This is a genomic window from Psychrobium sp. 1_MG-2023 (genome assembly GCF_030689115.1).
Lineage (GTDB): Bacteria > Pseudomonadota > Gammaproteobacteria > Enterobacterales > Psychrobiaceae > Psychrobium.
Genome location: NZ_JAUYVJ010000019.1, coordinates 1 through 57,671, shown reverse-complemented (window position 1 = coordinate 57,671; position 57,671 = coordinate 1). Strand labels below are relative to the sequence as shown.

Annotated in this window: 49 protein-coding genes and 4 tRNA genes (1 of these 53 running past the window's edge); 14 read left to right on the top strand and 39 right to left on the bottom strand. The window is 40.7% G+C overall.

Annotated elements, in window-relative coordinates; genetic code table 11:
• Positions 1-198 carry the 3' portion of a TonB-dependent siderophore receptor gene (locus tag Q8W26_RS11165; RefSeq protein WP_101214203.1) on the top strand. The gene continues 2,265 nt to the left of window position 1, outside the view, so 198 of the gene's 2,463 nt are visible here — the last part of the coding sequence; its start codon lies beyond the left edge, outside the window; the stop codon is at positions 196-198.
• Positions 199-324: 126 nt separating this feature from the next.
• Here the strand turns inward: Q8W26_RS11165 and Q8W26_RS11160 are convergent, their stop codons facing one another.
• Both Q8W26_RS11160 and Q8W26_RS11155 read right to left on the bottom strand, forming a co-directional pair.
• Positions 325-954 carry a TetR/AcrR family transcriptional regulator gene (locus Q8W26_RS11160; RefSeq protein ID WP_101214202.1) on the bottom strand — a complete coding sequence of 210 codons (630 nt, stop codon included), beginning with the start codon at positions 952-954 and terminating at the stop codon, positions 325-327.
• Between the two features lie 12 nt (positions 955-966).
• The gene (locus Q8W26_RS11155; protein ID WP_305473384.1) at positions 967-3,912 is read right to left on the bottom strand and encodes a two-component regulator propeller domain-containing protein; all 2,946 of its coding nucleotides are present in this window, start codon (positions 3,910-3,912) and stop codon (positions 967-969) included.
• Positions 3,913-4,167: 255 nt separating this feature from the next.
• Between Q8W26_RS11155 and Q8W26_RS11150 the strand changes: the two genes are divergently transcribed.
• Entirely contained in the window at positions 4,168-6,252 is a 2,085-nt protein-coding gene (locus Q8W26_RS11150; RefSeq protein WP_101214200.1) for a TonB-dependent siderophore receptor, read from the top strand.
• Between the two features lie 369 nt (positions 6,253-6,621).
• On the opposite strand, the gene Q8W26_RS11145 is transcribed toward Q8W26_RS11150, so the two are convergent.
• From Q8W26_RS11145 to Q8W26_RS11120, 6 genes are all read right to left on the bottom strand, one after another.
• Positions 6,622-8,781 (bottom strand): TonB-dependent siderophore receptor, encoded by a 2,160-nt coding sequence (locus Q8W26_RS11145; protein ID WP_101214199.1) that lies wholly within the window; start codon positions 8,779-8,781, stop codon positions 6,622-6,624.
• 123 nt (positions 8,782-8,904) lie between these two features.
• Positions 8,905-9,519: a DsbA family protein gene (locus Q8W26_RS11140; protein WP_101214198.1), complete on the bottom strand. Its 615-nt coding sequence runs from the start codon at positions 9,517-9,519 to the stop codon at positions 8,905-8,907.
• A 3-nt stretch (positions 9,520-9,522) separates the two neighbouring features.
• On the bottom strand, positions 9,523-12,195 hold the full coding sequence (locus Q8W26_RS11135) for an EAL domain-containing protein (protein ID WP_101214197.1): 2,673 nt from the start codon (positions 12,193-12,195) through the stop codon (positions 9,523-9,525).
• A gap of 307 nt (positions 12,196-12,502) precedes the next feature.
• On the bottom strand, positions 12,503-14,671 hold the full coding sequence (locus Q8W26_RS11130) for a bifunctional diguanylate cyclase/phosphodiesterase (protein ID WP_101214196.1): 2,169 nt from the start codon (positions 14,669-14,671) through the stop codon (positions 12,503-12,505).
• The gene (locus Q8W26_RS11125; protein WP_101214195.1) at positions 14,671-15,573 is read right to left on the bottom strand and encodes a phosphate/phosphite/phosphonate ABC transporter substrate-binding protein; all 903 of its coding nucleotides are present in this window, start codon (positions 15,571-15,573) and stop codon (positions 14,671-14,673) included. Before Q8W26_RS11125 ends, Q8W26_RS11130 begins: the two co-directional genes overlap by 1 nt.
• Positions 15,574-15,635: 62 nt before the next feature.
• Positions 15,636-17,006: an OprO/OprP family phosphate-selective porin gene (locus Q8W26_RS11120; protein ID WP_101214194.1), complete on the bottom strand. Its 1,371-nt coding sequence runs from the start codon at positions 17,004-17,006 to the stop codon at positions 15,636-15,638.
• A gap of 512 nt (positions 17,007-17,518) precedes the next feature.
• Here Q8W26_RS11120 and Q8W26_RS11115 point away from each other — a divergent pair.
• The 3 genes from Q8W26_RS11115 to Q8W26_RS11105 all read left to right on the top strand — a co-directional run bounded on the left by Q8W26_RS11115 (position 17,519) and on the right by Q8W26_RS11105 (position 19,842).
• Entirely contained in the window at positions 17,519-17,641 is a 123-nt protein-coding gene (locus Q8W26_RS11115) for a hypothetical protein (protein ID WP_305473380.1), read from the top strand.
• Between the two features lie 172 nt (positions 17,642-17,813).
• Positions 17,814-19,226: an exodeoxyribonuclease I gene (gene sbcB, locus Q8W26_RS11110; protein ID WP_101214193.1), complete on the top strand. Its 1,413-nt coding sequence runs from the start codon at positions 17,814-17,816 to the stop codon at positions 19,224-19,226.
• 337 nt (positions 19,227-19,563) lie between these two features.
• On the top strand, positions 19,564-19,842 hold the full coding sequence (locus Q8W26_RS11105) for a metalloregulator ArsR/SmtB family transcription factor (RefSeq protein WP_101214228.1): 279 nt from the start codon (positions 19,564-19,566) through the stop codon (positions 19,840-19,842).
• A 66-nt stretch (positions 19,843-19,908) separates the two neighbouring features.
• Here Q8W26_RS11105 and Q8W26_RS11100 read toward each other — a convergent pair whose 3' ends face one another.
• The 17 genes from Q8W26_RS11100 to apbC form a co-directional block, all read right to left on the bottom strand.
• Positions 19,909-20,787, bottom strand: coding sequence for an NAD(P)-dependent oxidoreductase (locus Q8W26_RS11100; RefSeq protein ID WP_101214192.1), 879 nt, complete (start codon positions 20,785-20,787; stop codon positions 19,909-19,911).
• Between the two features lie 17 nt (positions 20,788-20,804).
• The gene (locus Q8W26_RS11095; RefSeq protein WP_101214191.1) at positions 20,805-22,340 is read right to left on the bottom strand and encodes an FGGY-family carbohydrate kinase; all 1,536 of its coding nucleotides are present in this window, start codon (positions 22,338-22,340) and stop codon (positions 20,805-20,807) included.
• Positions 22,341-22,380: 40 nt separating this feature from the next.
• The gene (locus Q8W26_RS11090) at positions 22,381-22,920 is read right to left on the bottom strand and encodes a manganese efflux pump MntP family protein (protein ID WP_101214190.1); all 540 of its coding nucleotides are present in this window, start codon (positions 22,918-22,920) and stop codon (positions 22,381-22,383) included.
• 276 nt (positions 22,921-23,196) lie between these two features.
• Positions 23,197-25,038, bottom strand: coding sequence for an AsmA family protein (locus Q8W26_RS11085; protein WP_101214189.1), 1,842 nt, complete (start codon positions 25,036-25,038; stop codon positions 23,197-23,199).
• A gap of 84 nt (positions 25,039-25,122) precedes the next feature.
• The gene (locus Q8W26_RS11080) at positions 25,123-25,608 is read right to left on the bottom strand and encodes a putative 4-hydroxy-4-methyl-2-oxoglutarate aldolase (RefSeq protein ID WP_101214188.1); all 486 of its coding nucleotides are present in this window, start codon (positions 25,606-25,608) and stop codon (positions 25,123-25,125) included.
• 112 nt (positions 25,609-25,720) lie between these two features.
• Complete coding sequence (locus tag Q8W26_RS11075) at positions 25,721-26,347, bottom strand: dUTP diphosphatase (RefSeq protein WP_101214187.1); 627 nt, start codon at positions 26,345-26,347, stop codon at positions 25,721-25,723.
• 24 nt (positions 26,348-26,371) lie between these two features.
• Positions 26,372-26,980, bottom strand: a complete 609-nt coding sequence (locus tag Q8W26_RS11070) for a DUF1415 domain-containing protein (RefSeq protein WP_305473375.1) — start codon at positions 26,978-26,980, stop codon at positions 26,372-26,374.
• A 3-nt stretch (positions 26,981-26,983) separates the two neighbouring features.
• Positions 26,984-27,286 carry a YebG family protein gene (locus Q8W26_RS11065; RefSeq protein WP_101214186.1) on the bottom strand — a complete coding sequence of 101 codons (303 nt, stop codon included), beginning with the start codon at positions 27,284-27,286 and terminating at the stop codon, positions 26,984-26,986.
• Between the two features lie 93 nt (positions 27,287-27,379).
• Entirely contained in the window at positions 27,380-28,153 is a 774-nt protein-coding gene (locus Q8W26_RS11060; RefSeq protein WP_101214185.1) for a TatD family hydrolase, read from the bottom strand.
• Between the two features lie 18 nt (positions 28,154-28,171).
• The gene (locus tag Q8W26_RS11055; protein ID WP_305473372.1) at positions 28,172-28,498 is read right to left on the bottom strand and encodes a PilZ domain-containing protein; all 327 of its coding nucleotides are present in this window, start codon (positions 28,496-28,498) and stop codon (positions 28,172-28,174) included.
• A 60-nt stretch (positions 28,499-28,558) separates the two neighbouring features.
• Complete coding sequence (gene holB / locus Q8W26_RS11050; RefSeq protein WP_305473370.1) at positions 28,559-29,545, bottom strand: DNA polymerase III subunit delta'; 987 nt, start codon at positions 29,543-29,545, stop codon at positions 28,559-28,561.
• Between the two features lie 11 nt (positions 29,546-29,556).
• A complete protein-coding gene (gene tmk, locus Q8W26_RS11045) occupies positions 29,557-30,186 on the bottom strand; it encodes a dTMP kinase (protein ID WP_101214182.1) in 630 nt (209 codons plus the stop codon).
• Between the two features lie 23 nt (positions 30,187-30,209).
• Positions 30,210-31,277, bottom strand: a complete 1,068-nt coding sequence (gene mltG / locus Q8W26_RS11040; protein WP_101214181.1) for an endolytic transglycosylase MltG — start codon at positions 31,275-31,277, stop codon at positions 30,210-30,212.
• Positions 31,278-31,292: 15 nt separating this feature from the next.
• Positions 31,293-32,102, bottom strand: coding sequence for an aminodeoxychorismate lyase (pabC, locus tag Q8W26_RS11035; protein WP_101214180.1), 810 nt, complete (start codon positions 32,100-32,102; stop codon positions 31,293-31,295).
• A complete protein-coding gene (gene dcd, locus Q8W26_RS11030; RefSeq protein WP_101214179.1) occupies positions 32,102-32,686 on the bottom strand; it encodes a dCTP deaminase in 585 nt (194 codons plus the stop codon). Before dcd ends, pabC begins: the two co-directional genes overlap by 1 nt.
• Before the next feature lie 15 nt (positions 32,687-32,701).
• Positions 32,702-33,334, bottom strand: coding sequence for a uridine kinase (gene udk, locus Q8W26_RS11025; RefSeq protein ID WP_101214178.1), 633 nt, complete (start codon positions 33,332-33,334; stop codon positions 32,702-32,704).
• Between the two features lies 1 nt (position 33,335).
• Positions 33,336-34,424, bottom strand: a complete 1,089-nt coding sequence (apbC, locus tag Q8W26_RS11020) for an iron-sulfur cluster carrier protein ApbC (RefSeq protein WP_101214177.1) — start codon at positions 34,422-34,424, stop codon at positions 33,336-33,338.
• Positions 34,425-34,681: 257 nt separating this feature from the next.
• Here apbC and metG point away from each other — a divergent pair, with 257 nt between their 5' ends.
• A complete protein-coding gene (gene metG, locus Q8W26_RS11015) occupies positions 34,682-36,733 on the top strand; it encodes a methionine--tRNA ligase (protein ID WP_101214176.1) in 2,052 nt (683 codons plus the stop codon).
• Positions 36,734-36,813: 80 nt separating this feature from the next.
• On the opposite strand, the gene Q8W26_RS11010 is transcribed toward metG, so the two are convergent.
• Positions 36,814-37,458 (bottom strand): single-stranded DNA-binding protein, encoded by a 645-nt coding sequence (locus Q8W26_RS11010; RefSeq protein WP_305473366.1) that lies wholly within the window; start codon positions 37,456-37,458, stop codon positions 36,814-36,816.
• A 128-nt stretch (positions 37,459-37,586) separates the two neighbouring features.
• Between Q8W26_RS11010 and Q8W26_RS11005 the strand changes: the two genes are divergently transcribed.
• Positions 37,587-38,855: a DUF945 family protein gene (locus Q8W26_RS11005; RefSeq protein ID WP_101214174.1), complete on the top strand. Its 1,269-nt coding sequence runs from the start codon at positions 37,587-37,589 to the stop codon at positions 38,853-38,855.
• Between the two features lie 83 nt (positions 38,856-38,938).
• Here Q8W26_RS11005 and pyrC read toward each other — a convergent pair whose 3' ends face one another.
• Positions 38,939-39,970: a dihydroorotase gene (gene pyrC / locus Q8W26_RS11000; protein ID WP_101214173.1), complete on the bottom strand. Its 1,032-nt coding sequence runs from the start codon at positions 39,968-39,970 to the stop codon at positions 38,939-38,941.
• 250 nt (positions 39,971-40,220) lie between these two features.
• Here pyrC and Q8W26_RS10995 point away from each other — a divergent pair, with 250 nt between their 5' ends.
• A complete protein-coding gene (locus Q8W26_RS10995; protein ID WP_101214172.1) occupies positions 40,221-40,550 on the top strand; it encodes a DUF440 family protein in 330 nt (109 codons plus the stop codon).
• A 69-nt stretch (positions 40,551-40,619) separates the two neighbouring features.
• Here Q8W26_RS10995 and Q8W26_RS10990 read toward each other — a convergent pair whose 3' ends face one another.
• The 3 genes from Q8W26_RS10990 to Q8W26_RS10980 all read right to left on the bottom strand — a co-directional run bounded on the left by Q8W26_RS10990 (position 40,620) and on the right by Q8W26_RS10980 (position 44,718).
• Positions 40,620-41,339 carry a YebC/PmpR family DNA-binding transcriptional regulator gene (locus Q8W26_RS10990; protein WP_101214171.1) on the bottom strand — a complete coding sequence of 240 codons (720 nt, stop codon included), beginning with the start codon at positions 41,337-41,339 and terminating at the stop codon, positions 40,620-40,622.
• A 95-nt stretch (positions 41,340-41,434) separates the two neighbouring features.
• Positions 41,435-44,356, bottom strand: a complete 2,922-nt coding sequence (locus Q8W26_RS10985) for an immune inhibitor A domain-containing protein (RefSeq protein WP_305473363.1) — start codon at positions 44,354-44,356, stop codon at positions 41,435-41,437.
• 59 nt (positions 44,357-44,415) lie between these two features.
• Positions 44,416-44,718: a hypothetical protein gene (locus Q8W26_RS10980; RefSeq protein ID WP_101214169.1), complete on the bottom strand. Its 303-nt coding sequence runs from the start codon at positions 44,716-44,718 to the stop codon at positions 44,416-44,418.
• Between the two features lie 223 nt (positions 44,719-44,941).
• Between Q8W26_RS10980 and Q8W26_RS10975 the strand changes: the two genes are divergently transcribed.
• From Q8W26_RS10975 to Q8W26_RS10965, 3 genes are all read left to right on the top strand, one after another.
• Positions 44,942-46,165, top strand: a complete 1,224-nt coding sequence (locus Q8W26_RS10975; protein WP_305473396.1) for a Xaa-Pro peptidase family protein — start codon at positions 44,942-44,944, stop codon at positions 46,163-46,165.
• 109 nt (positions 46,166-46,274) lie between these two features.
• Positions 46,275-47,015 carry a pteridine reductase gene (locus Q8W26_RS10970; RefSeq protein WP_305473360.1) on the top strand — a complete coding sequence of 247 codons (741 nt, stop codon included), beginning with the start codon at positions 46,275-46,277 and terminating at the stop codon, positions 47,013-47,015.
• A gap of 17 nt (positions 47,016-47,032) precedes the next feature.
• A complete protein-coding gene (locus Q8W26_RS10965) occupies positions 47,033-47,236 on the top strand; it encodes a CPXCG motif-containing cysteine-rich protein (protein WP_101214167.1) in 204 nt (67 codons plus the stop codon).
• A gap of 1 nt (position 47,237) precedes the next feature.
• Here Q8W26_RS10965 and Q8W26_RS10960 read toward each other — a convergent pair whose 3' ends face one another.
• Positions 47,238-47,852: a riboflavin synthase subunit alpha gene (locus Q8W26_RS10960; protein WP_101214166.1), complete on the bottom strand. Its 615-nt coding sequence runs from the start codon at positions 47,850-47,852 to the stop codon at positions 47,238-47,240.
• Between the two features lie 203 nt (positions 47,853-48,055).
• Here Q8W26_RS10960 and Q8W26_RS10955 point away from each other — a divergent pair.
• Positions 48,056-48,131: transfer RNA gene (locus Q8W26_RS10955), tRNA-Val, on the top strand.
• Between the two features lie 22 nt (positions 48,132-48,153).
• Positions 48,154-48,229: transfer RNA gene (locus Q8W26_RS10950), tRNA-Val, on the top strand.
• A 369-nt stretch (positions 48,230-48,598) separates the two neighbouring features.
• Here Q8W26_RS10950 and recR read toward each other — a convergent pair.
• Positions 48,599-49,198 carry a recombination mediator RecR gene (recR, locus tag Q8W26_RS10945; RefSeq protein WP_101214165.1) on the bottom strand — a complete coding sequence of 200 codons (600 nt, stop codon included), beginning with the start codon at positions 49,196-49,198 and terminating at the stop codon, positions 48,599-48,601.
• A 210-nt stretch (positions 49,199-49,408) separates the two neighbouring features.
• Here recR and Q8W26_RS10940 point away from each other — a divergent pair, with 210 nt between their 5' ends.
• Positions 49,409-51,139: a hypothetical protein gene (locus Q8W26_RS10940; RefSeq protein WP_101214164.1), complete on the top strand. Its 1,731-nt coding sequence runs from the start codon at positions 49,409-49,411 to the stop codon at positions 51,137-51,139.
• Between the two features lie 195 nt (positions 51,140-51,334).
• On the opposite strand, the gene Q8W26_RS10935 is transcribed toward Q8W26_RS10940, so the two are convergent.
• From Q8W26_RS10935 to Q8W26_RS10905, 7 genes are all read right to left on the bottom strand, one after another.
• Positions 51,335-51,664 (bottom strand): YbaB/EbfC family nucleoid-associated protein, encoded by a 330-nt coding sequence (locus Q8W26_RS10935; protein ID WP_101214163.1) that lies wholly within the window; start codon positions 51,662-51,664, stop codon positions 51,335-51,337.
• A gap of 76 nt (positions 51,665-51,740) precedes the next feature.
• Complete coding sequence (gene dnaX / locus Q8W26_RS10930) at positions 51,741-54,146, bottom strand: DNA polymerase III subunit gamma/tau (RefSeq protein ID WP_101214162.1); 2,406 nt, start codon at positions 54,144-54,146, stop codon at positions 51,741-51,743.
• Between the two features lie 21 nt (positions 54,147-54,167).
• On the bottom strand, positions 54,168-54,713 hold the full coding sequence (gene apt, locus Q8W26_RS10925; protein WP_101214161.1) for an adenine phosphoribosyltransferase: 546 nt from the start codon (positions 54,711-54,713) through the stop codon (positions 54,168-54,170).
• Positions 54,714-54,934: 221 nt separating this feature from the next.
• On the bottom strand, positions 54,935-55,867 hold the full coding sequence (locus tag Q8W26_RS10920) for an exopolyphosphatase (RefSeq protein WP_101214160.1): 933 nt from the start codon (positions 55,865-55,867) through the stop codon (positions 54,935-54,937).
• A 257-nt stretch (positions 55,868-56,124) separates the two neighbouring features.
• On the bottom strand, positions 56,125-57,213 hold the full coding sequence (locus Q8W26_RS10915) for a DcaP family trimeric outer membrane transporter (protein ID WP_101214159.1): 1,089 nt from the start codon (positions 57,211-57,213) through the stop codon (positions 56,125-56,127).
• A 279-nt stretch (positions 57,214-57,492) separates the two neighbouring features.
• Positions 57,493-57,568: transfer RNA gene (locus Q8W26_RS10910), tRNA-Lys, on the bottom strand.
• A gap of 26 nt (positions 57,569-57,594) precedes the next feature.
• Positions 57,595-57,670: transfer RNA gene (locus Q8W26_RS10905), tRNA-Lys, on the bottom strand.
• Between the last annotated feature and the right edge of the window lies 1 nt (position 57,671).

Genomic DNA, 57,671 nt, shown 5'->3' with positions numbered 1-57,671 from the left:
GATTTAACCGGTTTCTACGAGCTAACGGATAACTTTAGAATCAGTGCTGGTATCGTCAATTTATTTGATGAAAAGCCAGATGAATGGGGTGAGAACGGCGGTATCTTCCCTGCCCTTGGTTTTAAGTATGGTTGGACAAGTTTTCCATTCTCATTAGCCGGACGCGAGATGTATGTTAAAGCTAATTATCGCTTTTAGAGATTAAAGAAAAGTCAAACTACCCAGGGCTCTGCATCGAAAGGTTCAGAGCCCTGTGTCATTGTTATGCTCTGTTTAGCATTGAGGCTGTGCCATTTAATAGCTGATTACAATACGGATATATCGCTATATCTTTTTAACACCACAGCCCGTCAAAATAATTGTTGTCAATGAAGTGACAACGTCTTCATAGTCCGCTTGAACCAAAGACTCTTTATCCATTGCCGCAGCCACTTGAACATTGAAGTCAGCATAATGCTGTGTTGAACTCCAAATCAAAAACAATAAATGGTAAGGATTAATCGCATCTATTTGTCCTCGTGCTATCCAATGCTCTATTACCTTTACTTTCTCATTGACCCAGGACTTGAACTCTCCACTAAGATAATCTGCTAAGACGGGTGCACCGTGAATAATTTCACTGGCAAAAATTCTAGAACCTTCTGGATCTTCAACGGCGTACATAACTTTTGCACGAATGTATGCAGCAAGTGCTGCTTCAGGATCGTCTTCAGCTCGTAACGTATCGTAACTGTCATTCCACACACTGATGATGCTTTCAAGGAGTTGCTGATAGAGATCTGTTTTATCTTTAAAGTAGTAATGAATGTTGGCTCTAGGAATACCTGCTAGTTCAGATATACGTTTGATTGATGCCCCTTTAAATCCGTGAGCAACAAACTCAGATTTGGCTGCTCTTAATATTAACGCTTTATTCTTTTGCCGAATTAAGCCACTACGTTGGGTTTTACTCACTGCTTAATATTCCTAGTCTATACTATCGGGGTGATAGTGAATAACACGATTACGCCCTTGTCTTTTTGCTGCATAAAGTGCCTGATCGGCGAACTTAATCATCGTGTCATAGCCATCAGCCACATCATTATTACTTAAGCCAACACTAATAGTTACCTTTAAGCCCTTGGCTATATGATCAAAGTCAAAATCTTCAATGGCTAATCTTAAGGTTTGACACAATGAATAGGCTTTATCAATGTCATGTTCGAAAAGTAAAGTAAACTCTTCCCCCCCCCATCGCGCTAATTTAACTTTATCGCGGCATTGATACTCTAGTAGCTCCGCGACCTGCTGAATCACTTTATCGCCAATGATATGGGAATAGTTGTCATTAATTTTCTTAAAATGATCAATATCGATAATAGCTGCTGCTAGTGGCTTATTGTGTTCTCTCGAATTGTTGAAACTGTCCTCACACCATGCATCAAACGCGCGGCGATTATACAGGCCTGTTAGTTGATCGTGACTCGCTTGATAAGCGAAGGAATCTGCTTGGGCACGTAAATCCGCTGTTTGTTGATCCACTAAGCCTTGTAATCTGGTTTCATTACGTACAATTCTTGCCATACGATAACGATAAAGCAAATGTAAAATAATGAAGACCAACATCGCGATAACAATTTTGAATAGCGGTGTTTGCCAAAATAGTGGGGGAATATTAAAAGTTAAACTCGCGTAGCGTGGTTGCCATTCGCTGTTTGGGTACTTCGCTCTAATTTTAAACGTGTATGTCCCAGGTGATAAATTAGTAAATTCGGTAAATGTTTGAGTCCCCTTTTCAACCCATTGAGTTTCAAACCCTTCAAGTTTGGTCTGATACACAACAGAATCATTCATTAGGAAACCCACACCGGCATAATGAAGAGTGATACGAGAAGGGTTGCTGTGTAATTGATGTATGTGAGAGATGCCATCTGCTCGTGGTAGGCTAATTTGGCTGCCATCGACGATAAGCTGCTCGATAACTGGTGGTAATTGCGTCGAAGAAATCCTCTTCAGACGATGGTTTGTCACTTCACTCACCCCTTTTGATGTTGCTATCCAGATACTACCATCATGATGCAACGTAGCAGCTGGGCTTGAGCCGCCGTTGGCCTGAGCGCTCTTTAGACCGGCTTCTTCGCCAAAGAACTCATAATCGACTTGGTACTCTGTCGAACGAAACGCTTCGTCAACTTGTTCTGGTTGGATTTTTATTACCCCACGATTACTTGTAGCCCACAGGTTTGATTCGTCATCGATGATAACTTGAAAAAATTTGTCGACAGGCAAGCCATTTTTCTTAGTCAAAGCCTTCATTTTCTCGTCGGCTAAGTTCAAACGAACAATACCCCGGTCTGTAGTCATCCACAGATATTGCTCTTGAACATAAAAACCAAAAGCATACTCAGCATCTGAAAACTCAGAAAGGTGGTAGGTTTGTAAGTTACCGTTAAAATAAGAAGCAACCCCTACTCCAGTACCGATCCACACTTTTCCACTACTGTCTTTGGCTAAGGCCATGATAAAATTAGCAGGAATCCCGGACTGCTCATTAAATAGCGTTATGTTTCCCTGTGGGCTTTGTCGCACAAGCCCAGAAGCTGTACCAAACCAAATGTTTTTCTGTTGATCTTCCAAAATAGCCCGTACTTCGTTACTTGGTAATCCACTCGAGGTATTGATGTACGGTTGTAACATGCCAGTGGCTGCGTCATACTTAAACACACCACTTGTATAGGTTCCAATCAACAAACTCGAGTCAGCGAGCTCTGTGATACTCAACACTGATAATTTTTTATTTGAGCCTGCTAGGTTAATCGTCATGACGTCACGACCGACTATTTTATTAAGCCCTTTACTGCTACCCACCCATAAAGAACCATCAGAATGCGAATAAACGCTGCGAATATAATCACCCGCAAGCCCTTGCTTACTGGTTAGTGTCACAAAAGGGGCTTGACGTAAACGAAATAAGCCTCCATTAGTACCTATCCAAATACTTGATTCACTGTCTTCAAACAATGAAAAGATGCGATTACTGGGTAACCCTTTATCAGCATCAAATTTTTCAACAGTGTTATTGCTCAGCCTCAGTACGCCATGATTAATGGTACCAAGCCAAATATCACCATGAGAATCTTCAAGTATGCTCGTAATTGACTCATTGGCTAATTCAGGATGAAGCACAACAAACTCTTGCCCTTGCTTGAGATAGACCCCTGATTCTGTACCAATGATTAATTGATCTTCTCTAGTAACAAATGTTACATATACTGGCGCATCGGGAAGGCCTGTTAGTGTGTCGAAATGTCGGACAACGGCTTTATCTTCAATTGAGTAAAGCCCTTTATTTGTCCCTACCCACACTAAACCATTTTTTTGTTGTGCAACTTCATAGGCACTCACGTTATTAATGAGAACAAGCTCTTTTGAGTTTGCCCCCCCTTCACGAAACACAACCCCTTTACCTTCAAGTGCTAACCACTGGCCACCCTCTTGATCAAAGATTGCATGATTTACCATTGCAGCGGCTTGAGGTTGTGCTTGCCAATGGCTGCCATCACGAAGCGAAACGCCTCCTCGACTTCCAGCGACTAATAGCTTGCTATTTTCAACAACAAGACTACGGATACCAGAATCTATTAACTGCGCTTTTGAGCCACGGGTAAAAAGTTTAAATTTTTGTCCGTTGAATCTAACTAAACCTTCCCAAGTACCAATCCAAAGATAGCCATCAGGTGTTTGAGATATTGCGTTTATCGTATTATGAGGTAAACCATCTCGGGTGTTCCATGCCTCTGAAAAGTAATCACTAAGCGGTGTTCTCTCCATTGCGGATATTTCACGGCTGACACTCGAGTTAGCAAAAAAAAGCGTAAATAAAATCAGAATAAAAAAGGAAACCAATAACTTATGTTTTAGAATGTTACTCAAAAGTGTCACCATAATATGCGTCATTTATAAACAGCGAATTCAGCCATGTCTGGCTTTTAGCTCTTTATACCACAATTCTTTACTGCTAACAGTCTTGTAATATCAAAAAAAAAGTCGAAAACATCTGTAACAACCCGACACAAACAGTAACAATTCTCATTTGCATATAATATAACCACTTAAACTAGACACTATTGCAAATGAGAAGACCTATCATTAAGATTGCGTTAATTTTTTAACGATATCGAGAATACAGTGAAACTTTCTATCTTATGTTTAGCGGTCAATGCCGCCCTTCTTGCGCCAATGGCAATAGCCGAGACTAAGGAAAATACGTCAATTGAGCGTATAGAAGTTAAAGGGACTTATTTCAACGATTATAAAGTGAACAACGCAAAGGGTGCGATGCGTACTGATGCTTCTTTGCTAGAAACCCCACAAACAGTCTTTGTGATCCCAAGCACCGTTGTAGATGAACAGTTAGCCACCACCTTAGGGGAAGTGCTCTCAAATGATGCGAGCCTCTCTCCAGGATCTAAACAACGTAACCGCGAAGTATTCAACTTACGTGGATTTAGCCTAAGTTCTTCCAATGGCTACTTACGCGATGGTCACCAGCATTGGTCTCATTATCAACAACCTATCGAAACACTAGAGCGTGTTGAAGTCATCAAGGGCCCTTCGAGCATCCTTTACGGACAGTCTGGTCCAGGCGGGCTAGTGAATATGGTGACGAAGAAGCCAACGGCCAAACGCCTATTCAATTTAGGTTTTGATATGGACCAAGAAGGCTCTACACGTTTGACGCTTGATGCGGGTGGCGCACTAACCGAATCAGAAGATCTTCGTTATCGTGGTGTGTTGGTCAAGCAAGACGTTATTTTCCAGCGCGAAACACCGAATCAAGAACAACGTGAGCGTGATCGATTTTTAGGTTCTCTTGTTTTAGATTATGACATTAACGACAACACCTTGGTTCGTTTTCACTATGATCACACAAATGATCACGCAGGGTTAGATACGGGCTCATGGCTAGACAATGACGGCAACCTGATTGGTGATAAGAAAACAATTTATGATATGTCATGGGCTTTCACCGATATTACTGTGGAAAACTTTGGTTTAGATCTCACTCATTTTATTAATGACCAATGGCAAGTCACCCTAGGCTATAATGAGCAGTACTTTGAACGTCAGCGTTTTGAGTCAGCGCCTAAAAAGCCAAGTGATTATCAAGTCGGTGATGAATATACATCCAAACCTTATGATCGCTTTGACGACTGGCAATTTAAAACGGCATTTGTAGATTTTACAGGTGAAGTTGATCTGTTTGGTACACAACACAACATCTTAATTGGTGCGAATTCATTAGATTATTATTACGGCCAGTTACGTGTTAAAGCTGACTCAATCACTCACATCATTGGTGGTGCCGAGCCGATGCGCCCAGACATCACTTATAAGGATGATGACACGCTATACACCAGTGAATTTGATTACTACGGTATTTACTTTCAAGACTTAGTCACGTTAAACGATCAATGGCAAGTGTCATTTGGTGCGCGATATGACATGCAATCTAAAGAAGGGGCTGATAATGAATCATTCCTGCCTAAAGCCGCAGTGTTATTCCATCCAAGTGATGAAGGTTCAGTTTACTTAAGTTACAGCGAAGGATTCGAACCACAAAGCAGCGAGACAGTCAATGACGAAACAGACATCAACTTCGGTGAAAAAATTGATGCAATGACATCGCAGCAGCTTGAGCTAGGCACGAAATGGCAATTACTTGATGACCGTCTATTGCTAACTGCTTCGCTTTTCGATATCGAAAAAACGGGGGTCTTAATTAGTGAAAAAATCGACCACCCAGATTATGACTCTCGTACAACGCAAGCAGGAAGCCAGCGTCACCGAGGCTTTGAGCTTTCAGCACAGGGAGCCGTTTCTGATACGTTATTCCTGATGGGTTCATTAATGAGTCTGGACGCAAAATATGGTGAGCATGAAAAATATACAGGACATACACCGATTGATGCACCTGAACTATCGATGTCTCTATGGAGTCGTTATGAACTTAGCGAGAACTTAGCTATTAATGCCGGTGCGTTTTATGAGGGTGAGCGCTTCGCCAACTCCGCGAATACTATCACCAAAGATGCATATACTCGCGTTGATGTAGGGGCTACCTATCGTCTTGATTTTGCAAAGCAAGAGGTCAACTTGAGATTTAACATCGAAAATTTATTCGACAAAGACTACTTGATTGGCGGTAGCGACTCTAATGTCACCGCTGCAGACGGTATTAGCTTTCGTTTAGCGGCGCAAGTTTCGTTCTAACAGTGTCATTTACGATGCGTGGCCAGAAAAAGTAATTTTTCTGGCCAATAACTCAAATTAATCCCCTTTTTGATGTGATCGGCAAAGACAGCACCGTCAAAGACAACATTTAGCATCTCAAACTTGCTCCACTCTCCCTTTGACCAAAGCCTTTCATTAAGTAATCAACTTTTTAACGTCAACAAACGGTTCCTGTATATAGTTTATCTAGATTATAAATAGCATCGCTATCATTCATCTACCATGATGGATGAACAGGTAATTAATCGCGTTAAAATACACACATTGCCAACAAAACTTCTCACCAAACTCAAAAAAGGTATAAAAAAACCCAGCATTAATGCTGGGCTTGGTTCAACTTGGTTTTGGCTAGAAACGGTAACGAACGTTTGCAGTAACTGTACGGCGCTGACCATAGAAGCAATCACCGCGAGCTAAACAGCTAGTGATATTCATTTCATCAGTTAAATTATCAACATTTAAATTAATGTCAAACTGACCAAACTCATACCCTATCATCATATCAATCACATCATAACTGTCTGTTCTTAATGCTTTGTGCATCGTCGTGCCATTAACGACGACATTTGATGTACCATCTGATGTCTCTCCGACATAACGATAGCCTAAGCCTAGCTTTAAGCCATCGAGTAGATCAGCTGGTCGATACGTCAGCCAAGTCGACAGCATGTGATCTGGCATAGCAGCGAGTTCAGCTCCTTTTCTGCCCGGCTGGTGGCTTGATAGGTTCTCAGTGGTGGTATATGCATAACTTGCATAAACATCTACTTGATCGAACTCTAGTTGCGCTTCTAGCTCAAAACCTTGAATGTTCACTTCGCCATCTTGTAATACTAATTCAGGTGAAACTGCTCGCTTACGGTTTTTATCTTTGATATCGAAAATAGCGGCACTGACTAGATGCTCAGTACCTTGTGGCTGGTATTTAATCCCTAACTCAACTTGTTCACCAGATTGAGGTTTAAAACTACCACCGCCCTGCTCTTCAGGTTTTGAGCCAAAGATAGGTAAGAAAGACTCTGAATAGCTAATATAAGGAGCGATTCCATTTTCAAAACTATACAGCACACCCAATCGACCAGTGGTTGCACTTTGATCTTCTTCTGACGCACTTGGCTTGCCTGGACTTATCTCAACTTGATCATGGCGTAACGCAGCGTTAACCACGAATTGACCTATTTTAAACGAGTCTTGAACGTAAAAGCCCACTTGTTTTGCTAAATCAGAAGGAGCATCTCTCAGTACAGAGTTATCCGGTAAATCATCCACTTGACCATACACAGGGTTATAAATATCTAAAAGTCCACCAGCCCCTCTTAAATAAGCGCGATCTCTATCCGTTTTGACATGTTGATAATCTATTCCGGCAATAAAACTGTGTTCAACGTCACCGGTGATGAAATCACCATGTAATTGCAAATCACTCGTGAATGTTTTTGCAAAGGTATCGCTCATGCTAATATTTCGTAAAAATGAACGTTTGTCATCTTGGAATTTCGGGGCCCACGCAAACATCGTCCGGGTCTGTGCTTTACTACTCATATAGCGATTTGACCAGTTGATCGAAAAATCGTCATTGAGTTGGTGTTCAATAATCGCAGTCAGGTACTTTTGCTCGCTATCGTAGCGGTCCCAACCCGGTTCACTGACAAAACGGCTACTATCGATTTGTCCATTTTCCGCCTTTAAGATTGTCCCTTCATGAGGAAAAAATTGCGTACTAGAGCCGGATTTATTTTTTTGAAGATTCGCCAATAACGTCAATTGTGTTTGGTCACTGATAGCCCAAAATATGCTTGGTGAGATATACATACTATCATCATCAACATGATCTGTTTGTGTACCACTATCACGAACTAAGCCGTTGATACGAAATAAAACATTTTGATCATCGGTTAGCGCAGTATTAAAGTCACCAGCAATTTGCTTACGATCATAATTACCTAATTGTCCCCAAATTTCGCCTTTAGTCTCAACAGACGGACGCTTAGTCACAAGATTGACAATTCCCCCTGTAGAACCTTGGCCATAAAGCATCGAAGACGGCCCTTTAAGGATTTCTATCTGTTCAAGCATATATGGATTTGGGCGTGCATTATTGTAGCTGCCAAACATCATTTGCAAGCCGTCTAAGTATTGCAATGGTGCAATTCCTCTAATTTGAGCCCAATCAGCGCGAGTATCAACACCATAAGGACCATTGTAAACACCAGCAACATACCCTAACGCATCTTGTATTGTTTCTGCGCCCAGCGCAGAAATACGCTCATTGGTTAATACTGATACCGAAACTGGTGTCTCCACGATAGGAGTATTATTTTTTGTCGCCGAGGCGCTGACATACGAAATTAAACCACGAGGGCTGACAGTAATAACTTCGATCTCTTTATCATCAACACTTGTCTCCTTAGCGGTTGGTGTCGATGCCGACATTGCTTGCGCGGAAAATAACAGCGATGTCGCGAGTAATATTTGGGGATGTTTTAACTTAAATTTACTGGTAGGCATGATAATACTGTGCGCTCTATATTAAAAAAGACGTCACAATACAACAAATGATAATCAATCTCAATACCATTCGTATTGATAGATTTTATTTGTTCCCTTCGCTAATTCACTGATTTTAGATATTTATTTAATTAAATCTCGAATTGTTGCAACCGTGTTAATACTCTGTTGGTAATCTATTGCTATAGGCGTTAACTCACCGTCGACATTTAATACTAACGACGGAAATCCATTAATCGGTAATTGTCGAGAAAGTGCTAACTCTTTCATCAGTTGTTCATTAACGCTTTCAGCATTGAGTTGCTGGTTGAAGCTAACTTGATCCATGCCAATGCTCATTGCAACTTCTGACAGTACTTTATTATCAGACGGGTTTTTAGCCTGCAGGTAATATGCTTGTTGAACGCCCTTTAACATTTCTTGTTCAAGGCCTGCTTCACGTGCTACCAACATTGCACGACATGCAGGGTATGTTGAACGACGGGGTTGGCATAACTCCCAGAAATCAAAGTTAAATTCAGTGCCTAATTGTTGGGCTATTTTATGCCATATTTGTTGCAATCCTTGTTGCATCTCTTGTGGCATTGGTTCCTGTGAATCAGGAGCTAAGCCACCAACACAATACTCAATATTAAGCTCACTGTTTAGTGCTGATTCAATTAACTGCCAAGTTGGTCGATAACCCCAACACCAACTGCACATAGGATCATAAACATAGTAGAGTGTTGCCCGTTTCATTTGTTACTCCTTGATAGTGAAAGGTTGTTTTGCAAGATACTCATCAAACTTCGCCGCAATGAGGGGTTTACTAAAATAATAGCCCTGTAGATAATGGCAATGATATTTTGCTAGTAGTTGACATTGTTCTTGCGCTTCAACCCCTTCAGCCACAACTTTCAATTTTAAATTGTGAGCGATTGAAATTATCGCCGCAGTTAAGCCTTCATCTTCTGGGTTATCAGTAATATCTTTAATAAAAGCGCGATCAATCTTTAAGATATTCACTGGGAATCGCTTGAGATAACTCAGAGAGGAGTAGCCTGTACCAAAGTCATCGATTGAGAGTTGAACCCCCATCTCTCGAATTCTTGTCAATTGGTCTAGAGTATGACTATCTTCTTCGATTAACAAACTCTCTGTCATTTCCAAAATTAATAACTGGGGCGCTAAGTTTACCCGCTCAAGAATGGTCGCAAGTTTTGCAACAAAATCTTGACGATAAAACTGAACACTTGAGATATTAACGGACACTTTAGGGGCATCTTGATATTGCTGATGCCATTTCTTTGCCTCAATACAAGCCTGCTCTAAGACCCACTCGCCAATATCGTTGATAAAGCCATTATCTTCCGCTAGCGGAATAAACTTGTCCGGAGAAATCATGCCATGCATTGGGTGGTGCCAACGGACAAGCGCTTCTGCCGAGCTTACTTTACCAGTGTGCGAGTCATGGATTGGTTGATAATGCACTTCTAGCTGATTATTAGTAATACTATGACGTAAAGCGCTCTCTAAAGTGCGGCGTTGTAATGCCACATCATCCATTTCTTTAGTGAAGAATTGGACATTATTTTTTCCCTTCTCTTTGGCTTTATACATTGCGCTGTCTGCTTTTCGCAATAACTCTTCAGAGGTGCTTCCGTCACCTGGTGACATCGCGATACCAATACTCGCTGTAATAAACGCTTCCTTATCATCGAGCTGATAAGCGCTTGCCAATTTATCCAAAATTTTTAAGGCTAAGTTCTCAATCTTTAGTAAGTCGTCATTGCCAAAGATGATAATTGCAAACTCATCACCACTTAATCTGGTCACAGTATCGGACTTCCTGACAGAGCTTAACAGGCGAGCGGCGACTTGCTTTAATAACATATCGCCACAATTGTGACCAAAGGTGTCGTTAACGTTTTTAAAGCGATCTAAATCGATAAAAAACAGTGCTACCGAGGTTTCTTTTCGCTTGGCAAGCTCGAGTACATACTCAAATCGATCAATAAACAAGTTTCGATTAGCTAACCCGGTTAGAACATCAAAATTCGCTTGTTGGTAAACCGCTTGTTCGGCTTTTTTTCGTTTGGTGATATCGGTAAAAAGGCAAACATAGGATTCAACGTTTTCATTATCATCCTTGATCAAAGTGATCGAAAGCCATTCGTAAAACAATTCACCCGTTCTACGGCTATTACACACTTCCCCTTGCCATTGTCCGGCTTCGTGAAGCTCTTTATTCATTTGCTGATAAAAGGCCTCTTCGTGATACTCCGAATGTAGAAAGCTTGGTTCTGTACCAATTACATCATCCTTATCAAAACCTGTAATCGAACTAAAAGCATCATTAACGGCAATAATTTTAAAGTCCTTATCCGTGATGACGACAGCTTCTGTAGCGGTTTTAAACACGGTGGACGCTTGCTTAAGTTGTTTTTCGTGTTGTTTCTGTTTGGTGATATCTTCTTTAATTGCAACGTAACTACTGATGGTATTATTACTATTAATTAATGGGTAAATATTAGCACGCTCCCAGTGCACATCACCATTATCACAATGCGTATGCAACTCACCACTCCAAGGCTTCCCTAGTTTGATTGTATTCCATAAATCTTCATACAAGGCAATATTATGGCCATCATCACGTAGGATGTCAGCATGCCGACCAATTACATCCTCTAGGTTAAAAGCTGAAGTCTTGAAAAAATGCTCATTTGCAAACGTGATAATACCATTGGCATCAGTTGTAATGATTGAGACAGGGCTTTGTTCGACAATTTGTGCCAAGGCCGAACGTTGTTCTTCTGCAATTCGCTTTCGTTTGAGTAAATACAACAGGAATGCAACAAGGCATAAAAGAAATGCCACGCCCCAAACCAGGGAATGAATCATTAATCGCTTCGCTTGATCAATTTGACTCACTTGGTTGTCCACCATTTTCTCGAGGTTAGATTGGTAATGCCACAAATCTTTTTGAATCTCTCGTTGAGTCGTAATGTCTTGAATAATTGAAAACAACACTGCTTCGCCATGAAAGGTGATTGGCACTGAATTGACTGCGACAGTTTTTTCATCGCCTGATTTAAGCTGATGACGAAAAATAAAATAGTTTCTATTTTCGCTTTTAGCTAACGCTCTTTCAGAAGCGACCTGCTCAGCGTTAAGCATATTAATTTGTTGGATCGAAAGGTTTAAAAACTCTGTCGCACTATAACCATAAAAGCGTATCGCAGCGCGATTGGCAGCTAACACTTGACCAGTTTTAGGATCAATTATAAGCATAATTGCACTGTGCTTCTCAAACACTTGAGCAAACTGGCTACTTTCTCCGGTTTCGTGTGCGGCAGCTGACGGAGAACTAGCGACTAAGCTAAGGTAAAATAGGAATAATGTCAGTATATTAAGATAAGAAAACTGAGTTGGCATTGAATACGATATCCTTCCAAATACGCCTGAAAATCTGAGTTGCCACTTTAGCAGTACTCTTGGCTTTAAATCTAGTTACAAAGTAACAATTTTCGATAATAGCATGCTTTGATAGCCTGAGATCAAACTTCAATGTACTGTTACATACTAATGTATAAGATGAAATGATAGGTAACTGTCTAAATAAAAAGCTTATTTTCCCAATCATTATAAAACTCTAGTTTAAGAATTCTTATAGATTTGGTTATGACGTTTGACGCTTGTTTTATGGAGATTTGCAAATGAAAGTTTCTACTCTGTATATTTTTTAGTACCTGTATCCAGAGTCTACAAAAAATTGATTAAATAGTTTTTCAGCTGGAATGGGCTTTTCGTAAAAGAACCCTTGTGCAAAATCACAATCCATACCTTCAATGATATTGTGCTGTTCTTGTTCTTCAATCCCTTCTGCAACGACCAAAAGATTAAGATTGTGGGCCATTGAAATAATTGCTTGGCAAAGCTTCCGGTTTTTTTCTTCTGTATGGATAGAGCGAATGAAAGAGTAATCTATCTTTAAGCCATAAAATGGGAGCGTGCTTAAGTAACCCAATGATGAATAACCTTGGCCAAAGTCATCCATCCACACTTTAATCCCCATTTCACTTAGCCGAGTCAATATTCCACATGCATCTTGCTTACTCTCTATGACTGCCGTTTCAGTCATCTCTATTTGAAGTAAATGATAAGGAAGATCATACTTGTCTAGCGCTTTAATTATCGCCTCATCTAACCTATCTTGTGCAAGTTGCACCGCTGAAATATTAATAGCGACAGGTAAGCCTTTTGCTTCAGTTGATTGCCAAGAGCTTAGCTGCTGGCAGGCCCTATCAAGTACCCAGTCACCGATAGCTAATATCTGGCCGCTTTGTTCAGCAATCGGAATAAATTCACTAGGGCTGATGTCCCCTTTCACCGGATGCTTCCAGCGCAGTAGTGCTTCAACACATACTATTTTTCTTGTTTTCACATCCAGCTTTGGCTGATAATGCAAACAAAATTGTTCCTCTTCTAAAGCGGTTCTTAAATCATTTTCTATTGTCAGAAGTTTCATAGCCGCGTTATTTATTTCGGTTGAGAAAAATTGATATTGGTTTTTACCATGTTCTTTAGCATGGTACATTGCTATATCAGCATTTTTCATGAGTCCAGAGGATGTTTCATCATCATCGGGAAAGATTGATATACCAATACTTGCACCGATATAGGCCAATTTGTTTCTAACTTTACAAGGCTCAGCCATGTTAGTGATTATGCGCTGTGCGATATGTGCAATAATCGCAGGCTCGCTAACGCCCATTAGGATAATAGTAAACTCATCACCGCCTAACCGAGAGACCGTCGAGTTCTCAAAAGATTGTGTTTGTTCTGCACCCATCACTAGCAGGCTGTCGGCCGAGCGAATTGAGTGCTTAAGTCGACTCGTCACCTGAATTAAAACTTCATCACCTACATCATGCCCCATACTATCGTTAACATTTTTAAAATTATCAATATCGATAAACAAAAGGGAAAACTTAATCTTATTTCGCTGATAGTTTTTAATCGCTAAATCGAGATTTTTTACAAATAAACGTCGATTGGGTAATTTTGTTAAGGTGTCATGATTAGCTAAATGATTAATTTTACTGCTAGATTGCTTTAGGTTATCCCGCATCGTATTAAAAGAGCGTCCTAATTCAGAGATTTCATCTCGACTTGCCGACACTTTCATTTCAAAGTCATAGTCTCCAGAACCAATATGCGCAGCATACTCTGAGAGTTTGACGATTGGCTCGACGAAACGGCTGGTTAAACGCCAGGCCAAAAACGAACTTAAAAAGACCAGAAAGACTGCTATCGTTGCAATATTAAAAAGGTTATCTTGCAATTGATTAGCGACAAGTTGAAAAATTAACGTATCGAGTTGTTCTATATCCGTTCGAATATGTTCAAGCGAATAGGTCAGAATAATACCGCCAATATTTTCATTTCCAATATAAATATGCTTCGCAAAATCGATAGAATTTTCATGCATTACAATAAAAACATTTCGCGGTGAATTTTCAAGTCCTTGTGATATTGGTGTAGGGATCGACTGACCAAACGTGTTGATGAGCTCAGTACCATCATGAATAATTTTACCATGAGCATCGAAAACTGATGTCTTAACAACATCTTTTTGACTGGTGATCGCAAAAATTTGTTGCTGTATTTGTTCCATATCGTAGGTGTATAAAGCATTCTTTAATGTTTCAGAGATATAAGTAGTAGTATCAACTCCCTTTTGATTTAGCTGTTCTATTAATGCATTTGTTAGTGTTGACTCGCTAATTTGATGAAGCCTTTGGGTAGCCGCATCAAATTTCCATGTCAAAAATCCACCCATGGTGGCAATGATGACTAAAATTAATAGAATGATTGCACGGGCAACCCGTAATTGTAACCTAGGCTTCATTAATTCAACTTCGAGTCAACAAGAGATACAATCGCACGAGCCTCTTTAACAACATCTCCAATATTGTTTTCAAACTCTTGGAACCTGGCCGTTTTTTGGTAACGCTCTAAGATATGGACTCCATCAGGATCATCATGAATATTAAGTAATAACGATTTAATTTTACGTTTTAGCGCCTCACTCATGCCAGCTCTAACCAATTCAACGCCTCGTGGAAACTTTTCGCTCTTAGCAATAATTTTAAAGTCATCTCGAAACTTTTTTGGTAAGTGGTCGCTTTTATTCCAATCGTGATCATTAAGTGCGCCAATTTGCACCAGCCTTTTATGAACCCAAGTGGATGTATTTATTTCTTCGTTAGAAAAAACATACCCCACTGATTCTTCATCAGGAAAATCTCTGACAGAGTCTAAGCGCTCCAATGACAACCCGTGCCTTAATAACATCGCTGCGGGTATATAAAAAGCTGATGTCGAACCTGGATCTTCAAAGGCTATGGTTTTGCCCTTAAAATCATCTAATGAATTAATACCACTATCTTTACGAACAAAAATCAAACTTTCGTAGTTTTTTTGGCCTTTTTTCCATTTTGTCAAAAGCAACTCTGCTTTGGCTTTGTCTTTAAAGATCACACCAGAAAAAATGGTTTCCGTCACTAAGTCGACCTTCTTTCTTTTAAGATATCGAACCATTTGTCGATTATTTTTAGCCATTAACACCTTACCTTCCGTGTAGCCAAACTCGGATAAATTCTTTGCTAAATAATCGGCCATAGGCTTCAGGTAGCCATAATGTTTCTGCGGGTTATCACTGACTTTTCCGATAACAAAAGCTTTAGCACTGGCATCAAGGCTTGCAAAAAGAATAGCAAGTAGAAGCAAGTAATATCTGGGATAGTTCATTTACATCAACTCCTGAGTAATCTTGGGTATCAACAACTTTATAGGTAAATATTTAATTAACTTTAAAAATCAAGTTGCAACCTCAACTGTACGTAGCGGGGATCATCCGACGGTAATACGTCACCATCATCATTCGCATATTCATCATTATCAACCATTGCATAATTTAGCATTGCGCGCATCTGTTTGGTTATATACCAGTTAATACCGATTGTTGAGATGTAGCCCTCACCACCAGTGATATCCAAATCATTTAAGTCGAGTGAACTATGACGCACTGCCACTTCCCAAGCACCATTTGGTGAATACGGTTTAAGACGCCCAAAAGATCCTTTTCTAAACTTATAATCTTTCGATTCCCCCGTAATCATCCAACTTGCCGTTGCATACCACCCCGAAAACGAAAGGTTGTCTTGAGACTGGCGTGTTAGATCTGCCATTATAAATTCGGCTTGAGCGGAGAAAGCACCTTCAACCCACGCTGTTTCCAGCCCTAACCGCGATATTTTTTCTACTTTTTTAATGCTACCAGTGTTCAAGAATTTGATATCTGTGTTTTTGGTTTCTGGACGTGAATTAAACTTAACTTTACGTTCATCATCTGTCACTCGATGCGATAAGCCAATGCCAAAATGAAGTGCTTGCGTGTCCGTATGCCAAGGTGCATATGTTGAACGCATTGTCGTTGCCCAACCTTCATCACCTTCGTCGTCAGGGTCATCATCCCAAGCTTGAGTATTGATGCTGGCCGCAACGGTCCAGTTGCTACCGTATGTACTAGCATTTATTCCTAAGCTTCTGCCAGGAGCAAATTCATTTAACATAGCGCGTTCAATGAAGGTTATATATTTACTGCTCGTGAGTTCTTCGAGACTGAAAGGTTCTTTAGTATGACCAAACTTCCATAACCATCCATTTTGCCCTGAGTAACTGATATAGGCGTCTTTAAGATCGGCCTCCCCCCCAGAAAAATCGACGGTTAATTCATAACCCCAATTATAATCAAACTTACCTTCAACGCCTAAAAATGCTCGGCGAATACTGCTGTCGTTACCCAGTTTATTTTTATCTTCTTCAAAAGAAGTCATATCAAACATCATTCGGCCAGTGAGTTCAAACGCATACTGGCCATCGTAAGTCGAGACCTCCAATCCACCCTCGGTCTTAATCGCTAAGCTCTCTTCATCGTCCTCAACGTATTTATCTTGCTCAAGCTGTTCGGCATGATCCAGTAGCTGAGCTTTTAACGCTTCAAACTGCTCACGAGTAATTGTTTTGTTATTTTTAAGCACAGTGAGTAGCTGTAAGTAACTATGAGGATTTTGTTGTGTAGTTTCACTGCCTTCATTGCCACTAGCGAAGGGGGTAAACAACAGGCTTTGAGAGGTCAACAGGAAGACTGACAATGCAAATTTTTTCGGATGTTGAGGCATAAAGAAACGTCCTATTCATAGTAGCTTGAGTAATTATATTTAAAATAAACTTGGCTGCCCTGAACCGTGTACCAACGATTTTCTATTGAACCAACGGACAATGGCTAATCTGACTTCAACCTGTCCTTGTTGCTCATAGATATTATAAGTAAAAACTTATATAAGCAATTGAATGTGGCTAAAGAAACAACAAATATTGCAAAAAGTTGATATACATTAAAGTCAGTCAACTTATTGGCAAACCTGATTAATTGACGACTTTGTTAACAGATAAATAAGCGCGAAGTTAATGTTTGCCTAGTTCTAACTATTCATCTTGTATAATAATAGTTTAGACTGACTCTCAATGATTCACTTTTTTCTCACCTTTCGAGCAACACCTTTAGACTGTTGTATTCATCATTCTATGAATAATGAGGCCCCTTAGCTGTTTACGTTTCATTGGTCACTAAAGTGCTGGCTGAAATTCTTTGGCCAATCGTTGTTGCTAACCCCACGTTGTAAGAGGATAATTGGAAACAATTACCGCTTTAGGTGGAACTCTAACTGGCATTGAATCGCGAACAGCACAGCAGATTCTACCTGCATCTGGCGCTTTGATACTTCTACGTGTGTTATTAGTTAACGCCATTTAAAAATGGCTAATAAGAAAGCGTATTTAGAGCACTCCCAATCTATTATTAGTTCGCTTGATAGCACAAAACTAACGATTAGGAAAAATGCATTAAAGGACGTTAGACGATTACAGTTAGTATAAGCTCCCATAAATAAAGCATTATAATAAAAAGAACACCAAGGAAAAATCCAATGAACGCTAATGGACAACCAACCATTTTCTGGCACGATTATGAGACATGGGGTGCAGATACTCGCAGTGATCGGCCTGCTCAATTTGCCGGAATAAGAACTGATCTTGACTTAAATATCATTGGTGAACCCATTGAGATTTATTGTCAATTAGCAGATGACTACTTACCTGCTCCTGAAGCCTGCTTTGTTACAGGGTTAACGCCACAAAAAGTCAATCGGCTGGGAATTCCTGAAGCTCAGTTTATAAAGCAAATCAATGACATTTTCAGTGAACCTAATACCGTTGTTGCTGGCTATAACAATATTCGATTTGATGATGAGATTACCCGGCAATCTCTTTACCGCAACTTTTTAGATCCCTATGCCCGCGAATGGCAAAACGGCTGTTCGCGCTGGGACATTATTGACTTAGTTCGCACCTGCTACGCACTACGACCAGAAGGGATCAATTGGCCGGAAAATGATGATGGTGTTGTGAGTTTTCGTTTAGAACTTTTAACCGCTGCCAATGGCATTAGTCATGAAGGTGCGCATGATGCAGTGTCGGATGTAATTGCGACCATAGAGATGGCTAAGCTTATCAAGAAAAAGCAGCCTAAGTTGTTTGATTATGTATTTAACTTACGTAGAAAAGCGGAAGTAAATAAGTTGTTTGACTTGGTAAATTGTACTCCATTGGTACATATCACTTCTAAAGTGCCTGCTAGCCAAGGCTGTTCAACTTACATTGCTCCTGTTGCTTATCATCCGACAAATAAAAATGCGATGATCTGCGTTAATTTGAATATGGCATTAGAACCCTTGATTGAGTTGGACGCTGAAGAAATCAGCGAGCGTATGTACACCAAGCGTGATGAACTTGGTGATTTGTTACCAATTCCAATTAAACTAGTTCACAGTAACAAATGCCCTGTGATAGCTCCGGCAAAAACATTAACAGCTGAATCAGCTGACCAACACGGTATTGACCGTAGCCTTTGCCGTAAAAACCTCAACCTACTGAAAGCTAACCCACAGTTGCGTGATAAGCTTACCCAAGTGTTTCTGCTAGAAAGTCAGCGCCCCACAGAAACAAACCCAGATCTTATGCTTTATAGTGGTGGTTTTTTTAGTCATAGCGATAAAGCAGCTATCGAACGAATCAGTCAAACACCTCCTGAGCAATTGAGCGCAGTTGAAGTTGATTTCGAAGATCAACGACTCAATGAAATGCTCTTTCGTTTCAGGGCACGTAATTACCTACATACATTAAATGAGAGTGAAGTAATGCGCTGGAACGACTACCGTCGCAACACCCTTGATGGTGAGTCTTACGCACTCAAACTTGAAAATATTGCGTTCGAACATAGCCAAGACGAGCGTAAGATGGCAATCTTACGTGCGTTATTTGAATATGCGTCTAGTATTTAATATGCATAAACTAAATTAGAAAGCGCCTATACTGAATAAATAATATCCATTTGGTAAATATTTATTCATTTTTTGAATTTTTATGCAAAAAAAAATATATCAAGTTTACCAAAAAGAATAAGACCTTATATTTCATATGGTTAAAAAGCTCAGTAATTTCACAGGCTTTCGTTTTGATCATTAATTAGACGAAAACATAAACAAAAGTATGAGATATAGGTCAAGGAATAATATTTTTTTACATTTAGAAAAAACAAAAAGTATCAGTTTCTGATAGTATACAATCCGAATTACAATTCATTACAAAGTAGGAAGGTATTCCGTGGATATTAGTGATATGGAGAAAAATGTTGTACCAGCGGTCACGTTATTGAAGGCAATGGCGAACAGTCATCGATTGATGATTTTATGTTCTTTGCTTGATAATGAGTTAAGTGTATCTGCGCTCAACGAGATTGTCCCTGTGGCTCAATCCTCTCTCTCACAACATTTGGCTTGGTTACGTCGTGCGGGTTTTGTTAAAACTCGTCGAGAATCACAGACAATCTATTACTCACTACAAGGTGACGAAGTCGCTACAATGATTAGTACATTGCATTCGCTTTATTGCAAATAGCAGCAGCTGATTGTAGCCAATAAAAAAGGGATCAAATGATCCCTTTTTTCTTTCTTAAAAGTCTTCCTATTCGGTTGACTTCATTTTAACAAGTCTAGCGTGCAAACTAGATGTATCCCAGCGCTTACCGCCAATACCTTGCACTTCTGAGTAAAATTGATCAACTAAGGCTGTCACAGGTAACGATGCGTTATTGTTACGTGCTTCATTTAGCGCAATTGATAAATCTTTACGCATCCAATCCACCGCAAAGCCAAACTCATACTCATTATCGATCATCGCTTGATAACGGTTTTCCATTTGCCATGACTGAGCTGCTCCTTTTGAAATAACACCAATCACTTTTTCAATATCTAAGTCAGCTTGTTTTGCAAAGTGCACACCTTCAGCTAAACCTTGAACTAAGCCAGCAATACAGATCTGATTAACCATTTTAGCTAGTTGACCTGCTCCTACATCACCAATGCGTTCAGCACAACGGGCATAAGCCTCGATTACAGGTTTAACCTGAGTAAAAACTTGCTCTTCACCACCGATCATAATTGTCAATATGCCATTTTCCGCACCCGCTTGCCCACCAGAGACAGGCGCATCTAGAAACGACACCTTCTTATCTTTACAAAGGGTAAATAGTTCGCGAGCGACATCGGCTGATGCAGTGGTATGATCGCATAAAATAGCCCCGGCTTTCATAGAGTGTAATGCCCCCTGCTCTCCAATGATAACCTCACGCAGATCATCATCATTTCCGACACAGCTAAATACAATATCAGCATCAACAGCTGCTAGTTTAGGGCTTTGTGCACACTTACCTTGATACTCTTCGACCCATTGAAGTGCTTTTGCCGATGTGCGATTAAAGACCGTAACATCGTGACCAGCTTTTTGTAAAAAGCCAGCCATCGGATAACCCATTACACCTAACCCAATAAACGCTAATTTCATTTGTTAACCTTCCATCATTAATAATTCATTTGCTTATAAAATGGCTTAATGTGGCCATAAAGATCTTTTACAGCTGATGTTGCCAATATTTGATAAAACTCGCTATCACGCCCGGGTTCGAAACGTTGACCAATTTTAACCATTGCTTGAGCCCCAGTGCTAACACTGTCATAAAAACCTGCGCCTTTTGCACATGCTATGGCGGCACCTAAACCTGATGTTTCATAGGTTTGAACTCGTTCACACGGTAAATTAAATATATCAGCTGCCATTTGCATCACGATGTCACTTTGACTGCCGCCGCCACTGATCCTAATGGTGTCAATTGGTGAAGGAGAAATTCGCTGTAAGCGTTCCAACCCCTGCCTTAAATTAAGTAATATACCTTCAATTAGTGCACGATAGAGGTGTATGCGAGTATGCGATGGCGTAAACCCAACAATACTACCACGAGCTTCAGGACCAGGATAAATAACACCAGGCGCCCAAAATGGCTGCACAATGAGGCCTTCACTGCCTGCTGGAACATGAGTAATTTTTCGGCAAATCAATTCTTCAACTTTAATGCCTAAATCTTCAGCTTCTATCACATCCTCACTGCCATATTGTTCTATGAAGTGAGTTAACAGCCAGAAGCCACGTTGAAGGATAATTTCATTGATAAACGACTTTTCTGCTAAAGACGGATATGGCGGCAAATAACGATACGCTTCTTTGTATTGAGATTGCGTGATTGCAATAGTTGCAGCCGTGCCTAAGCTCACACTTGCGACATTTTCAGCAGCTGCGCTAGATGTTAATGTTTCACACGCTTTGTCGGCACCAGCCGCAATAACAGGCGTCCCGACCAATAAACCACAGGCAGAAGCAGCTTGTGGACAAATCTCTCCAATCAGCTCCCCAGGTTCGACAACATCAATCATTTGCTGCGGCTTAACTGCAATAGCTTGCCATTGCCAAGCATTTGAATGAGCCCAACAGCGGCATTTGTAGTCAAACGGGATATACCCCACTTGGCTAGCGATGGAATCTTTTAACTGCCCAGTCAGCTTATAATTCAACCACCCTGAAAGAAAGCACACTTTAGCACTTTGTTTTGCAATATCAGCCTGATGTAATGCAACCCAATTAAGCTTCGCTTCTGCTTGAAAGTAATCTATACGACGTTTCATTCCTACAATCGTAAAAGCAGCTTGCCACCACATCTTCAGCGGAGGCACTTGCTCGGCAGTTCGACTATCGGGCCACATTAGTATCGGCCTTAATACATTATTATCATTATCAAGATTAACAATACAATTTCGTTGCGTGGTTAACGCTAACGCACAGATTTGTTGCGGTACTATATTTGTTTCTTGCCACAAACGCTTAATGACTTCGCACACTTGCAGCCAACAATAGTCGCTATGTTGCTCTGCCCAACCCGGCTGCTGGCTAAAGTAAGGCTCAACAGGCTGGCAAACTTTTGTAATTAATTGGCCATGTTGGTCAAAGACTAAAGCACGGACGCTTTGAGTCCCATAGTCGATACTTAATAGGTAATTATTTTCCATTAAAAATATATTGAACCATCTTATTATTATTTTTGTATTTCTAAAACAGGAGCATTTTAAACCCGATTAACACTAACACAATACCGCCGAGGAGTTCTGCCTTACTTTCAAGTTTGTCACCCGTTTTTGTGCCTATAATGACACCTAAATAACTGAACAAACCAGTGACCACAGCAATGAGCCCGCAGGCTAACATGGGATCAACCGGAATTAAGTGCAACACAAATCCCGCAGCCATCGCATCAATGCTTGTGGCAATCGCTAACACCAATAAAACACGATGGCTTATATTGGATAAACTTTGCTCGACGCCTGCGTCAAAAGATTCGTAGATCATCTTTAGGCCAATAATCAATAGTAGTGCGAATGCAACCCAATGGGTATAGCCCTTGATCCAGTCGAGAACACCTTGGCCACTGAAATAACCGATGACAGGCATTGCCCCTTGAAACAGACCAAAGTAAATCGCGGCCTTAGCTGCCAAACTTAGTGGTTTTGTCACTTTTCTCGCGCCTAGCCCAATCGAAACCGCAAAGGCATCCATACTCACCGCTAGGGCTAATAAAATTAGTTCAAACACTTATCAACCACCCATCAGTTCCAAGTAATTAAACGTCGAAAATAACGATTTATCAAAATTAAGACTCCAAATATCTTCAGCCATGGACCAAGGTTCACCGCCACTTCTCAACGGCATTGTTTGTGTTAATTAGTCCTGCCGCAGGGTTTTCGTCCCAATGGCGCAGCGTAGTGGTTCAATGCTTATCACCACACATACACAATCAAAACACTCAAAAGAAAAGGCCTGAAAGAAGATCTCCTCAGGCCTTAATACACTATAATTTAACTGTTTTATTTAAAATAAGCCATCTAACTTGTTTTTGAGTTTATCTTTAAGCTTATCTTTTGCCTTCTCTTTTTCCGCATCGAGTTTACTTTTTAATTTTGCTTTCTCAGCATCAAGTTTGGCTTTTAATGCACCACTGGTATCAAGTCCAAACTTAGGGTCAGAAAAGCTTCCGCTGACTTTCAACGGAATAGCAACACCAGCCATTTCATTAACATCCGCCCCTTGCCCTTGCGTGCTTCCAACCAAAACAACTTTTAAGCGATAATCAATAAGCGATTGAATAATATCAGCAGTTCCTTTGCCATCCAAACGAATAAACGGTGACACCATATCCAAGCTGGTATTATTAAACACACCATTATCAATTTTAAATTGGCCGACAAGCTCAGTAAAATCAGTTTTTTGCTCTTCAGTGGCTACTGTTTTATCACCACCAGTTAAGCTAGCCTTTGCCGAGCGTATTTTTTGAGGTAAATTAATGCCAAATAGTGCGCCATCAAGTATCTTAAAGTCACCAGAAGCAGCAATATTTTTCTTTATTTTATCAACCGTTAACCCTTGACCTTTTGACACCAACTGTGACTCTGTTGAACCCGCCAATAATGTCATGTCGGCTAAGTCTTTTAATAAAGGTTGAATTTGTACCCCTGTCAGCCAATGCTTATAAACGTATGAATTTCGTCCGTTGTCATGAGAAACAGTCGCTAACACACGCAATTGACCGTCGTATAAATCAACGGTTAACGGTGTGATACGTGCTTCACCTTTATCGACTTTAACCGTTAATGCTGTCTTACCCAGTGATAACCCTTTGGCTTTAATCCCGGCAATATCCAATTGACCATCAACATTGAGCGTATTTAAAAAAGAAAGATCAGGCTCCACTTGTGGAGTAGGTGCTTGCTCAGAATCAGTTTCCGTTGCAGGTGGAATAAATGGATTAAGATCCCACTCATTACCTTTAAGTGCAAACTTAACGTTGGTTATTTTGCCAGTACGAGCGCTCAATTGCCCATTAAGTTGAAGTGAATTCGCTGCAAGTGAAAAATCATTCACATTGAACTCATTAGACTTTAAATTTGCTTGGATATTTGCTGCAATATTTACGTTTATATTTGTTGGGAGTGCTTGACCACGTAAAGAACTAATTAAGGTTAAACCTTCCAGTTCTAGCTGTTCAAGATTTTGATCAACGATAACGCGGCTCGTAATCTTAACATCACCCTGTAAATCGTTGGTTGCAAGTGCAATGATGATTTCCAATGGAGAGCGTTTACCCAATTCAAATTCACCTAACGAAATCTCTTTCACTTCAAGGAGCGTTTGTGAGTTTACCGCTAAGTCTTGTAATTCGAGTACAACATTAGTAATAGCAATACCACCAAGGCTTACATCAAGTGAGTTACTGCTACTAGTTGATGGCTGTTGCGCACTGTCCGCTTTAGGTTCTTTATCACCTTTTGACATTCCATCTAAATTTGATGTGCCATCGGCATTTGTAATTATGTTTAGACGAAGACCATCAAGTTCAAGTTTCCCCAACGAAACAGTACCTGTTAGTAAGGGTAATACTTCAACAGAAATAGCCGCGTGCTTGAGTTCAACGAGATGGTCACGATTAAAGCCTTGCGGATTAATGATGGCAACACGACCAGTTTCAATTCCCAGAGTTGGAAAAATACGCCAGCTCAGATCGCCATCAAGCGATAATTCACGATTGATTGTTTGGCGGACTTGCTCCTGAATCTGGGGCTTATACTCATTAGGATCAACTAAGGTGACTAATCCAATCACAGCAATAACTATTATCCCAACGATAACAGCCAATATTTTAAATAATAATTTCATCGAATCTTCCTATGCTAGCGATGTTTTGTATTATTGTAATACCAAATACACCGCCCTAGTATAATTTTATGAAATTAATAAGTATTAATTGAGATTTAAGGGTTTATCAGTGACCAGTACGCCGTTGAGATCAGCATAAATGTAGCTACCAGGTTTTATGACTTGCCCAGCGAACTCAATGTCAACATCTTGATTGCCCGCTCCTAGTTTCTCTGTTTTTACAGGAATCGTATTTAGGGCTTGCACCCCTATATTAATTGTGGCGATAGTCCCAGCATCTCGAATGGCACCATTTATCACTAACCCAGCCCAGCCATTATCCGCTGCAGCCTGAGCTAGCATATCTCCCAATAAGGCCTTTCTCACTGAACCTCCGCCATCAACCACAATCACTCGACCTTTACCAGGTTGGTTAACTAACGATTTCACCACTGAATTATCTTCAAAGCATTTGACCGTGACTACTTCGCCACTGAAAATTGATTTCGCGCCATAACTGGTAAAAACGGGGTGTAACACTCGCACTTGTTCCGGAAATTCGTCACATAAATCAGGGAGAAGATCTAACATAAGTATCCTTAATTAATTAAAAAATAAGCAGCTTAAAAGCTGCTTTATTAGATATTTCTAAGGATAGCGACCAAGCAGTGCAATGCATAGCACCACTTTAGTCAAAGAACATTTAGCTTGGGTAAACGTTCGTTAGGTATTTGTAGACGTTATCGGCAAGGGTTTCGTCACATGCTAATGTGTTTAAAGCATCCGCTAAGTGCTCATTATCTTCACGACCATTCCACACCTTAATGTAGCTGCCATCTTTGTAACCGTGGTCTTGTCGGAAGTAGTTAAGTACATTTTTACCAATATACCACTTATACAAATCAGCGAAGCTAAAGTCTACAGCGCCCATCAATTGACAAAATTCAGTGTAGGCCATCTCAGAGATTGCAGATTTACCCACTAACGCTTTAGCTAATCCCAGAAACTCTCCCTGCTCTGTAGACTGTTCAAAGTATGGTTGCCATTGCGTAACACTCTGTTCAATTGCACTTTCCAGTGCGATGCCTGGGTGACGTTTTAACTCAGCGCTCATTAAGAAGTGCCAAATATCAACTAATTCAAGTTGTACTTGCTCAATATCAGGAGTCTGGTGCTTCCACCATTTCCAGCCGTAATGATCAATCATTTCGGCACCTTCAACTAGCACTGCACAATGCCAGTCTTGGCTTTCATCTTCAATCCAATTAGGGTTGATTGCAGCATTAAGCTTATTTTGCATACTAAACATTTGAGTTAGTTGGCTGTTCATTATTATTCCTACAAGTAACAGTTATTATTTTTTCTGTGGCGCATCATAGCACGCACGTAAGACATCTTGCATCTGCGAAAGTCCCTTGCGACGGGTATATTCGATATTACGCTCCGGTATCTGCTCAGGGCGCAAAAAATTTGCTAATGCTTTCGTGATGTCACCTTCTCGGATCAGGTGCAATATGGGATAAGGTGCTTTGTTGGTAAAGTTAGCAGCATCTTGTTCGTTACTATCTGCAAAGCAATAATCAGGGTGAAAACTGGCTAATTGATACACGCCTTCATACCCTTCGTGATAGAGAACATCTTCTGCTTGTGTCACTAAGTCAAGGTAATCGGCAAAAGTTAGAAAAGGGTCAGAAAACAGCATCAGTGTCGTTGCAATCTCAGGTTGCTGATCAAGTTGCTGACAATGCCTGAGTAATTGCGCTAAATATTGCTCAGTGTTATCAGGCTTTGCAACAACATAATTAACCCGCTGAGAAGCAACTTCCGCTTTCGCAAACGGGCATATATTCATTCTAACTATCACTGAATCAACCCATGATTGACAATGCGTTATCATCATCTCGGGTTGTTCTGCGTATTGTTCGCGCATTTGTTGTTGAAACTGTTTAAATGACCCACTCATAAACTATTTATTTGTACCCTGCTCTGTGTCTTCAGCGTTAACACTTTCAGTTGTCTCGCTGTCGAATTCAGGTTGGCGACCTTTTAAAGCACGTTCTACATTTTTAGCATTTAATGCCAAGTAGATTGTTAACGCTTCTAAGTCGTCTTCTTTTAGTTTTGGTAATACGTTATCGTGACGCAACAGTTGTTGTAAAATTTCGGCATTGTCGAGGGCTTTATCATAGGCATCAGCGGCTTTCTTGTCGGCAGTACGCAATTTTTCAACCCCTTTTTTGTCTTTCACAATATATTCTATTTCAATCATTATAACGCATCCTTAAAATGTAATGACTAATTGTACTGTATAAAGAAACAGTATCACAAGTATTGATTGGCAATTAAGCTAAATAAATGAGTACTAGCGGTTTTGTAAAAACAACGTTCGAAAATTATTGCTTGTCACCGTTGCTAACTCTTCTAAACTCACTTGCTTTAGATCGGCTACATACTGTGCCACATCACGCACAAAGGCAGGTTGGTTTTCTTTACCACGGTGCGGAACAGGTGCTAAATAAGGGGCATCAGTTTCGACTAATAATCGGTCTAGCGGCAAAGCACGCACAACATCGCGTAATTCACTGGCATTTTTGAAGGTGACGATGCCTGACATTGAAATATAAAACCCTAAGTCCATAGCTTGTTTAGCCATCTCTAGTGTTTCTGTAAAGCAATGGAGAACCCCACCTACTCGATCAGCATGTCCTTGTTTCAAAATATCAATGGTTTGCTGGCGTGCATCACGGGTATGAATAATCAACGGTTTGTTAATTTGTGTGGCAACCGCAACATGATCAATAAAACTTTGCGTTTGAACATCCAGTGTCTCAGGGGCATAAAATGCATCTAAACCCGTCTCACCTATCGCAACTACTTTTTCATCTTGCGCTAACTTTAGTAATTGTTCAGGATCGGCTAACGACTCTTGATACAGTGGGTGTTGCCCACAACTTGCATGAACAAATGGGTAAGGACGGATCGTATCTAGCATTTGAGGGTAAGTGGTTAAATCAACGCTAACGCATAGCATTTCATTTACGCCTTGTGCTTGAGCATTGGCAATGACGTTATCTAACTTGCCGTCATAGAGTGAAAGATCAAGACGATCAAGATGAACATGGGAATCAATTAACATAGTTTTAGTTATTCTAGATTATATGGTTGAAGTTACTTCAACGGAGTTAAGTTTACGGTTAAGTAGTTTTTCAATTTCAGTACGAAGTTGGATTTGAGCTTCACTCAATGCCACGCCAACACCAGCAGGCCTTCCACCTTGTGCACCGACGGGGTTAACCCACACTACTTTAGCTTCGAAAGTAGTAGCTTCGAGATCATCAGGTAAGGTAACGGATACTTTAACCGTGTCACCTAAATCAACTTTGACATGTGTGATCAAAAACAAGCCGCCATTACTTACAAACGGCATGTAATTACGGTAAAGCTGTTGTGTATTACTAAATTCAACACTAAGTTCTAACATGGTCATCCCTTTTGTTCTTATGTTTTTATAATGGGCCGTGAGTAACTCACTTCAGTACTGTTACTTTAGGCTTAATTCTACTATAAGTTGTTGAAGTTGTAATAGTGGATTTATCGATGGCGTCTTATTTATCATCTCTTTTAGCGTCACTAAACCAGCTGATAGCTTAAGTAAGGTGTCTGGCTTCACTGAAGGCTCACCTTGTGCGACATTTTCTTTAATCAGCCGTTGATTTATCAGCTGTAATAAACGAATGACTTCAACACCACCAAAACTGTCTTGAGCTATTTCTAGCTGGTTGACTAAATCTCTGGTTGCTAAGGCTATCACATCTGGCTGATTACTTCGCTGTGCAAGCGACGTTATTAGCTCTATATAGCAATGCTCAACTTGAGCTATTTGCTGATAGGTCCCTTCTTCTATTGCGGTAAGATTTCTTAACGGCGAGTTTTCAAAACTAAATAACTGCTGTGGCGTCACAGCAACATTCGTTTTCTTTGTAAGCCAAGCGGCTAACCGCTGTGGGTTAGGTGTTTTAATATTGAGTTTATAACAACGACTAGCAATAGTGGCCGGTACGTGATTGAGCTGTGCACTTGCTAATAAAAAATAAACTCCCTGAGGTGGCTCTTCTAATGCTTTTAATAATGCATTAGCTGCTGACTCAGTTAACAAATCGAGTTGCTCAATCGAAATAACGCGCACAGTAGATATTAACCCAGTCTCATTGACCTTAGACGTTGCATAGCGTATCTGATCGATACTAATTTGCTTTTTATCATTAAGCGGCGCGATAAAATAATGATCTGGATGACTCCCTGCCTGAAACAGCAGACAGGATTTACATTGTCCACATGCCTTATTAGCAACAGGTTGGCTACAAGTAACTCTTTGAGCGAAACGTTTAATCAGCTGTCGTTTTCCCAAGCCAGCTACACCATGCAACAACGTGGCATGGTGTAATTTACCCGCACTAAGTTGATCAACCAACTGAATGTAATCAGCTCTTAACCATGGATAAAGGCCCGGTTCTACGTTCGATTCCATCTGAGTTGACATTAGATTTTATGCGCTTGAATGAAAGAATTAAGTACTTTTTCAATAGCTAGCGCAACTTGTTCAATGCTTTGTGAGGCATCGATTAATTTAATCGTTGAGTCTCTATCCGCTTCGCGCAAGTATACATTGCGAGCACGCTCAAAAAAGCTGAGCTCGTTAAGCTCGATACGGTCTAACTCACCACGAGCACGCGCACGAGATAAGCCTAAACTAGGATCAATATCGAGATAGAGAGTCAAATCAGGTCGAAAGTTGCCTAAAACCGCATCACGAATTGGCCCCATAATATCAGAGAGCCCACGACCACCGCCTTGGTATGCTTGCGAGCTTAAATCATGACGGTCTCCAATGACCCATTGCCCCTTTTTCAGTGCAGGTTTGATCACGGTTTCGACCAACTGACTGCGAGCTGCATACATTAATAACAACTCGCTTTGAATGGTTAGCTCTTCTTCAGGGTGCGGCTCTTTGACTAAACGACGCATCGCCTCAGCTAACGGTGTACCACCCGGTTCGCGAGTAGTCACAAAGTTACCTAAGTCATTAGCTTGTAATACCTGCTTAATTTTTTCAATGGCAGTGGATTTGCCAGCACCCTCTAGGCCTTCAATTACAATAAACTTTGCCATGTTATTCTTTTCCATTATTATTTTTAATGCTTATTTCGTGCAAGGTATCGCCTAAGCGCACGATTATGTTCAGCCAGATTAGTTGAAAAATTATGCCCGCCATCCCCACTCGCTACAAAATATAAGTAGTTAGTGTCTTTCGGATTTAGCGCTGCTTCAATTGACTCCCAGCTCGCCATTGCGATAGGTGCAGGAGGCAGACCTTTAATGACATAAGTGTTAAACGGATTTTTGTCACGTAAATGAGCACGAGTAATATCACCATTATACTCATCTGCAACACCATAAATCACCGTAGGGTCTGTCTGTAATCGCATGCGACGCTTTAATCTGTTATTAAACACGGATGCCACGGTGGTGCGTTCGCTAGCAATCGCCGTTTCTTTTTCAATAATTGAGGCTATCACTAAGACTTGTTCAATATTTTCAAATGCTAAATTTTCATCACGAGTTTGCCATGCCGTGATTAAATTTTCCTGCAATCGTTTTGCAGCACGTTCTAAAATATTTAACGCTGGTGTCTGATCGGTAAAATAGTAAGTGTCAGGATAAAATTGACTCTCAATATGAGCGAAAGGATACTTTGTTTGATCGAGTAACGGGATCGGCTCAAATGAAAAATGCGCACTGATTGATTCTAACGTTAAGTTACTACTATCAATGTGTTGATGTTTCTTTAGCGTATCAAGCCACTGTGAAAAGCTATGGCCTTCAATCAAAGTAATAGCATACTGCGTTTCAACCCCACTCACTAATAGCTGTAACAACTGAACAGGTGTGAGCGATTGACTTATTTGATAGGTTCCTACCTTAAGTCGACTTAAACTAGGCTGTTGCTTTAATAATGCCTTATATTGCCATTGTTCCATCGGCTCTTTCGCCAAATTAAGTCTGCTTAACACACGAGCTACATTATCACCGGCAACCACTTTAAACGTCTGGGGTTTCAATGTGGTTATTGGCGTATGAGTAAACTGATCATAATCTTGCCATAATTTTATCAATAAGCCGCCAACAAGGAGCGCACAGATTAAGACGAAGAAAGTGATTCGTTTTATCCAGTTCTTACTCGGTGTGGTTTGTTCAGTCATACTGCTCTCTAAACTCTATACTAAATTACGTTGTAATTGCTGTGTGATTGGACCAATACTATAAGCATGTTCGGCGATTGCGGTGATCGGAACAACTTTGATCAGGCTATTTGAGATAAATATCTCTTCAGCACTAACTAAACTGCCAAGACGAAAACGGTCTATTTCATACGGGATCTGCTGCTGTTTTAAATAAGCCAAAATATGTTGACGCATTACCCCATCAACACCAGCAAAATCTAATGCTGGTAGTTTGACAGTACCATCACTAACCCAAAACAGGTTTGCCATGTTAGTTTCTACCACATAGCCCTGACAATCTAACACAACAGCATCGGCCCATTGCTCTTGATCTATTTGCTGCCTAACCAACACTTGCTCTAAACGATTAAGGTGCTTAATACCCGCGGTTAAAGGGTTTAAGCCAAGCGCAATAGTACTCACGCCAAGATTCAAACCATGCTTAATATAATCGTCATACGAGGTAGGGTATGCACTATGACTCACTATAACACTGGGTGTATCACAACCGAGACTGCTGTAGCCACGTACCCCTTGACCACGAGTAATGATCACTTTAATGACGCCATGCTCGATCTCGTTGGCTAAACTTGTTAATTGTTCAATCAATTGTCCGAAATCAATCTGACTCATAGCTAACTGTTTAATACCATTTTGCAATCTCGCCAAATGGCGTTCAAACAAACAGCACTGCCCTTTTTCCACCAGCATTGTGGTAAAAAGGCCATCTCCATAAGCCAAGCCACGGTCATTTATTGCAATGTTGTCACAAGCTTTACCATTAAGCCAAGTCGAAGCAGTCATTACTTATCATCACTTATACGACTGGCCACAGCCCCACTTTGCCCTTTGTACTTGGCATCAGCTCGTTTGTTATATGGGTTTTCAGATGGACTTGACAGCATTTCAAAGTTTAACGCACCGATTGGCATCCCTGCACGCAATGCTAGTGGTAGTTTTCCAGCATTAATAAATTCAAGGACGATATTGCCTGACCAGCCTGGATCGATTCGGTGCGCTGTTACATGGACCATCAAACCAAGACGCGCTAACGACGAGCGTCCATCTAACCAGCCAACAATATCGGCAGGCAGTGTGACTGACTCAAGAGTCATCGCTAATGCCAGTTCACCCGGGTGTAAAATAAACGGCTGATCATCGCTTAATACAATTTCATCGCTCATCACACTATCTAACGCTTGCTGTACTTCATCTTTTGGGCCACTAATATCGATGTAAGGTGCATTGTGCCCTTCAAAAACTCGAAACTTGTTCCCTAAACGGACATCAACTGTGACACCACTAATGCTTTGTTCATTAGGTTGTGGCTCGATAACAATCTTGCTATCGGCTAAATATTTTTTAATTTCTACATCACTTAAACGCATGTGATAACTTCCTAGTTAACGATTTAGTAGTCGATGGATTTCTGATTTAAGCATTTCAATTGCAATACGATTTTTACCACCTCTTGGCACAATAATATCAGCGTATTGCTTTGACGGCTCGATAAATTGTAAAAACATGGGGCGTACTGTTTGTTGATATTGCTCGAGGACTGAGTCCATTGTTCTGCCACGCTGTTGCACATCTCGTAACAATCGACGAGTTAAACAAATATCTAACGGTGCGTCCATGTAAATTGAGGCATGGAAAAACTTACGAAGTTCAGGATTCGTGAGTAATAAGATCCCTTCTAAAACAATCACACGCTTATTGCCCATGTGTAACGTATCAGGCAATCGTGTATGTGTCGTATAACAATACTGCGGTAAATCGACAGGTTCACCCTGTTGTAAACGCAGCAAGTGTTGAACTAAAAGGTCTTGCTCAAGTGACGCGGGATGATCATAGTTAGTCTGAACACGCTCTTCCATGGTCAATTGTGACTGGTCGCGATAATAATAATCTTCATTAATAACACCGATTTGATTACTACCTACTTCATCAATAAGCTCTTTAACGATGGTTTGTGCCAACAAGCTTTTTCCTGACGCTGACGCACCAACAATTGCTATAAATATACAATCTTTCATTTTATTCCTCGATCACAATTGATGGTATTGTTAAATCTGTTTGGTTTAATTTTATTGCGGCTGCTTGCGCAATGGTTAAATAGTGATGAGTGATTGACGAGGTCGGGTCACTTACCACGGTTGGCAACCCGTTATCAGCGGCTAAGCCGATTGTCGGATCAAGAGGTAAATGGCCAAGTACACTGACTTTATTATCTTTTGCAAGTTGCTCGCCCCCTTGTTTACCAAAAATGTGGTCCTCGTTGCCGCAGACACTGCATTGGTGATAGCTCATGTTTTCAATCACACCAAGGACGGGAACTTTGACTTTATTAAACATGCTGATGCCCTTTTGTGCATCATGTAACGCTAAGTTTTGAGGTGTTGTGACCACAATTGCACCTGAAACAGGAACTTGGCCAGACATAGTTAGTTGAATATCACCTGTCCCCGGTGGCATATCCACAATAAGGTAGTCTAATTCGCCCCAGTTTGTTTCAAATAATAGTTGTGATAAAGCCTTGGCTGCCATCGGCCCTCGCCAGACAGTGGCATCATTTTTGTCAACAAGATAACCAATCGACATAGTGGTTAACCCGTGCAACATTAAAGGGCTCATTAACTTATCATCTGTGGTATTTGGCCGCTGATCTTCAGCGCCAAGTAACGTCGGTAATGATGGACCATAAATATCGGCATCAAGCATACCAACTTTGGCACCACCGTGACGAAGAGCTAAGGCCAGATTAACCGCAGTTGTCGACTTTCCAACCCCCCCTTTGCCTGATGCAACAAGTACAAGTTGTTTTATATTGGTAATCTTATCGCTGCGATTTAATGACTTAATCGACACCGATAATGTCAAATCAATGGTATCGAATTTAACGGTGTTCGCTAAGTGAGTCGATAATTGTTGTGTGATCTCTACTTGACGGTGGACACAAGGAATAGTCAACTCAAGCGTCAGAATTAAACAACGTCGTTTGAGCTTAACTTTTTGTACTTGAGCTATATTGAGAAACGGCTGGTCGGTATCTAAAAATTTCAACTCTTTAAGCGCGCTTTGTAACTGCTTTTTTAACTCTGCTTCACTGGTGCCAAACAAGCCCATAAGATTCCTACTAATAATAAGCTAATTATTTGCTGCGCATTGTACCTAAGTTATCAAAGCTAATCGATACAAATGCTTAAATTGAGATGAATTTGACTAACCTTTGCGGTAAGATGTCTCACATTTTTAACAGTCTCAATTTACCGTTAACTCAGATTGTCACCAATTCGCTCAAAATTACACCAACGCTTAACGTTGGTCAGTATTTTGCCGAGACAACTTAACGCTAAATTACAATATTTAAGGTGAATTAAACCGTGACTGCAGTAACGCAACCGACTCGACAAATATTAGTAACTAGTGCTCTACCTTATGCCAATGGCCCAATCCACTTAGGCCATATGCTTGAATATATTCAAACTGACATCTGGGTACGTTTCCAAAAACTTCGTGGCCATGAATGTCATTATGTTTGTGCTGATGACGCGCACGGTACACCGATTATGTTAAAGGCGCAGCAGTTAGGTATTACACCTGAAGAAATGATTGATAAAGTGAACGCTGAACATCAACAAGACTTTGCTGATTTTGGCGTGAAATTTGATAACTTCCATTCAACGCACAGCGATGAAAATCGTCACTTTGCGGAGTTGATTTACAACCGTCTTAACGACAACGGCTTTATCTCGACTAAAGTCATCGAGCAATTATTTGATCCTGAAAAGCAAATGTTCTTGCCTGACCGTTTCGTTAAAGGTGATTGTCCAAGTTGTGGCAGTGAAGATCAAAATGGTGATAACTGCGATAGCTGTGGTGCAACTTATAGCCCAACAGAACTAAAAAACCCTCGTTCAGTTGTTTCTGGTGCCACGCCAGTGTTAAAAGAATCAGAGCATTATTTCTTTGAACTTCCTAAATTCGAAGGCATGTTAAAAGAATGGACACGCAGTGGTTCATTACAAAGCGAAATGGCGAACAAATTAGCTGAATGGTTCGAAGACGGCCTCCAAAACTGGGACATCAGCCGTGACGCGCCTTATTTTGGCTTTAATATTCCAGGGACTACCGACAAGTTTTTCTATGTGTGGCTAGATGCACCAATCGGTTACATTGGCAGCTTTAAAAATCTTTGTGACAAAAACCCAGATATTGATTTTGATGCGTTCTGGTCAAAAGACTCAACCGCTGAGTTATACCACTTCATCGGTAAAGACATTATCTATTTCCACAGTCTTTTCTGGCCTGCCATGTTAGAAGGTGCAGACATCCGTAAACCTACCAGTGTCTACGCGCACGGTTTTGTTACAGTTAACGGTGCGAAAATGTCTAAATCTAAAGGAACGTTCATTAAAGCACGTACCTATTTAGAGCACTTAAACCCTGAATACTTGCGTTATTATTACGGTGCAAAATTAACCAGTAAAATCGATGACCTTGACTTAAACCTAGAAGACTTCGCACAGCGCGTTAATTCTGATCTGGTTGGTAAAGTGATTAATATCGCCAGTCGTTGTGCAGGCTTTATTACCAAGAAGTTTGACGGTACGCTTGCACCAACAGTATCAGAAGCAGCGCTTATTGAAGAGTTTATCGCTGCGCAAAACGATATTGCGGAATTATATGAAGCGCGTGACTTCTCAAAAGCGGTTCGTCAAATAATGGCATTAGCCGATAAAGCGAATCAATACATTGCCGATAAAGAACCGTGGCAACTAGTTAAAGACCCAGCAAAAGCCGACGAAGTACAGCAAGTCTGTAGTGTGGGTTTAAATTTGTTTAAAATCTTAACAACTTATTTAAAACCTATTACGCCAAGCCTTGCAGAACAAGTCGAAGCGTTTTTAAATGTTGAGTTAACATGGGATAGTATTAACCACCCGTTAACTAACCATAAGATCAATAAATTTAAAGCAATGATGCAACGTGTCGACATGAAGCACATCGATGCTATGGTTGACGCGTCTAAAGACAGCTTACAACCGGCGGAAGTTGCAGCGCCTGTACTAGATCCAAACTCACCTTTGGCTCAAGATCCGATTGCCGATGAAATCAGCTTCGATGATTTTGCTAAGATTGATTTACGTGTTGCACGTATTTCAAAAGCTGATCATGTTAAAGGTGCTGATAAGCTATTGCGTTTAGAATTGGACTTAGGCGGCGAAACACGCCAAGTGTTTGCAGGTATCAAGTCTGCATACCAACCAGAACAACTTGAAGGTAAAATGACCGTAATGGTCGCTAACCTTGCGCCACGTAAAATGCGTTTTGGCATGTCAGAGGGCATGGTTTTAGCCGCCGGCCCTGGTGGTGAAGATTTATGGATCTTAAACCCAGAAGATGGCGCTCAACCAGGTATGCGGGTTAAATAATTAATCTAAACTAATGAAAGTATGAAAGCCGCGTTAATTTAAGCGGCTTTTTTGTGCCCCGCCAACGAAGGCGATGATGATTAGTCAGCTATCACTAAACAAGTGTGCCCTTCGATCCAATATTGATAAACAAATTGCTCGTTAATTTTTTTTGATTGGCCACTCAATGATCCTTCCACTAGTAACCGCACAGTTTGACCGTCGGCTAACTCTTCCAGTTGGTTAGCGACCAATTTAGCCGCAGCCCCTTTGAGTTTAACTTCAATAGGAATTGATTTATCAGCTTGCTCGGCAATATCAATAACCACAGTAATCAAGTCTATACCATTGATGGTTTGCACTAAACCAGACTGACTGACTAAGCCTCCACAGACATGAGCTTGATTCCAATTGAGTGCCGTAGACTTCTTCGTTAAGTATGCCTGCAACACCTCTAGCGTATCGTTATTAACACCTTGTTTATTCGTTCGTTGTCTGATTGCAGCACGAATATATATGCCCTGTCCGGCATTTGCACCTTGAGCTAGTTGTTCAGCACATTCACCCAGCACTGTGACATTAAAATAACTGCTGCTTTCTTGCCATTGCCCTTGCTGATCACGCCACTTCCTTTTAGTAATCACATCAAGTGTTAATGAAGCAGTACCATCAGCATAATATTTCAATAAGTTTTGTTTACTAACGATATTACCTAATAAGACGATGTGGTTATCGTGTGCCTGCACATGAAGCTCCAAGTGAATGATTTGACTAAATTATAATATAGAACAGCCCTCATAATAAATATATTTGTTTTATTCAATAAAAGTATCTATTCTAAGCCGATTTTAAATTTTTATAATTGAGAGAACGGATGAACAATAAAGCCATTTTAGCTTTAACTGTCGGGGCTGCTGCCGTATTAGCAGGCTCAGCTGTTGTTACTAACAGCATGTTTAAAAGCGAATTAGATCAGCAGCTAACGGATTTACCTGCTGGTTTCGAAGTGCAAGTGATCGATCCTGTCACCAGTATTCTAGGCGGGCGTCAAAGCTATAACATCACAATGCACCCTGAATTTATTGAGCAACACCTAGGTGATGTAGGCTTGTATGAACCAATTAACTTTTACATCAACCATAATTACTCTAGTAGCCCATTAACGGTTAAAAGTGAATTAGTGCTTGATTTAACCAAAGGTGATTTTTCTAAGGTGTTAGAAGAGTTTCCTGAGCAAGCATTTACTCATCTGCTGACTCTAAACACCAATGTTTTTCTGGACTCTCAAGATGCGCAGTTTGTGATCGAGCCGCTTAAGCTTGAGAAAGATGGCGTCACTATCAATCTAGGTAAGACAACCAGCACTATTAGCAGTGATATTGCTTTTACTGAGGGTAAATTCAGCTTCAATCTCGACACAATGAACTTTGCCAAGGCTCAAGATAACTTTGCGTTTACTTCAATTACCAGCCAAGGTAATTTCATCACCTTGGGTGAAACTCAAGTCTCTGAGGACATGACCTTTTCAATTAATGGTTTAACACTTAATTCCGAGCTTGAAGGAGTTAAGGCATCAATTGATACGTTCACTATAGCGTCTAGCTACTTATTCCCCAATAAACAACATATCGGTTTGAACACTAAACTAACGATAAATAATGCTGAGATTTCAAATAACGAGCAAGCTTTTCACATCACTGACACTTTGTTTGATTTAGATATCACTGACATTAACAAAGCGGCTTATGTCGATTTATTACAAGCTTCGCAAAATTTTGCGGTGTTATCAGACATAGAACAGCCAATATTAGGTGTATTAACAGAAGGAATCAACGGTTCTGTCAATGCATTAAATACAACAATCAATAAAGTGACGTTAAGCTCAGACGGTGAATTTAAACTGCCAGGTTATAATGGCAATACGCTTGATCATCAATTACAGCAACATGTAATGACTTCATTTAATTCAACGCTTAACCTTGGTTTAACAGCTAATTATGCGACTGAGTTCAATCACTTTGCGCCGTTCGTTGAACAGATGCTCCAACAAGGTTTTATTAAAGCAGACGATCAAGGTAATGTATCGACAAAAATTAAAGTAGAAAGCGGTCAGGTACTAGCCAATGGTCAGCGTATTCGCTAATCATTTTTATCGATAAATGACAATATAAAGCCCCGTTATCACTCTGTGATAACGGGGCTTTTATTACAAGGACAAAACGTTAACTAGATGACTTTCCAGCTAACTTCTTCACCTGCCTTAATTGGTACTAGATGACTATCACCTAACGGCAAGGTCGCTGGTACACCCCAAGTCTCTTTCGTAAGCGTTATTGTATCTGTATTGCGTGGCAGACCATAAAAGTCTGGGCCATTTAAAGAAGCAAAGCCTTCTAGTTTATCTAACGCATTTTCTTGCTCAAAGACTTCAGCATACAACTCCACTGCCGCAAATGAAGTATAAGAACCAGCACAACCACAGGCTGCCTCTTTCTTATCTTTTGTATGCGGTGCCGAATCTGTCCCTAAGAAAAACTTATTGCTACCGCTGGTTGCAGCTTCAATCAGTGCTTGCTGGTGGATATTACGTTTTAAAATTGGTAGACAGTAGAAGTGTGGCTTAATCCCACCCACTAGCATATGGTTGCGGTTATACATTAAGTGGTGTGCAGTAATAGTTGCAGCAACATTTGCAGGTGCCTGTGAAACAAATTCAACAGCTTGTTTGGTCGTGATATGTTCCATAACTATTTTAAGTTTTGGAAAATCTGCCACAACTTGTTTAAGCACTTGCTCAATAAAAACTTCTTCTCGGTCAAAAATATCAATTTCATCGGCAGTCACTTCACCATGAACTAATAATGGCATACCCATTTCGCTCATTGCTTCTAATACTGGGTAGACATTTTTCACATCTGTTACACCAGAGTCCGAGTTTGTTGTTGCGCCTGCTGGGTACAATTTAGCCGCATAAATATGCCCAGTATTGTACGCCTTAATCATTTCTTCTTTATCCGTATTATCGGTTAAGTAAATAACCATTAGCGGTGAGAAGTTTGATTCCGTAGGGATATTTTCAAGAATACGTTCACGGTAAGCCAATGCGCCCTGCGTATCAACCACTGGCGGTACCAAATTAGGCATAATAATCGCGCGCCCCATATAACGAGCACTATCAGCAACAGTGTTTACTAGTGCCGCTCCATCTCTTAAATGTAGATGCCAATCGTCTGGACGGGTGATGGTTAATGTTGTCATTGCATACTCACTTACTAAGTCACTTATTATATTGTGCTCAATTTTAGTGGTGGCAAGCACTTATGTAAAGCATACTGACAGCAATCCCCGCATTTAAGCCATTATTTGTCCAAACTAATCAAACAAAGGCAATTTATTCAGATTATTTATCATAATTGGTTTATCATGCTGCAATACAACGGTAAGCATAGTTAGGCTACAGCCTCACTAAAAAACCGATTATTTTTGCCTTACACCAAGGAGCCTTTTTATGGCTAATTCAGACGCAATCAACAGCGATCAATTGATCGATTTCGCCTTAGACTTATTTGAAGAGCATGCGGTTGAACACCTTGATCAACCTGATTTGATGTATTACATAGAACAATGTCAAACCCAAGGTGGCGTTGAGTTAATGAGCGCGTTTAATGATTGGCAAGAAGTTGCTGAGTTAACGCAAGATCAACTTGACACTGATTATGTTGAAGTACGTATTGGGTTAATTGAAGAAGATGAGTTTGACGATGTTTACGCACGTGTCTTACTAAAAGCAGATCAGAAAACTGCCAACGAATTTTTTCATATTAAATGGAAGCGTTAATCAGGTTAAGCTTTTGATACAAAAAAGGTCGATTGAATCGACCTTTTTTTATTGATATAAACAATCCTGCTAAGCAATTATTGCGTTATGATAAACTGATTGAACATCATCACAATCGTCTAACATGGCAGTGAACTTTTCAAAAGTAGCCACGTCCTCACCAGTTACTTCTGTTTCAGTTTGAGCAACAAAGGTAATTTCCTCTACTTCAAACTCTAATTCACTGTTTATTGCTAACAGTGCATTTTTCGCTTTGAAAAACTCAGTGTGCGGTGCAAATACGGTAATTTTTCCATCTTCACATTCGATATCAGTGACATCAACATCAGCTTCTAGTAAAGCTTCATAAGCAGCATCTTCATCTTCGCCAGCGTAACGTAAGATTGCAAGATGATCGAACATATGACCAACAGTGCCAGTGCTACCAATCTTTGAGTTTGTTTTAACAAAACAGTTACGCACTTCAGTGTAGGTACGTTTATTGTTATCAGTTAAACAATCGACAATCACCATACAGCCACCAGGGCCAAAACCTTCATAACGTGCATTTTCGTAGTTTTCACCACCCGCACCACTCGCCTTTTCAATTGCACGATCGATAACATGAGTAGGCACTTGATCTTTTTTCGCTTTTTCGATCAAACGACGTAACGTGATATTTGTATCAGGATCTGCACCGCCATTTTTAGCACTTACATAAATCTCTTTACCATAACGTGAATAAACTCGTACCTTAGCACCTTGAGTTTTTGCCATCGACGCTTTACGGTTTTCAAAACTACGACCCATTTTGTCTTCTCTTTTGGTTGTTCTAACAATATGCCTCTGATTCTAACAGCTTTTAGAGGCACCTTGCTAGAGAATATCCCAATGCCAATGACAGATTAATCGAACTGACGATGTTTACGCCAATAAAATGCAGCCATCGCTAAGATAAATAGACTCCATGCAAAGCCACCAGACTTTTTCTCAGCGACAGCTTGGCTAACGATGATGTCTTTGGTGCGAGTCACCGTTTGCCCAGATTGATCGGACACCGCTAACGCAACCTTGTAGGTTCCAGCAGTGGCAAACGTATGGCTTGGGTTTTCCGAGCGACTTGTTTGTCCATCGCCAAAGCGCCACTCTATCATCAGTGGCGCTAACCCAGCGCTAATATCAGCAGTGAAATCCACAGTTAACCCTTGTTTGACCGAACTAAAATTCACCGCTAACCCAGCATCTACATCAGCACGTAATGTTGCTGTTTGTACTTGCCCCACAGCATCGGTAACCATGACGACAACATCGTAAACCCCCGAATTCGAATAGCTGTAGCTTGGGGAGTCGTCGGTAATAAGTGCGCTATTATCGCCAAAATCCCATTGATATTGGTATGGCGCCACGCCGCCAGTCACAACAGCTTCAAACCTAACATCAAGTAAGTTTTGTGACATCGAAGCGGTCAGTTCTAATGCTTGAGCCACAACAATTTTCTTGGTCACGCTTGCTGTTTCACCTGCTGAGTTAATGACATCTAACCTGACATTATATTGCCCTGTTTGTTGGTACGTATGCGTTGGTACAACCAATGTTGAGGTATTGCCATCACCAAAATGCCATGAGTAGCTGGTCACTGGGTAACTTGATACAACTTGCCCAATAAAGGTGACATTCAGTCCATTACGGCTTGCATTAAACGCACTGGTAAAATCGATTTTTTCACGACTCAATGTAAAACTTGTTAGGCTACTATCTGTTTCTTGGTGAGTTATCGCAAGTGATATCCCCCATAGGGGGAGTATCACGCCAGATTCTTTTTGCTGTGGTGAGCTGTAATCATTACTATCACTAAAGCTTGAAATCGCAGTTAACGAGTTATCTGAACCTGACGCCTTTTGAGCAAACAAACTCAGCGCAGCATCGCGAATTTGTACAGCCGTACTCTCATTGCCGATAATCATTTGGTCTGCATCAACCACTGAGATAAATCCACTACCGGGGTGCTCAGAAACATTGTTATCTTTGACATCGTCATTGCGATACCACACTAGCAGTCCTGGCTCATAGTTTTTACTGGGTAAACCACTATCAGCACCATTGTGACTTCGTAACTGCAAGTAATAATAACTTGGCTCTTGTTCGATGATAGTGCCTATTTGTTCAAAGCCCGATAAAGCGACAAGCGGCGTCGATTCTGCATCGTCACTAAACAAAATGTCACTACCATGGGTCACTTTTATATCGTCTATCACTAAACCAAATGGAGTAATATAGGTATCTGTTACATAGCTCACCGAAATAGTAACGGTTTGACCAGCATAGTCGGCTAAATCAAACACTAAGTGTTGCCATTGGTTTAGTGGTGTTTGGCCCGTTAAATAGTGTTGTATCTTGGTATGTGAGATCGTTGGATTTACGGTATTTACTGTTTGCGCGTTCGATAACGCAGTTCCATTGACATGGATCTGAGCATAATCATAATCTTTTTCGATATCCCACTGCGCTTGCATGCTCAACATTGCATTTCCGGTGGACGGTAATGTGACCGAAAAATCGAATGATGCTGTCGTATTCTCTGCCTGACCAGAATAAAAAAGCTTGTCCCCTGAGAACGGTTGCTTAAATTGCTTACTCTCTGTTGGAAGCTCCACCTTAATTTGGTTAATACCCGTGTTATGATTGACTGCTTCAACTAAGGTCAATTCTTGGCTTTGATCTAATAAATCAGCACTATTTATGACTCGTTGATTTAACCACTTACCACCAAAGGTTTGTTGTAAATGCTCACGAGCCAGTGGGCTCAGCGTTGACGGTTCAGTGCCACTAATCTTCCCTAGCCAACTCCCTGAGGCCATTAACGACCAATAACCTACAGGCGAGCCAGGTTCAAAGGATGCGGTATCATATTCATCATCAAGACCGAGATCATGCCCAAATTCATGAGCAATGATGCCAATACCAGAGTCTATCGGTTGAATAGTATAAAAGTGTGCCTTCATCCCGCCACTGCCTGGAATAATTACAGGAGAGTTACCGATACTCGTACGGTGCGCCCAAATCGCGTCTGTCGCTAAGACACCGCCACCAGCTTCTTCACCGATACTCGAGTGAAATACAATCAAGTGATCAACAATACCATCGGGCTCATTTAAAATTCCATCGCTGTCTCGATCATTTGGATCGTTTCGATCATACGGCGATAAATCAACCCCTGAGGCTACAACAGCTGCGACTGCTTCTATAATGAGGTCTTCAGCATTTACGTCATTGTCATCATCGTCATTACCCCCATAGTGTGCAGCATTATGTTCAGCGGTAAACCAACCAAACACATCTCCCGTGAAGTGAAAGCTTCCACCCGACTCTTGATAATAGTATTGATAAACAGTCTGTAATCTTTGATTGTTTGGGCCTTTATATCCATCTTTATCAAATAACATTGTTCGGTAATGAGCAATGGAATAATCGTCATAATAAAGCGGTGTGTCTGTACTGGAGAGTCGGTTATTGTCATGAGGCAAATCAGGGAAATCAATCAATAAGGTTAACGCTTTAACCGTGGTTTCTTTTTCAGCCTTACTCGACTTTTGTTTGGCACTTTTTAAAGGCGCTTTATAGTGCGATTTGCCATAAAAATCATTGACTTGTCGTACTTGTTGTTGCTTACTTTTATAGGATTGGATATAAGCTTCAACGGCTGATGCTTGCGTTAAATCACTCGCATTATTAGCAAGCTGACCTCGTTTTTTAAGCCAATAAGCGATCTGTTGATGATTAACCACCGCATCATCGAACAAAATCGGTGTTGATTTTGGCGCAGTCATTGCCGAAGTACCCGTCACACTGGACAAGAGAACGCATAGGGCTAAAAAGCATGCTCTTTTCAGCGGCATTTTGGCTTAGCCCCTTGCTGTTTATTTTTAATAAAGGCTGCCACTGCTTTTTTCTGCCGCTCTAGAGACCATGACTTATCGATTTGTCCGGCCTTAACAAGCATTAATCGTATCTTTTCTGGGTCAGCCACTGGCGGTGAGAGTTGACATGTTTTTTGTTTGTGCTTTGGTGTGTTAAGAACTTGATTTGGCGGTTGTTCTTTAGCCTCAGCACGGTAAAATGCACTCTTGCAGCCTGACAGAACAGCTAACGCCACAATAATCATTACCGTTAAAAACAACGTCTGCCTCATGCCTATCCCCTATGACGGATCACACAGAATCTGTTATTTACTAATAGCAGTACCTTAATTAAGTGTATCAGAGTCAGACAATAGCTACCGAGTTTGTACAAAAGCTATTTATTATCAATATTTTAGAAAATCACTAGTTGCAGTATTTACTATTTTTTTAGAAAAGCACTATCTGCACACAAAATAATTGCATACAATATATAAAAATAACTTTCCAGGATTCATCATGGCTTTAGGAATCGGTGGTTCTACACCACAACAAGCACTTTCAAAACTCTCTGATATGACCAGCGGGATATCTCCAATCACACTACAAGAGTATCAACAGCGAGTAAGTCGCGCCGTAGACTTGATGAAGCAACTCGATGTAGAGGCCCTTTATTTAAATGCAGGAACCAATCTCAGTTATTTTACGGGGACTCATTGGTATGCCTCTGAGCGAATGGTCGGTGCGATTCTCACTAAAACAGGTCAATTAACATACATAGCCCCGTGGTTTGAAGAGAGCAGCCTAACTGATTTTATGCAGGTCAAAGCACCTGTTACAACATGGCATGAACATGAGTCTCCATATCAATTATTTGTAAATACATTGAAACATCAAAATATTACACAGGGAAAGGTGGTGATTGATGAAGCAACCTCATTTTTTATTGTTGATGGCCTATTAAATGAAGCCACAGCACAGGACATAAAAATAACTCTAAGTTCTAGTAAACCGATCACTGCTCAGTGCCGCATGGCTAAATCAAACCAAGAAATCGCTCTGATGCAACGAGCCAAAATGATGACCATGGCTGTTCATCAAGCAGCAGCGTCTATTTTAAAACCTGGGATAACCACCACTGAAGTTAAAGAGTTCATTAATATTGCCCATCAGAAAGTTGGCAGCAATGGTTCAACGTTTTGCATTGTGTTATTTGGGGAAGCCACCGCTTACCCACATGGCGTTAAAGAAGCCCAGACATTGCAAGAAAATGATATGGTCCTTATTGATACAGGTTGTCTGCTCCATGGCTATCAATCTGATATTACTCGCACTTACGTTTATGGACAGGCTACCGATAGGCAACGACAAGTGTGGGAACACGAGAAAAAAGCACAACTTGCTGCTTTTAATGCTGCACAAATAGGCCAACGTTGTGAAGATGTTGATGGTGCAGCGCGGTCTTACCTATCGGCACAAGGGTATGGTCCAGATTACCAAGTCCCAGGGCTACCGCACCGCACTGGGCACGGAATTGGTTTAGATATTCATGAATGGCCTTATCTGGTTAAAGGCGATACTACTTTATTACAGCCGGGTATGTGTTTCTCAAATGAGCCGATGATCTGCATCTATGGCGAATTCGGTGTTCGTCTTGAAGATCACTTCTACATGACCGAACAAGGACCAGTTTGGTTCACTGAGCCAGCACATTCTATTGATAACCCATTTAATCGCTAACCTAACCAATGAGTACTAATGTTCGGTCAGTTAAAAGCTAAATCGAACATTGGAATTCCTGATAACTCCAGATTACAATAAGTCCATTGTTCTAACGAGAAAAATTATCATGACTCCAGTAGCGCTAATTACAGGTGCAGCCAAACGATTAGGCGCCTCGACCGCAACACACCTCCACGGAATAGGCTATGATGTCGTTATTCATTATCATCGATCACACCAGCAAGCAGAGGATCTGTGTAGCCAACTCAATGCACTGCGACCAAACTCTGCGGTATCAATGTCCAATGATTTAACAAACCTTGCTACGCTCAATGAAATCAGCGACTTTGTTGAGCATCATTATGGCCGATTAGATGTTCTTATCAATAATGCTTCGTCTTTTTACCCGACTCCAATTTCAGAGTTACAAATAAGTGACTATAATGATCTCATAGCAACAAATATGAGCGCCCCGTTATTTTTGGCGCAAGCATGTCAGGGTTTGCTGACGAAAAACAACGGTGTCATTATCAATATGTGTGATATTCACGCTAAAAAGCCCTTAAAACAACACACGGCTTACTGTATGGCCAAAGCAGGTTTACAAATGATGACCTACTCCTTAGCCAATGAGTTAGCACCCAACATTAGGGTTAATGGCATTGCTCCGGGCGCGATCGAATGGCCCAATGCTGGGATCAGCCAACAAGCGATAGATCAAGTTGTTTCAGATATACCGCTTGCTAGAAAAGGGGCCAGTGGCGACATAGCACAAGCTATCGCCTACCTTATCGAAGCTAAATATGTCACAGGGCATATATTAACTGTCGATGGTGGACGACATTATAATGCATCAAGAGGTGCATAAGAGAAAAGAGGTATATGATGACTTCTATCCAAGCGAAAACGATCACTTGTCCACATTGTGGTCACCACACTCACATTGAGTTAGATGCGAGTAATGGTGATCAAAACTACTACGATGAATGTACCAACTGCTGCCAAGAGCTGCATCTAGTGACGCACCTAGACGAAGTCAAAGATAAACTTACCGTCGTAGTTGATGCTGACGATGAGCAGTATTATTGAACTAACTGATATTCTTTGCAGCTAAGACACGCTCAACCGTATCGACAATAGCTTGTGTTTGGCTATCTATTTCGATGTTATAGCGGCTTCCTACCGCTTTTTCATCTAGAGTTGTTAATACTCGTGTTTCCGGAATTAAATAGACCTCAAACCAATTTGTTCCCACCTTCCCCAAGGTCAAACTAGCTCCATCTATAGAGATAAATCCTTTGGGTAATATGTATTTCATCCACCCGGCATCACATTCAAATCGTAAAGTACTGTTACTCTCATTGGCAACGCGACTAACCAATGTGGCCGTTGCATGGACGTGTCCCGATAAAACATGGCCACCCAACTCATCACCAAACTTTAATGCCCGCTCAATATTAACCACATCTCCCGCACAACAATCCGCAAGGTTTGTCACTGCGAGTGTTTCTTGCATCACATCAAAATAGACTGCTTGTTGATCTTGCTTAGCAACCGTTAAACACACACCATTATGAGCGACACTTGCACCATGATTTAGATTCTCACGTAATTCATCGCCAAACTCCATAGCAAATTGCCATAAACCAGTTTGCTTAACGATGTGTTTTATCTTGACTTTGGCTTGTATAATTCCAGTAAACATTTGATATCTAACCTCAGGTTAATTTCGCAGTATCATAACAAGAACACATGCTTAGTGAAAATAAAACTCGACGGCTTATACTGGAGCGATTACAACAAATTGGTTAATCAATGGCCAGTCACACAACATTATATAGAAATCACTTGCAACTGAGATCATGGCTATATACTATAGCCAGCGTTAACGAAATATTGTTATGCGACGCGCGATTAGCTCAGTTGGTAGAGCGCTAGCTCGACATGCTAGATGTCACAAGTTCAAGTCTTGTATCGCGCACCAACAATATTTTAAACACTTCAATGCGCGATTAGCTCAGTTGGTAGAGCGCTAGCTCGACATGCTAGATGTCACAAGTTCAAGTCTTGTATCGCGCACCACTTTTCCTCATGTCATTATACTTTCACTGCTTATCATCTTGATTAAGATAAATTGTCATACATCCCCAGATAATGTCATTTTAGCGTATTATTTCAAGTTAACTACCATTACAACAATCACACGCTTCGACCATCACGAACGGCACTACTCCTACTTCTCAAACTAAAAAAATAAAATACATAGAAAGTATCGTGTTATTAAAGATCACGCGATAAAGCGAACCGGCTTATGTTTTTCTGCACTCTCTCTAGCCGTTGATATTGCTTTGGCTGACGGTGGTTATCACAAGTAGAGATACTCATGGGTTGCCAAAAACTTCTTATGGCGCCCCTTTACTAAAGCCGCCAGATAGAAAAATTACAGTGCGACTATAATACTGAGCGTCCATTTAATGAATGACTTAGCGTCGTGCCATCAACATACTCTAACTCGCTCCCGACTGGAACACCATGAGCAATACGCGATGCTTTAATCTGATATTCAGTACAGATATCTGCAATATAATGAGCTGTAGCCTCACCTTCAACCGTTGGGTTAGTCGCTAGAATGACCTCTGAAATAGACGATTGCTTTAGTAATAGTTCTAATTTATCCAACCCGATTTCATTAGGCCCTATCCCATCAAGCGGTGACAAGTGACCCATTAAGACAAAGTAGCGACCAAAGTAGTGCCCTGTTTGCTCAAAAGCAATTACATCAGCTGGCGTTTCTACAATACATAATTGACCATTTTCCGCCCGTTTTGGATTTTTACATATCTGACATTGCACTTCTTCAGTAAAGGTTCGGCAGGTAATACAGTGTTCAACTTGATGCATCGCTTTATCAAGACTATCTGCTAGTGCATTTCCGCCACGTCGGTCACGTTCTAATAGATGAAAAGCCATTCGCTGTGCAGACTTTGGACCAACACCAGGAAGACAAGTTAAGCTCTCGATGAGCTCGGTAATTAAAGGGCTAAATTTCATTTCAATGGTGACCGTTACGGATATTGGTAATAGTTATAAATAAGACTGGCAGTGTAACATAATGAAATTGGCTTGCGGAAAAGCATTATCAAAGGGAACCGATCTTTTACTAGTATAATAGCCATTAATCTCAGTAAACTAGTGGACGCTAACGGTAAACAACAATAAAATAAATTTATACAATCTAAACATTAGGAAGGTCAGTTCATAATGGACAAAATTAAACTTGGTGCAGTGTGCATTACTCTCACTGCCTTAGCAGGGTGTCAGTCAAAAATCAAAATCCCACAAATAAATGACAACGAATCAAACACACAAGAGGTTCAAAGTCAGGGCTATTTTAGTGAAGTAAAAACAGCGCTAACCAAGCTTAATCGTATGATCAAGTCGTCTGAAAAAGATCGTCTCGGTTATTATGCTCCACAAGAATATAGAGATGCCCTTTCATCGCTGGCTGATGCCACCGAAGAATATAATGATATTACTCAAAATGGTGTTTCATCACTCAATATTTTCAAAAGTGAGTCTGAACAACGTGCTATTGCCAAAAGCACGATGCTACGCCATATCGACGATGCTAACAAAAATATCATGGCCGCTTATATCTTGAAGGAAACGGCAGAGTCAGCACTGGCTGAGCCACTTAAGCAACAAAAGCGTCTTAACGGATTGAATCTTGAAAAGTTCTTTCCTAAAGAACATAAACAATACAATAAAGAAATTAACAGCTTTGTTGAAAAGATTGGCGACGGTAAATTAGCGCAAGTTAAACAAGCTGTGCCTGCGCTGGTCACAAAGATGACAGCGACTGAAGTGAAACTGGTTAAAAAAATCGAGTTGGGTACAATTAATATAGAAATCTCAACGCTAGCCAAAAACAAACCTCAAAAATATATTCCAACAAGCTATCAAGCTTTATTAGATAGCCGCGACTTTGCCTACGCTGTGATCAACAAAGACCCACGAGATACCCAAAGTATAAAAAAGGCCGTTGCAAAAGTTCAATTCCAACTCGACCATGCAACACACATCGCTCAGGAAGTGGCAAGCTTAGCTGCCAAAAAAGATACTGCATTTGAGGCTTACTTACTGAATAACCAAAAATTTGTTCACGAGCTTTCGCAAGCACTTAACAGTGAAGATTTAAGAAACCAACCAAGTATCGAGCAACTTAAGTTACTCAAGGTAACTGCAATAGCCCGCTTAAATGACAAAACAAGCGAAACTAAGTTAATCAACCAAAATACACAACTTACCAGCCAAGTGTCACAACTTGAACAAGAGGTAGTAGAGTTAACAGATGCACAAACAGTGACCTTAGATAAACTCGCTAGCTATAAAATGATGGTTGAACAACTAAAAACGGCTGAAGCACTTAATGCCGCTAACCTCAAAGCACAGGAACTAGCGCGTCAACTTGAGCAAGAACGTTTAAAGACCGCAGCCTCTGTACAGCCGGCTGCATCATTTGCACCGCAAACAGATCCTGCTGGCGATCTAAAAGTGGACTCACCTCAAACTGATGTATTGTCTGAAGCTCAGAATTCAGCAGTATTACCACTAGAGACGTTAGTAGAAGCACCCCAACAGCAATTATCCGTTAACGAAGCTGCCGCATCACAAGCCCAAGTCCAAGCCACAGAGGTTGAACAACAAGCTCCTCAACAAGTTAGTGTGACGGCTGAACCTTTGGCTAAAATTGTCGAACAGGCACCGCTACAAGTCGATAGTAATGCGGCGAAAGCGCAACTAAACGTTAAGCAAACCACAGAGGCAGTAGCTGAAAAAATCGCGACTGTAAAAGAGCAAGCGAAAGATATAACTCAACAAAAGACTGTCCAAAGTGAGAAGAAGCTCGCTGAACAAGCTGTTGAATCAAAATCTCAAGCGAAAGAACAAGCAGCGAAGAAAGTTGAACAAATCAAAGCGAAGTCTGAATAAATAATTTTTCGATTCTTAATCTAAGAATGAAACTAATAGTAAAGAGTCAACGTTCGCGTTGACTTTTTACTATTAGTTACGGGAGAGTCAGACCTAGCATTACGTCTTAAGATTTTTTACTTACGGTGTTATCTCGCCAAAGAATAATAGACAAAAAAATAGCGCCACAAGGCGCTATTTTCATGAGATGCTATATTAAAACGGCATTTTCATACCTGGTGGCATTTGCATTCCACCAGTTACAGCTGCCATTTTTTCTTTGTTGGTTTCTTCAACACGACGCGCTGCATCATTAATCGCTGCTGCGATTAAATCTTCTAACATTTCTTTGTCGTCTTCCATTAAGTCTTGGTCGATTTCAACACGACGCACGTTATGATTACCGGTCATCGTAATTTTTACTAGACCAGCACCTGATTCGCCAGTCACTTCCATATTAGCGATTTCAGCTTGTGCTTTTGCCATATCATCTTGCATTTTCTGGGCTTGTTTCATTAAATTGCCCATTCCGCCTTTACCAAACATAATTTCTCTCTTGCTTAATTGTAAATATATACACCCTATTCTACCGACTCTAAATAAAGAGACAATAGAATAAAGGCTAGTTAATTGCCTTTATTGTACGATACTTAACGCTTTCTGGCATTAGCTGCGCACCAAAGTTTTGTTGAAAGGATACAACATTGCTATCGCTTTCTATACATTGCATCGCTAGGTTTAAACGTGTCTGATGTAATTCAGTCGCTATTTCAAACGGTGTTTGATGCTGACTGTCCCCGATGTCTACTTGTAACTCAATGGGTAACTCCAGCGCCATCGATAAGTTTTTCTGTAAAGTTGCTACAGGGCTCTGACTGTTTAGATGGCGATGCTCCTGACGTAAGATTAATTTAACATCACTACCTTGTTGGCTAAACGTAGAATGGATCGCTAACTGTCTGATCCGTCCACCCAACATCATTTTGTCAATTAAAACACTCCAAGGATCATCTGTATTTGGTGCCAGCAGTGTTGCTGGATCATTAACTAAAGCTACGGCTGTTCGTTGTTCAGCGCTAGTTGGCGTGGGCGGTGAATGTGCAGCGGTAAGTGCTGAATGCTGTTCAGCTAATTCTACATTCACATCACGATGTTCAGTTGGCATTACCGGCTGACTGACCACTTGTTGTTGAACAGTGTTACTTTGGTTTACTGCTTGCAGCGGCGAAGGTGAGTCTAGTGACTCATCATCATTAACTTTCGGCGCTGCTAGGTCCTTTTTTTCAGGAGTACTTTTTTCAGGAGTACTTTCTTGAGACTGTACTTGGTTCTTTAAACGCGATTTAGCTTTTAAAAATTCACTGATCCCTAAAGCTGGAGTGTCAACAACCGAAGCCGATGAAGCAAATTCATCTGTTAGATGTTCACTAGCAGCATCTTGTGTTGCATGCCCACCAAACTGAGCCGCATCAATGTATGGTTCTTCATCATCAAGCGATTCAGCCATAGACATATTCAACAATTCATCTTCAGTAAACTGACTCGCCGGTTGCTCTACCTGTTCAGGTGAACGGTCAAGATCGGTGGTTGCTGTCGATAATAAATCGTTGGGCGCACTGGGAGATTGTACCTCTGGTGACGGTCCATCAATGATAGGCTTAACAACGTTAGGTTTGAGTTGATCAGCTTGTGTTTCTATCGCCTGTTGTTGTGAATTTAAACTCGCTAAATGAGCATCCTCATCATTAAGTTCAGTACTTGACTCAATGGTTGGTTGAATCAATTGTTCGGCTTTCACTTTAGCTGGATTTGATGGTTCTTCTAGTGCTTGGCGGATTTTACTCAGCGGATTTTGTCGTTCATCACTAGTACGCTTCGTTGGTTTGTTCAACGTATTATCTGATATTACAACTTGCTCTGTAGGCTGGGTTAAACAGTCAGTGTTCTCTCGAGGCAAAAAAGCCAGCAGACGTAATATAACCATTTCAAAGCCAGATTGTTCACTGGCAGCCCAAGCGAGTTCTTTGCGCCCTTGTAGGATGATAGAATAAAAGACTTGAAGCACTTCACTCTCAACAATCGATGCAAACTCAAATAAGGCCTTAGGTTGTTCGGTAACACGTGCTGCTGTTTTGACGATTTTAACTAAAGAAGCCGAATGTGCATCCAATGCCATTTGCTTTAATAATTGGTCATAATCAGGTGAAAGTGCAGCAATGTTATCAAGCAAGGTAAAAGCTGCAGAGGCATCGTTTACTGCAACCAGTGATAAAAGCTCTAAACTGTAGCTCTTATCAATCGTCCCAAGCATCTCGCTAACAATAACGGTAGTTAAGGCATTGTTGGCAAACGATATTGCTTGGTCAGTTAAACTAAGTGCATCTCGCATACTGCCTTTTGCCGCTTCTGCTAATAACGTCAGCGCAGGGGCTTCAAAGCTAATTTTTTCCTGAGTCAGAACATGTGCTAACTGTGTCTCAATTTGTTTGACCTGTAACGCCTTAAGGTTAAACTGCAAACACCGTGACAAAATAGTAATAGGTAGTTTTTGTGTTTCTGTAGTCGCAAAGAGGAACTTAACGTGTTCAGGAGGCTCTTCTAGTGTTTTTAAAAGAGCATTGAATGAACTCTTCGATAGCATGTGCACTTCATCGATAAGGTACACTTTGTACCGTCCTCGAGTGGGTTTGTATTGCACATTATCAAGGATTTCACGAGTGTCTTCCACTTTCGTTTTAGATGCTGCATCAATCTCAATTAAATCAATGAAGTTACCCTGCTCTATTTCTCGGCAACTATTACATTGACCACAAGGCTGAGCAGAAACGCCTTCCTCACAGTTAAGCGCTTTAGCTAGTAAACGTGCTATCGAGGTTTTGCCGACACCACGAGTACCACTGAATAAGTAAGCGTGATGTAAACGCTCTTGATCTAAAGCGTTTACTAATGCTTGTAAGATATGTTGTTGACCTACAACCTCACTAAAGTCATTAGGTCGCCACTTTCGTGCAAGTACTTGATAAGACATAAAGGATACCCGCTTTATTGGTTACTCACCATCAAAGCTAACAAGAGTTGTTAGATTAAGTTCAAGGCTTTCAAGACGGGTTTCTCCCCCAAGATCGGGTAACGTAATAACGAAAGCTGCATCGTTAACCGTAGCACCTACCTGACGAATTAGTTTTACGGTCGCTTCAACCGTACCACCTGTTGCTAATAAGTCATCAACAATCAGAACTTTATCCGCTGCTGTTAATGAATCTTTGTGGATCTGTAATGTGTCTTGGCCATACTCAAGCGTGTAGTCTTGTGACAGCGTCGGACGAGGTAATTTACCTGGTTTACGTGCAGGTACAAAACCAACGTTTAATGCTAAAGCAAGTGGGGCACCAAAGATAAATCCTCGTGCTTCAGTTCCAACAATTTTAGTGATGCCTTGATCTTTGTACTCTTGGGCTAACAAATCAATCACCAACTGGAACGCTTGCGGGTCTTCAAGTAATGAAGTGACATCACGAAACATTATGCCTGGTTTTGGATAGTCGGCAATTGCTTTGATTGAGTCTTTGATTAGGGTTAACGATTGTTGGTTCATATTGTTCACTTCACTATTTTAATTGGCTTGAATACTTTCAAGTTGTTGATAATGATTATATGTGAGGGCGGTATGAATTGATAGCATGCAGAGGTCAAAAGGCGAGAAAGCGCTCACACTATCACGTTGAAGGTAGGCTAGCGCTGTAATTTGAAACCGAACGTGAGACAAAATACGCTCGGTTCAATTTAATAATCAAATGTACGATTACCTGCAAACACTTAGCCATCGCTATTAATTGAACTAACTAACTCAGCCAACACTTGCTCAGCTTGTTCCACAGGAATTTGACAAGTGCCAGCAGCATCGTGACCGCCACCGTTATAACTTAGCATTAGATCACCGACATTAGTCTGCGATGAACGGTCAAAAATTGATTTTCCGGTTGCAAAAACAATGTTCTGTTTTTGAAAGCCCCACATTGCATGAATCGAGATATTACACTGTGGGTAGATCGCATAAATAATAAAACGGTTACCCGCATAAATAGTTTCTTCATTCCTTAAATCTAATACCACTAAGTTGTCTTTGACCGTCGCACAGCGTTTGAGTTGCTCCTTGAACAATTCTTGCTGTTCAAAGTAAAGCTCTACTCGTTCTTTGACATCATCTTGCTGCATTATTTCTTCGATTGTCGACTTTCTACACATATCAATTAACTCCATCATTAATTGATAATTAGAAATTCTAAAATCGCGGAATCGCCCAAGACCAGTGCGCGCGTCCATAATAAAGTTAAGCAGATCCCAATCTTTTGGGTCTACGACATCTTCTAGAGAAAATTGGGCTGAGTCCCCTTTATCAACCGCCACCATCATGTCGTCCCATTCAGCAGGAAACACTTCATGGCCGCCGTAATACTCCCAAACAACTCGCGCTGCCGACGGGGCCTCAGGATTGATTATATGATTATCAAGATTGCTTTGATTTCGTTTAACTTCCGAAAGGTGATGATCAAAAGCGAGATGAATACCCGGAACATAAGGTAGATTGGTACTGATGTCATGATCAGACACTTCAATTTTACCATCTTGCATATCTTTAGGGTGAACAAAGATGATTTCTTCAACGAGATCGAGATACCTCAATAGTACAGCCGAGACAAGGCCATCAAAATCACTTCGGGTTATTAAACGGAACTTCGTATCTGTCATGCAGCTAATCTCCTTCCCTGCGTAGCTTCAATACCTCCAGCGTAATTTGAGTCATCCGGCATGTATTGAATGTAAATGTGAGTCATCGATTGAATTACTTTAAACTATTATTACCTGATTATTAAACAAGCTACAAGCGTAACACGCTATATTGTTAGACATAGATCAATTGAAGTGATTTGCATCAGGAAACGAAAAAGCCAACAAGACGAACATCTTATTGGCTTTATAGTTTTATTTACGCTTTATAAAGTAAATTAGAATGCGTATTTAGCCGATAGTTGGAAGTAGTTAGAGTCACCATGTAAGTTGGCTGCTTTATCGCCTTTACCTGATTGCTCGTAGTTACCAATTTCAAAACCAACAGCTAATTTAGGTGTTAGGTTATTAAATACGTTAACACCCCAATGTGTGCGGTCTGTATCTGCCACATCGGTGGTTGTATTACCATAGAAGAAATTGCTTCGAACGGTATCAGACCAGAAGTGACGGTAAGCAACAGAGTAAGATTGAGTTTCCTCAACTTTTTCACCAACTAAATCACGAGCAGCAACAACGCCTACATAACGACCGGTTTCTCCACCATGAACTTGGAAACGGAAATCGTTTTTCTCACCCACTTTCAATCGACCAGCAACACCGAAGCCTAACGCATTTTCTGACTCACCACCTACGGTATTAAGCTGTCTAGCTAAACCAGCCACAGAAACATTACCCCAGTCACCTTTGAAAGTATACTTAGCCACTAAGTCTGGCATAGAATCCTGAGTATTATCACCCTTATCTGATTCAGGGTTCTCTAATGCTAGCTGTAGACCACCGTTAGTGTAACGAACTTGACCCTGACGGATAAAGGCAGCAGCAACTAGAGGACCACCAAAATCAGCGGCTTCAGCCAGTGCACTGGTATTCATGAATGTTGTCCATGTTTGACCTACCAAAACGTTTTGGTACTTAATGAACGCATGACGTAGGCGAGGACCGTATGAGTTAGAAACAATCTCATTACCTGCTGCGCCACCTGGGCTACCGCCGGCATCATAAAAGTCTAATTCGATAAAACCAGTAATATCACCATGAACATACTTAGTATTAAAGCGACTTTCGTTAACTGATAGTTTAGTGCGTGAAATATCATTACGTGTAGCTAGGCCTACCCAGTAATTGTCAGTAATGCTATTGATGTCACCATCAACGGTACGCATATCAGCTTTAACGTAACCACCGAAGGTAATTGTATCTTTATCTGTAAGTTTTACTGTGTATCCTGCTTGAGCAGTTGTTGCGAGTGCAGCTAGTGCAACAGTTGAAGCTATTTTATTTAGTTTTAGTTTTTTTAATAACACGTTTATTTCTCCTTGAAATTAGCCGTTTAAATATCAAACAAAGGCAAGCCATTGAAAATCAGCAAAAAGTCGTAAGACTTTATGCTAATGAATTCAGACGTAAGGATAATAGCGTCAAAAAAAGCAACAAAAAAGGATTATTTCTCTTATTTTTTAATAACTTAAAATAAACTGAGTTTTATTTAAAAAAAAGAAAAGGAAAAGAAAAAATAATACACTAAGACTAATAGCTAATAAAATTTCTTAATATTAAATAACTTAGGGAATAATTTTCGATGATGGTGGGTCATGTAGGATTCGAACCTACGACCAATGGATTAAAAGTCCACTGCTCTACCAACTGAGCTAATGACCCATCGATGGAGTGCAAATAATAAATAGTGGTGGGTCATGTAGGATTCGAACCTACGACCAATGGATTAAAAGTCCACTGCTCTACCAACTGAGCTAATGACCCG

Bases quoted from the DNA above. Each gene is read 5' to 3' on its own strand.
- Q8W26_RS10920 (WP_101214160.1), bottom strand. From the start codon at position 55,867: ATGACAGATACGAAGTTCCGTTTAATAACCCGAAGTGATTTTGATGGC.
- Q8W26_RS11095 (WP_101214191.1), bottom strand. From the start codon at position 22,340: ATGGAAAATAATTACCTATTAAGTATCGACTATGGGACTCAAAGCGTC.
- apbC (WP_101214177.1), bottom strand. From the start codon at position 34,424: ATGGGCTTGTTTGGCACCAGTGAAGCAGAGTTAAAAAAGCAGTTACAA.
- Q8W26_RS10985 (WP_305473363.1), bottom strand. From the start codon at position 44,356: ATGACTGCGCCAAAATCAACACCGATTTTGTTCGATGATGCGGTGGTT.
- Q8W26_RS11080 (WP_101214188.1), bottom strand. From the start codon at position 25,608: ATGTTAGATCTTCTCCCTGATTTATGTGACGAATTTCCGGAACAAGTG.
- sbcB (WP_101214193.1), top strand. From the start codon at position 17,814: ATGAACGCTAATGGACAACCAACCATTTTCTGGCACGATTATGAGACA.
- Q8W26_RS11125 (WP_101214195.1), bottom strand. From the start codon at position 15,573: ATGAACTATCCCAGATATTACTTGCTTCTACTTGCTATTCTTTTTGCA.
- Q8W26_RS11055 (WP_305473372.1), bottom strand. From the start codon at position 28,498: ATGTTAGAACTTAGTGTTGAATTTAGTAATACACAACAGCTTTACCGT.
- Q8W26_RS11070 (WP_305473375.1), bottom strand. From the start codon at position 26,980: ATGAGTGGGTCATTTAAACAGTTTCAACAACAAATGCGCGAACAATAC.
- tmk (WP_101214182.1), bottom strand. From the start codon at position 30,186: ATGGCAAAGTTTATTGTAATTGAAGGCCTAGAGGGTGCTGGCAAATCC.
- Q8W26_RS10940 (WP_101214164.1), top strand. From the start codon at position 49,409: ATGGACAAAATTAAACTTGGTGCAGTGTGCATTACTCTCACTGCCTTA.
- Q8W26_RS11085 (WP_101214189.1), bottom strand. From the start codon at position 25,038: ATGAAATTATTATTTAAAATATTGGCTGTTATCGTTGGGATAATAGTT.
- Q8W26_RS10970 (WP_305473360.1), top strand. From the start codon at position 46,275: ATGACTCCAGTAGCGCTAATTACAGGTGCAGCCAAACGATTAGGCGCC.
- Q8W26_RS11100 (WP_101214192.1), bottom strand. From the start codon at position 20,787: ATGAAATTAGCGTTTATTGGGTTAGGTGTAATGGGTTATCCGATGGCT.
- Q8W26_RS11135 (WP_101214197.1), bottom strand. From the start codon at position 12,195: ATGCCAACTCAGTTTTCTTATCTTAATATACTGACATTATTCCTATTT.
- Q8W26_RS11130 (WP_101214196.1), bottom strand. From the start codon at position 14,671: ATGAAGCCTAGGTTACAATTACGGGTTGCCCGTGCAATCATTCTATTA.
- Q8W26_RS11140 (WP_101214198.1), bottom strand. From the start codon at position 9,519: ATGAAACGGGCAACACTCTACTATGTTTATGATCCTATGTGCAGTTGG.
- Q8W26_RS11005 (WP_101214174.1), top strand. From the start codon at position 37,587: ATGAACAATAAAGCCATTTTAGCTTTAACTGTCGGGGCTGCTGCCGTA.
- dnaX (WP_101214162.1), bottom strand. From the start codon at position 54,146: ATGTCTTATCAAGTACTTGCACGAAAGTGGCGACCTAATGACTTTAGT.
- Q8W26_RS10965 (WP_101214167.1), top strand. From the start codon at position 47,033: ATGACTTCTATCCAAGCGAAAACGATCACTTGTCCACATTGTGGTCAC.
- Q8W26_RS10980 (WP_101214169.1), bottom strand. From the start codon at position 44,718: ATGAGGCAGACGTTGTTTTTAACGGTAATGATTATTGTGGCGTTAGCT.
- Q8W26_RS11065 (WP_101214186.1), bottom strand. From the start codon at position 27,286: ATGATTGAAATAGAATATATTGTGAAAGACAAAAAAGGGGTTGAAAAA.
- Q8W26_RS10990 (WP_101214171.1), bottom strand. From the start codon at position 41,339: ATGGGTCGTAGTTTTGAAAACCGTAAAGCGTCGATGGCAAAAACTCAA.
- recR (WP_101214165.1), bottom strand. From the start codon at position 49,198: ATGAAATTTAGCCCTTTAATTACCGAGCTCATCGAGAGCTTAACTTGT.
- Q8W26_RS11145 (WP_101214199.1), bottom strand. From the start codon at position 8,781: ATGCCTACCAGTAAATTTAAGTTAAAACATCCCCAAATATTACTCGCG.
- Q8W26_RS11120 (WP_101214194.1), bottom strand. From the start codon at position 17,006: ATGCCTCAACATCCGAAAAAATTTGCATTGTCAGTCTTCCTGTTGACC.
- Q8W26_RS11075 (WP_101214187.1), bottom strand. From the start codon at position 26,347: ATGAACAGCCAACTAACTCAAATGTTTAGTATGCAAAATAAGCTTAAT.
- Q8W26_RS11105 (WP_101214228.1), top strand. From the start codon at position 19,564: ATGGAGAAAAATGTTGTACCAGCGGTCACGTTATTGAAGGCAATGGCG.
- Q8W26_RS10960 (WP_101214166.1), bottom strand. From the start codon at position 47,852: ATGTTTACTGGAATTATACAAGCCAAAGTCAAGATAAAACACATCGTT.
- Q8W26_RS10935 (WP_101214163.1), bottom strand. From the start codon at position 51,664: ATGTTTGGTAAAGGCGGAATGGGCAATTTAATGAAACAAGCCCAGAAA.
- apt (WP_101214161.1), bottom strand. From the start codon at position 54,713: ATGAACCAACAATCGTTAACCCTAATCAAAGACTCAATCAAAGCAATT.
- pyrC (WP_101214173.1), bottom strand. From the start codon at position 39,970: ATGACAACATTAACCATCACCCGTCCAGACGATTGGCATCTACATTTA.
- pabC (WP_101214180.1), bottom strand. From the start codon at position 32,102: ATGACTGCTTCGACTTGGCTTAATGGTAAAGCTTGTGACAACATTGCA.
- dcd (WP_101214179.1), bottom strand. From the start codon at position 32,686: ATGCGTTTAAGTGATGTAGAAATTAAAAAATATTTAGCCGATAGCAAG.
- holB (WP_305473370.1), bottom strand. From the start codon at position 29,545: ATGGAATCGAACGTAGAACCGGGCCTTTATCCATGGTTAAGAGCTGAT.
- Q8W26_RS10995 (WP_101214172.1), top strand. From the start codon at position 40,221: ATGGCTAATTCAGACGCAATCAACAGCGATCAATTGATCGATTTCGCC.
- mltG (WP_101214181.1), bottom strand. From the start codon at position 31,277: ATGACTGAACAAACCACACCGAGTAAGAACTGGATAAAACGAATCACT.
- udk (WP_101214178.1), bottom strand. From the start codon at position 33,334: ATGAAAGATTGTATATTTATAGCAATTGTTGGTGCGTCAGCGTCAGGA.
- Q8W26_RS11060 (WP_101214185.1), bottom strand. From the start codon at position 28,153: ATGTTAATTGATTCCCATGTTCATCTTGATCGTCTTGATCTTTCACTC.